This window comes from Pontibacter sp. Tf4 (assembly GCF_014212495.1).
Classification (GTDB): Bacteria; Bacteroidota; Bacteroidia; order Cytophagales; family Hymenobacteraceae; genus Pontibacter.
The window spans coordinates 57,672-115,342 of the sequence record NZ_JACKZC010000004.1 but is presented as its reverse complement, the minus strand read 5'-3'; the positions used below and the strand labels follow the sequence as shown (position 1 = coordinate 115,342).

Annotated in this window: 45 protein-coding genes and 1 tRNA gene (1 of these 46 only partly in view); 25 read left to right on the top strand and 21 right to left on the bottom strand. The window is 48.7% G+C overall.

Translation table 11 applies throughout. From position 1 onward, the window contains the following. The first annotated feature begins 53 nt into the window (after positions 1 to 53). From H7F15_RS07755 to H7F15_RS07745, 3 genes are all read left to right on the top strand, one after another. Positions 54 to 1,058 (top strand): dienelactone hydrolase family protein, encoded by a 1,005-nt coding sequence (locus tag H7F15_RS07755; protein WP_185196405.1) that lies wholly within the window; start codon positions 54 to 56, stop codon positions 1,056 to 1,058. Between the two features lie 111 nt (positions 1,059 to 1,169). Then, complete coding sequence (locus tag H7F15_RS07750) at positions 1,170 to 1,733, top strand: DUF4256 domain-containing protein (protein WP_185196404.1); 564 nt, start codon at positions 1,170 to 1,172, stop codon at positions 1,731 to 1,733. Positions 1,734 to 1,774: 41 nt separating this feature from the next. Next, on the top strand, positions 1,775 to 2,299 hold the full coding sequence (locus H7F15_RS07745; RefSeq protein WP_370523490.1) for a hypothetical protein: 525 nt from the start codon (positions 1,775 to 1,777) through the stop codon (positions 2,297 to 2,299). A gap of 219 nt (positions 2,300 to 2,518) precedes the next feature. On the opposite strand, the gene H7F15_RS07740 is transcribed toward H7F15_RS07745, so the two are convergent. Next, complete coding sequence (locus H7F15_RS07740) at positions 2,519 to 2,854, bottom strand: MGMT family protein (RefSeq protein ID WP_185196403.1); 336 nt, start codon at positions 2,852 to 2,854, stop codon at positions 2,519 to 2,521. A gap of 325 nt (positions 2,855 to 3,179) precedes the next feature. On the opposite strand from H7F15_RS07740, the gene H7F15_RS07735 reads away from it, so the two are divergent. From H7F15_RS07735 to H7F15_RS07720, 4 genes are all read left to right on the top strand, one after another. After that, on the top strand, positions 3,180 to 4,259 hold the full coding sequence (locus H7F15_RS07735) for an efflux RND transporter periplasmic adaptor subunit (RefSeq protein ID WP_185196402.1): 1,080 nt from the start codon (positions 3,180 to 3,182) through the stop codon (positions 4,257 to 4,259). A gap of 13 nt (positions 4,260 to 4,272) precedes the next feature. After that, a complete protein-coding gene (locus H7F15_RS07730) occupies positions 4,273 to 7,368 on the top strand; it encodes an efflux RND transporter permease subunit (RefSeq protein ID WP_185196401.1) in 3,096 nt (1,031 codons plus the stop codon). Positions 7,369 to 7,397: 29 nt separating this feature from the next. Next, positions 7,398 to 8,708, top strand: coding sequence for a TolC family protein (locus H7F15_RS07725; RefSeq protein ID WP_185196400.1), 1,311 nt, complete (start codon positions 7,398 to 7,400; stop codon positions 8,706 to 8,708). A 99-nt stretch (positions 8,709 to 8,807) separates the two neighbouring features. Next, the gene (locus H7F15_RS07720) at positions 8,808 to 10,091 is read left to right on the top strand and encodes an MgtC/SapB family protein (protein WP_185196399.1); all 1,284 of its coding nucleotides are present in this window, start codon (positions 8,808 to 8,810) and stop codon (positions 10,089 to 10,091) included. On the opposite strand, the gene H7F15_RS07715 is transcribed toward H7F15_RS07720, so the two are convergent. From H7F15_RS07715 to H7F15_RS07680, 8 genes are all read right to left on the bottom strand, one after another. Further along, positions 10,086 to 11,153 (bottom strand): acyltransferase, encoded by a 1,068-nt coding sequence (locus H7F15_RS07715; protein ID WP_185196398.1) that lies wholly within the window; start codon positions 11,151 to 11,153, stop codon positions 10,086 to 10,088. The two genes, H7F15_RS07720 and H7F15_RS07715, sit on opposite strands and share 6 nt — an antisense overlap. 348 nt (positions 11,154 to 11,501) lie before the next feature. Continuing rightward, positions 11,502 to 12,137: a porin family protein gene (locus tag H7F15_RS07710; protein ID WP_185196397.1), complete on the bottom strand. Its 636-nt coding sequence runs from the start codon at positions 12,135 to 12,137 to the stop codon at positions 11,502 to 11,504. Positions 12,138 to 12,199: 62 nt separating this feature from the next. Next, positions 12,200 to 13,243, bottom strand: coding sequence for a type IX secretion system membrane protein PorP/SprF (locus tag H7F15_RS07705; RefSeq protein ID WP_185196396.1), 1,044 nt, complete (start codon positions 13,241 to 13,243; stop codon positions 12,200 to 12,202). Next, on the bottom strand, positions 13,240 to 17,034 hold the full coding sequence (locus H7F15_RS19595) for a PKD domain-containing protein (RefSeq protein WP_185196395.1): 3,795 nt from the start codon (positions 17,032 to 17,034) through the stop codon (positions 13,240 to 13,242). The genes H7F15_RS07705 and H7F15_RS19595 overlap by 4 nt, the downstream gene beginning before the upstream one ends. Before the next feature lie 514 nt (positions 17,035 to 17,548). Then, positions 17,549 to 18,814 carry an amidohydrolase gene (locus tag H7F15_RS07695; RefSeq protein ID WP_185196394.1) on the bottom strand — a complete coding sequence of 422 codons (1,266 nt, stop codon included), beginning with the start codon at positions 18,812 to 18,814 and terminating at the stop codon, positions 17,549 to 17,551. Positions 18,815 to 18,842: 28 nt separating this feature from the next. Then, a complete protein-coding gene (locus tag H7F15_RS07690) occupies positions 18,843 to 20,321 on the bottom strand; it encodes an MFS transporter (protein WP_185196393.1) in 1,479 nt (492 codons plus the stop codon). A 242-nt stretch (positions 20,322 to 20,563) separates the two neighbouring features. Then, positions 20,564 to 20,905, bottom strand: coding sequence for a hypothetical protein (locus H7F15_RS07685; protein WP_185196392.1), 342 nt, complete (start codon positions 20,903 to 20,905; stop codon positions 20,564 to 20,566). Between the two features lie 271 nt (positions 20,906 to 21,176). Beyond that, on the bottom strand, positions 21,177 to 21,851 hold the full coding sequence (locus tag H7F15_RS07680) for a response regulator transcription factor (protein ID WP_185196391.1): 675 nt from the start codon (positions 21,849 to 21,851) through the stop codon (positions 21,177 to 21,179). Between the two features lie 810 nt (positions 21,852 to 22,661). Between H7F15_RS07680 and cphA the strand changes: the two genes are divergently transcribed. Together cphA and H7F15_RS07670 are read left to right on the top strand one after the other, a co-directional pair. After that, positions 22,662 to 25,292, top strand: coding sequence for a cyanophycin synthetase (gene cphA, locus H7F15_RS07675; protein ID WP_185196390.1), 2,631 nt, complete (start codon positions 22,662 to 22,664; stop codon positions 25,290 to 25,292). A 321-nt stretch (positions 25,293 to 25,613) separates the two neighbouring features. Then, positions 25,614 to 26,567 (top strand): isoaspartyl peptidase/L-asparaginase family protein, encoded by a 954-nt coding sequence (locus H7F15_RS07670; RefSeq protein WP_185196389.1) that lies wholly within the window; start codon positions 25,614 to 25,616, stop codon positions 26,565 to 26,567. Positions 26,568 to 26,745: 178 nt separating this feature from the next. Here the strand turns inward: H7F15_RS07670 and H7F15_RS07665 are convergent, their stop codons facing one another. Beyond that, on the bottom strand, positions 26,746 to 29,100 hold the full coding sequence (locus tag H7F15_RS07665; RefSeq protein ID WP_185196388.1) for a PAS domain-containing protein: 2,355 nt from the start codon (positions 29,098 to 29,100) through the stop codon (positions 26,746 to 26,748). A 389-nt stretch (positions 29,101 to 29,489) separates the two neighbouring features. Here H7F15_RS07665 and H7F15_RS07660 point away from each other — a divergent pair, with 389 nt between their 5' ends. Further along, positions 29,490 to 30,416 carry a cyanophycinase gene (locus H7F15_RS07660; RefSeq protein ID WP_185196387.1) on the top strand — a complete coding sequence of 309 codons (927 nt, stop codon included), beginning with the start codon at positions 29,490 to 29,492 and terminating at the stop codon, positions 30,414 to 30,416. Between the two features lie 92 nt (positions 30,417 to 30,508). On the opposite strand, the gene H7F15_RS07655 is transcribed toward H7F15_RS07660, so the two are convergent. The 4 genes from H7F15_RS07655 to mltG all read right to left on the bottom strand — a co-directional run bounded on the left by H7F15_RS07655 (position 30,509) and on the right by mltG (position 33,283). Continuing rightward, a tRNA-Ser gene (locus H7F15_RS07655) sits at positions 30,509 to 30,593 on the bottom strand. A gap of 137 nt (positions 30,594 to 30,730) precedes the next feature. Beyond that, positions 30,731 to 31,693 carry a YihY/virulence factor BrkB family protein gene (locus tag H7F15_RS07650; protein WP_185196386.1) on the bottom strand — a complete coding sequence of 321 codons (963 nt, stop codon included), beginning with the start codon at positions 31,691 to 31,693 and terminating at the stop codon, positions 30,731 to 30,733. Continuing rightward, entirely contained in the window at positions 31,690 to 32,103 is a 414-nt protein-coding gene (locus H7F15_RS07645; RefSeq protein ID WP_185196385.1) for a thioesterase family protein, read from the bottom strand. Before H7F15_RS07645 ends, H7F15_RS07650 begins: the two co-directional genes overlap by 4 nt. 106 nt (positions 32,104 to 32,209) lie before the next feature. Continuing rightward, on the bottom strand, positions 32,210 to 33,283 hold the full coding sequence (gene mltG / locus H7F15_RS07640; protein ID WP_185196384.1) for an endolytic transglycosylase MltG: 1,074 nt from the start codon (positions 33,281 to 33,283) through the stop codon (positions 32,210 to 32,212). A 264-nt stretch (positions 33,284 to 33,547) separates the two neighbouring features. On the opposite strand from mltG, the gene H7F15_RS07635 reads away from it, so the two are divergent. After that, the gene (locus H7F15_RS07635; protein ID WP_185196383.1) at positions 33,548 to 34,177 is read left to right on the top strand and encodes an L-threonylcarbamoyladenylate synthase; all 630 of its coding nucleotides are present in this window, start codon (positions 33,548 to 33,550) and stop codon (positions 34,175 to 34,177) included. A 77-nt stretch (positions 34,178 to 34,254) separates the two neighbouring features. Here the strand turns inward: H7F15_RS07635 and H7F15_RS07630 are convergent, their stop codons facing one another. From H7F15_RS07630 to H7F15_RS07620, 3 genes are read right to left on the bottom strand one after another with little or no spacing between them, the layout of a single operon-like run. Next, positions 34,255 to 35,358, bottom strand: a complete 1,104-nt coding sequence (locus H7F15_RS07630) for a hypothetical protein (protein ID WP_185196382.1) — start codon at positions 35,356 to 35,358, stop codon at positions 34,255 to 34,257. Continuing rightward, on the bottom strand, positions 35,352 to 35,981 hold the full coding sequence (locus H7F15_RS07625; RefSeq protein WP_185196381.1) for an ABC transporter ATP-binding protein: 630 nt from the start codon (positions 35,979 to 35,981) through the stop codon (positions 35,352 to 35,354). Before H7F15_RS07625 ends, H7F15_RS07630 begins: the two co-directional genes overlap by 7 nt. 40 nt (positions 35,982 to 36,021) lie before the next feature. Next, complete coding sequence (locus H7F15_RS07620; RefSeq protein WP_185196380.1) at positions 36,022 to 36,930, bottom strand: lysophospholipid acyltransferase family protein; 909 nt, start codon at positions 36,928 to 36,930, stop codon at positions 36,022 to 36,024. 311 nt (positions 36,931 to 37,241) lie between these two features. On the opposite strand from H7F15_RS07620, the gene H7F15_RS07615 reads away from it, so the two are divergent. The 6 genes from H7F15_RS07615 (at position 37,242) to H7F15_RS07590 (ending at position 45,013) form a co-directional block, all read left to right on the top strand. Next, a complete protein-coding gene (locus tag H7F15_RS07615) occupies positions 37,242 to 37,826 on the top strand; it encodes a WbqC family protein (RefSeq protein ID WP_185196379.1) in 585 nt (194 codons plus the stop codon). Between the two features lie 114 nt (positions 37,827 to 37,940). Then, positions 37,941 to 40,541: an ATP-dependent Clp protease ATP-binding subunit gene (locus H7F15_RS07610; RefSeq protein ID WP_185196378.1), complete on the top strand. Its 2,601-nt coding sequence runs from the start codon at positions 37,941 to 37,943 to the stop codon at positions 40,539 to 40,541. 557 nt (positions 40,542 to 41,098) lie between these two features. Next, positions 41,099 to 42,658 (top strand): acyl-CoA carboxylase subunit beta, encoded by a 1,560-nt coding sequence (locus tag H7F15_RS07605; RefSeq protein WP_185196377.1) that lies wholly within the window; start codon positions 41,099 to 41,101, stop codon positions 42,656 to 42,658. Between the two features lie 103 nt (positions 42,659 to 42,761). Then, a complete protein-coding gene (locus H7F15_RS07600) occupies positions 42,762 to 43,832 on the top strand; it encodes a M42 family metallopeptidase (protein WP_185196376.1) in 1,071 nt (356 codons plus the stop codon). A gap of 106 nt (positions 43,833 to 43,938) precedes the next feature. Beyond that, entirely contained in the window at positions 43,939 to 44,181 is a 243-nt protein-coding gene (locus H7F15_RS07595; protein WP_185196375.1) for a hypothetical protein, read from the top strand. Positions 44,182 to 44,242: 61 nt separating this feature from the next. Beyond that, on the top strand, positions 44,243 to 45,013 hold the full coding sequence (locus tag H7F15_RS07590; RefSeq protein ID WP_185196661.1) for an ABC transporter substrate-binding protein: 771 nt from the start codon (positions 44,243 to 44,245) through the stop codon (positions 45,011 to 45,013). A gap of 124 nt (positions 45,014 to 45,137) precedes the next feature. On the opposite strand, the gene H7F15_RS07585 is transcribed toward H7F15_RS07590, so the two are convergent. Together H7F15_RS07585 and aroB are read right to left on the bottom strand one after the other, a co-directional pair. After that, positions 45,138 to 46,364 (bottom strand): 3-phosphoshikimate 1-carboxyvinyltransferase, encoded by a 1,227-nt coding sequence (locus H7F15_RS07585; RefSeq protein WP_185196374.1) that lies wholly within the window; start codon positions 46,362 to 46,364, stop codon positions 45,138 to 45,140. Then, on the bottom strand, positions 46,361 to 47,395 hold the full coding sequence (gene aroB, locus H7F15_RS07580) for a 3-dehydroquinate synthase (protein ID WP_185196373.1): 1,035 nt from the start codon (positions 47,393 to 47,395) through the stop codon (positions 46,361 to 46,363). Before aroB ends, H7F15_RS07585 begins: the two co-directional genes overlap by 4 nt. A 212-nt stretch (positions 47,396 to 47,607) precedes the next feature. On the opposite strand from aroB, the gene H7F15_RS07575 reads away from it, so the two are divergent. Further along, positions 47,608 to 50,307: a cation-translocating P-type ATPase gene (locus tag H7F15_RS07575; protein ID WP_185196372.1), complete on the top strand. Its 2,700-nt coding sequence runs from the start codon at positions 47,608 to 47,610 to the stop codon at positions 50,305 to 50,307. 53 nt (positions 50,308 to 50,360) lie between these two features. On the opposite strand, the gene H7F15_RS07570 is transcribed toward H7F15_RS07575, so the two are convergent. Beyond that, complete coding sequence (locus tag H7F15_RS07570; protein ID WP_185196371.1) at positions 50,361 to 51,455, bottom strand: bifunctional 3-deoxy-7-phosphoheptulonate synthase/chorismate mutase type II; 1,095 nt, start codon at positions 51,453 to 51,455, stop codon at positions 50,361 to 50,363. A gap of 164 nt (positions 51,456 to 51,619) precedes the next feature. On the opposite strand from H7F15_RS07570, the gene H7F15_RS07565 reads away from it, so the two are divergent. Then, positions 51,620 to 52,804, top strand: coding sequence for a proline dehydrogenase family protein (locus H7F15_RS07565; RefSeq protein ID WP_185196370.1), 1,185 nt, complete (start codon positions 51,620 to 51,622; stop codon positions 52,802 to 52,804). 156 nt (positions 52,805 to 52,960) lie between these two features. On the opposite strand, the gene H7F15_RS07560 is transcribed toward H7F15_RS07565, so the two are convergent. Beyond that, on the bottom strand, positions 52,961 to 53,209 hold the full coding sequence (locus H7F15_RS07560; RefSeq protein WP_185196369.1) for a hypothetical protein: 249 nt from the start codon (positions 53,207 to 53,209) through the stop codon (positions 52,961 to 52,963). A 99-nt stretch (positions 53,210 to 53,308) separates the two neighbouring features. On the opposite strand from H7F15_RS07560, the gene H7F15_RS07555 reads away from it, so the two are divergent. The 6 genes from H7F15_RS07555 to H7F15_RS07530 all read left to right on the top strand — a co-directional run. Beyond that, positions 53,309 to 53,881, top strand: coding sequence for an RNA polymerase sigma factor (locus tag H7F15_RS07555; protein ID WP_185196368.1), 573 nt, complete (start codon positions 53,309 to 53,311; stop codon positions 53,879 to 53,881). Further along, the gene (locus tag H7F15_RS07550; protein WP_255481139.1) at positions 53,856 to 55,013 is read left to right on the top strand and encodes a trypsin-like peptidase domain-containing protein; all 1,158 of its coding nucleotides are present in this window, start codon (positions 53,856 to 53,858) and stop codon (positions 55,011 to 55,013) included. The genes H7F15_RS07555 and H7F15_RS07550 overlap by 26 nt, the downstream gene beginning before the upstream one ends. Before the next feature lie 149 nt (positions 55,014 to 55,162). Beyond that, the gene (locus H7F15_RS07545) at positions 55,163 to 55,795 is read left to right on the top strand and encodes a fasciclin domain-containing protein (protein ID WP_185196367.1); all 633 of its coding nucleotides are present in this window, start codon (positions 55,163 to 55,165) and stop codon (positions 55,793 to 55,795) included. Between the two features lie 130 nt (positions 55,796 to 55,925). Beyond that, the gene (locus H7F15_RS07540) at positions 55,926 to 56,654 is read left to right on the top strand and encodes a fasciclin domain-containing protein (protein ID WP_185196366.1); all 729 of its coding nucleotides are present in this window, start codon (positions 55,926 to 55,928) and stop codon (positions 56,652 to 56,654) included. A 183-nt stretch (positions 56,655 to 56,837) separates the two neighbouring features. Next, positions 56,838 to 57,374, top strand: a complete 537-nt coding sequence (locus H7F15_RS07535) for a general stress protein (protein WP_185196365.1) — start codon at positions 56,838 to 56,840, stop codon at positions 57,372 to 57,374. 235 nt (positions 57,375 to 57,609) lie between these two features. After that, positions 57,610 to 57,671, top strand: partial view of a response regulator gene (locus H7F15_RS07530; protein WP_185196364.1) — the start only. It continues 364 nt past the right edge of the window; 62 of the gene's 426 nt are visible here — the first part of the coding sequence; its start codon is at positions 57,610 to 57,612; the stop codon falls past the right edge of the window.

The following is a 57,671-nucleotide window of genomic DNA, read 5'->3' as shown; positions in this document are numbered from 1 at the left end:
CTAAAGCACACCTGATGGTGTACCTTAGCCAAAACGTTATCTACATAAGCTAAATGAAACAACCTTTACTATTCATTCTTTTTCTGTTACTGCTACATACACAAGGTGCAGCGCAAGCCAGTAAACCAGGAGATTTCGGCTTCAGGCACATGCAAACCTTTTATAAAAAGGACACGGTGGATATTCTGGTACTGTCGAAGAAGGGAGAGGAAGAAAAGACAAAGCCGTTGTTTCTATTTGTGCAAGGTTCGCTTCCGGTACCGCTCATCCTGCTGAAAGAGAATGGAAGTCCTTACAGTGTTTTCCCATTCAAAGCCGAAATATTGCTGGGCAAATATCACCTTGCAATTATCAGTAAACCCTATGTGCCGCTCATCAAAGAAGCAACCGGGTTGCGGGGAGACATGGCTTATATCAACCCGGTTACCAAAACTTTCCCCAAACAGTATATCGAGCGGGATAACCTGGACTACTATGCCAACCGAAACAAGCACGCCATAAAGTTCCTGAAAAAGCAAAGCTGGATAAGCGACAGGGATATGGTCGTTGCCGGGCACTCAGAGGGAGCAGCTGTGGCCGCTAAACTTGCGGAGCTGTCTAAAGATGTTACCCGACTTATTTTTGCCAGCACCAATCCTTTCGGAAGAATGATGACTATAGTTTCTCAGATAAGGCAGCGGGATGACTCATTGGGTACGGCCACGGAGAAGCAGTTTCAGTTCTGGCAGGAGCTGGTCAACGATCCGGAGAATAACCAGGTGCAGGGTGAAGTTACATTCAAGTCGGTTTACGGCTTCTCCAAACCACCTATAGTTTCCATCCACAAGCTGAAGATTCCGGTACTGGTTGTTTATGGCACAAAAGACATTGCTGCTCCATTTTTTGATTACATGCGCCTCGATGCCATCCGTAACAAAAAGCAAAATATTACCTTCAGGCCCTATGTCGGAAGAGAGCATAACTTCTTTGGTTTTAACGAAAATGGCAAGGTGAATTATGACGACTTTGGATGGGATACAGTTGCACAGGATTGGAAAGCGTGGCTTGAAAAGAAATGATCAGTTGCCTGAAACAAAGCAGACCTAACTTGTGCCTCGCTCCAGCCTTTGGTAACACAAAATGTTATCACTAAATTAAACCCCTTGTCTGTACACCACCACCCTATAACTATGGCGAACCAAAAAGAATTACTACCCGAAGAGCGCGAAGAACTTTTAAGCCTGTTAAAGGCCCGTTTTGAAAAGAACATGAACCGCCATAAAACTATAGAATGGGCTAACGTTGAGGCAAAGCTGGAAGCAAACCCGGAGAAACTATGGTCGCTGCAGGAAATGGAAAGAACCGGAGGTGAGCCCGATGTGGTGGGGTATGATGCAGAAACAGGCGAATTCATTTTTTACGATTGCGCTGCCGAGAGTCCGAAAGGCCGCCGGAGTGTTTGCTACGACCACCAGGCGCTGGAAGAACGAAAAGAGCACAAACCACAGAACAGCGCCGTGGAAATGGCTAATGACATGGGCATCGAACTTTTAACAGAACAGCAGTACCGCGAACTGCAGCAGCTGGGCAAATTCGACCTGAAAACATCCAGCTGGGTGCAAACACCTGCCGGGATCAGGAAACTGGGCGGCGCCCTGTTCTGCGACCGCCGCTACGACACCGTATTTTTGTATCACAACGGAGCACAATCCTATTATGCTGCCCGTGGGTTCAGGGGGTGTTTAAAAGTATAAAACCTGATTTATAAAGCATATAAGCAGGCAGCAACTATAAGGTGCAAAACCTGACTAAGGTGTTACAAACTATAGTTCAGCGCTATCAAAAAGACCAACTTATGGAAATTATCCCGCTTACCCCGAGACCCGAAACAGAGCAGAACGAAAAGCTGCGCCGGAACTTCATTCAGTTTGAAAACCTGCTGAACGAGTTAAGAACCAGACAGCTGCCTGCTGACATCATAGCACACATCAACAATGAAGTCAGTCTCATCAACGCGGCACCAGCCTCAGAAAAAGAGTTGGCAAAGCAGATCAGCAGAAGCCAGTCCGGTATTTTAAAACGAATCGAAAAAGAGCTTAAACTGGTACCAAAAAACCATTACCGCAACCTGTGGCTGGCACTGGGCATGAGTACATTTGGCTTACCATTTGGGGTAGTGTTCGGGTTAAGTTTAGGCAACATGGCATTTTTAGGGATAGGTTTGCCCATAGGGATGGCAATTGGTGTTGCCCTCGGAACTGCCCTGGATAACAAAGCCGAGAAAAATGGCACGCAGCTGAACCTGGAAATGAAGCACTAACCCTTCAAACTATAGTTTGCCTCTGCCCTCGCTCGCCTCTGGTGAGTATGCGTTACTTACGGACTCTGGCCGCGCTAAATTATAGTTTACAGTAATAGTTTAAAACCGGATGATAACGTGACAGGATGCCACTCGCGGGACGCGAGCGTGGTCGTTAAGCACTAACCCTTAAAACTGTAGTTTGCACCAACCTCTATAGTTAGCTATAGTTCCCTTTCGTTACAGCAACTCTTTGCTCGGGTCCCAGAACAGTTTTTCAAAATTTACGACCTGGTCTTTTTCTACTTTCACGCCCTCCTGCTCCAGGCGCTCCTGCATGGCATTGCTGCCTTCAAAATGCTGTTTGCCGGTAAGCATGCCTACCCGGTTTACCACCCGGTGGGCCGGTATTTTAGTAAACGGCTGCGAAGCAATCAAAGCCCACCCTACCATCCGCGCCGAGCCTTTGGCGCCTAAATAACTGGCAATAGCACCATAACTGGTCACTCTGCCTTTCGGTATCAGTTTCACCACTTCGTACACGTTTTCAAAAAAGTTCTCTTTCTTATCGCTCATCTTTCTGGTAGCTGCATTTGCTGTTTAACTCAAAAATAACGCTGTTCGGCTATTCAATTTATATTTATGCAGATAATTGTTCAAATGGTTTCTGTTTCAGTAGTTAAGGTTATAACTTTAAAATTGCAAACTTGTGCCAGGCAGGCAACTATAGCTTATTTATACGCTTCCGGATTAAACCTTTAGTGCTGCTGCCTGTCAAAGTGTGCGGCTTGCCGGCTCCTGTCTTTAGGCCCGAAATACACCAGTACGAGTCCGAATTAAACGTAACTATAACCATACTTTACTAATCTAACCCCGTCGCGGGCGGAAATTCTGATCACCTATGAAGATTAAGTACATCATTTACACCTTGCTTATACTTGGGTTTGGCGCTTTGGTAGCGTACCGCATCATGCAAAACAAAGCGGAAGGCGGTGGCGGCCCCAAAGGCCCGGGCGGACCAGGTGGTGGCAGCGCGCCAGCCATGCGGGTAAGCGGCGTAGTGCTGCAGCCGCAAAGCTTTTCCAATACACTGTCGGTAACAGGCTCCATCGAGGCCAACGAGCAGATCCAGATCCGTCCGCAGGTGTCGGGTGTGGTGCAGTCCATTTCGTTTAACGAGGGCAGCAAGGTAAGCAAAGGCCAGGTACTGGTTAAGGTAGATGACTCAGAATTGCGCGCACAGCTGGCACAGGCCCAGACCCGCCAGAGCCTGGCCGCTGAGAACGAGCGCCGCGCCGAACTGCTGCTGAAAAAAGAAGCCATCAGCCGCGAAGAGTATGATGTAGCGCGCGCCGACCTGAAATCGGCACAGGCCCAGACCCAGCTGATACAGGCACAGTTAGCCAAAACAACTATACGCGCCCCATTCGCCGGCCAGATCGGTCTGCGCAACATTTCCGAAGGCAGCTTTATCTCTCCCGAAACAGTTATTGCCAACCTCGTGAACACCGATCCGCTGAAGATCACGTTCTCGGTGCCTGAAAAGTACGCCGGCCAGGTAAAAGAAAATGTTACCCTGAATTTTACCATTGCCGGATCACCCAAAAAATATACAGCAACCGTTTATGCTATAGAGCCCGGTATTGAAGCGAGCAGCCGTACGCTGCAGCTACGTGCCCGTGCCTCTAACGGCGACGGTAGCCTGATGCCCGGTTCTTTTGCGAACATAGAGCTGCCGCTTGCGGTTATAGATGATGCCCTGCTGGTGCCTACGGAAGCTGTGATTCCGGTGCAGAATGGTAAAAAAGTGTTTGTAGCCAAAGATGGCAAGGCCAAAGAAACCATGATCGAGACCGCCACACGTACCGAAAAGGATGTACTGGTTACGGCAGGCCTGCAGCCCGGCGACACCGTACTGACCACCGGAATTATGACGTTAAGAGAAGGAAGCCCTGTTAAAGTAGCTGTTGGTAAGAAATAAAAGCGCAACACGTATGAGTTTATCCACCACAAGTATAAAGCGTCCGGTTTTTACGATCGTAATTAACCTGATGCTGATTTTGTTCGGCTTCATTGGGTACAGCTTCCTGGGCGTACGCGAGTATCCGTCCATCGACCCGGCCATCGTTTCGGTGAGTACCAGCTACTCGGGTGCCAACGCCGATATCATTGAGTCGCAGATAACGGAGCCCCTGGAGAAAGCCATTAACTCCATTGATGGTATCCGGAACATTTCTTCCTCCAGTAACCAGGGCCGAAGCAACATCAACATCGAATTTAACCTGGATAAAGACCTGGAAGAGGCAGCCAACGACGTGCGCGACAAAGTATCGCAGGCTGTGCGTAACCTGCCCCAGGATATTGACTCCCCGCCTGTAGTTTCCAAAGCCGACGCTGACTCGGAGCCGATTATTACCATGACAGTGCGCAGCGACAGCCGCGACCAGTTACAGCTAAGCGACTATGCGGAAAACGTGATCTCGCAGCGCCTGCAAACTATACCGGGCGTAAGTAGCGTGCAGATCTGGGGACAGAAGCGCTATGCCATGCGCCTGTGGCTCGACCCGGTGAAGCTTGCCTCTTATGGCCTGACTGTTGGGGATGTGCGCACTGCCCTGAACCGCGAAAACGTAGAGCTGCCATCCGGTAAGATCAGTGGTGATAATACCGAACTGGTTGTAAAAACCCTGGGTAACCTGTCTACAGCTGAGCAGTTCAACAACCTTATCGTGAAGTCAGATGGTGGCAAAATTATCCGTTTCAGCGACCTGGGTACAGCAGAGCTTGGCCCTGAGAACCTGGAAACCAAAATGAGCGAGTCGGGCCAGCCGATGGTGGGTCTTGCCATTATTCCGCAGCCGGGCACCAACTACCTCGATATTTCAGATGCCTTTTACGAGCAGTTCGAGAAACTGAAAAACGACCTGCCGGAAGATATCACGCTGAATATTGCGATGGATAACACCGTGTTCATCAAGCAATCGGTAACAGAAGTAGCCGAAACTATACTGATAGCCCTGGTGCTGGTGATCCTGATCATTTACCTGTTTTTCCGCGACTGGAGCATTGCCTTCCGTCCGCTTATCGATATTCCGGTTTCGCTTATCGCTACGTTCTTTATCATGTACCTGTGCGGGTTTTCGGTTAATGTGCTTACCCTGCTGGCTATAGTTCTGGCTACAGGTCTGGTAGTGGACGACGGTATTGTGGTAACGGAGAACATCTTTAAAAAAGTGGAAGAAGGGATGTCGCCGATCGAGGCAGCTATAAAAGGCTCGAACGAGATCTTTATGGCGGTTATCTCTATTTCCATCACACTGGCAGCCGTGTTTCTTCCGGTTATTTTCCTGGAAGGCTTCGTCGGGCGACTCTTCCGGGAATTCGGGGTGGTAATTGGCGCAGCCGTGCTCATATCGGCCTTTGTGTCGCTTACGCTCACGCCAATGCTGAACGCTTACCTGATGAAGAAAGGTGGCCATAAGAAAACCAGGTTCTACAACTTTACAGAGCCTTACTTTGAGCGCATGAATGCGGCTTACGCCAGCTCGCTGCGTGGCTTTATGCGCAATAAATGGCTAAGCTTCCCTATCCTGATCGCCTGCCTTGGCCTGACAGCCCTGTTCTATACTGTTCTTCAGAAAGAGACTGCCCCTTACGACGACAGAAGTATGATCCGTGTGATGGCTACTGGCCCGGAAGGAGCATCGTACGAGTACATGGACCGCTTTATGCAGGAACTGACACAACTGGTAAACGATTCGGTGCCGGAGAAAGCTGTGAACCTGGTAATTACCTCGCCGGGTTGGGGCGGTGGCTCTGTAAACAACGGTATGATGCGACTGGCTTTGGTGCCGCCGGGTGAGCGCGAGCGTTCTCAGAAAGAAATTGCTGATTACCTGACCGGCCTAACACGCCGTTACCCGGAAGCAAGAACCATGGTAACGCAGCAGCCAACTATATCGGTGAACCGCCGTGGTGGCCAGCCGATTCAGTACATCATTCAGGCACAGAACTTCCAGAAACTGGAAGAGAAGATACCGGCCTTTATGGAAGAAGCCGCCAAAGACCCGACCTTCTCGAACGTAGATGTGAACCTGAAATTCAACAAGCCGGAGATTAACATTTCTATCGACCGCGAAAAAGCACAAAGCCTTGGTGTGTCGGTAATAGATGTGGCCCAGACGTTACAGTTGTCGCTTAGCGGGCAGCGTTTCGGATACTTTTTGATGAACGGACGCCAGTACCAGGTAATGGGCCAGTTTGACCGACCTGACCGCGACGATCCACTGGACCTGACCTCGCTGTTCGTGCGCAGCAAAACCGGCGAACTGGTGCAACTGGATAACTTAGTAACTTTAACTGAGCGCAGCAGCCCGCCGCAACTATACCACAACAACCGCTACATGTCGGCTACCGTTTCGGCTGGTCTGGCACCGGGCATGAGTATAGGCGACGGCATTGATGCCATGGACCGCATCAAGGAAAAAGTACTGGACGACAGCTTTACCACTGACCTTGGCGGTGAATCGAGAGACTTTGTGGAAAGTGGTTCGAACACGATGTTTGCTTTCGGCCTTGCGCTCTTACTGATCTACCTGATCCTGGCTGCCCAGTTCGAGAGCTTTATAGATCCGCTTATCATTATCCTGACGGTGCCGATGGCGGTAGCCGGTGCTATGCTTTCGTTATGGCTGTTCGGCCAGACCTGGAACATCTTCAGCCAGATCGGAACGATCATGCTCATAGGGCTCGTCACGAAGAACGGTATTCTGATAGTCGAATTTGCGAACCAGCTCCGGGAACAGGGCAAACCTAAGATGGAAGCTATTCTGGAAGCTTCAGAAGCCCGTCTGCGCCCTATTCTGATGACCAGTTTAGCCATTGCCTTAGGTGCTTTGCCAATTGCTCTGGCACTTGGTGCAGCTGCGCAAAGCCGTATGGGTATGGGTGTGGTAATTGTGGGAGGCACCATGTTCTCACTTATCCTTACCTTGTTCGTTATCCCGGCTATCTATTCCATGTGGTCCAGAGAGCGCAAGCATCACCCGGAATTTGATCATATAGAAGAGTTCGAAAAAGCGACTGTTTAATTTTTCACCGATCTATCTACCAATCTTATATGAAGTTTAAAATTGCTGTCCTGTCTGTTTTTGCCCTGATACTGCTGAGTGGCAGGGCAAAGGCGCAGGAAGTACTCACCCTGGAAGAAGCCATCCGGATAACACTGGAGCGGAACTATGACATTAAGCTGGTTGCCAACGACCTGGAGATCAACAAAAATAATGTAACCAGAGGCAATGCCGGCATGCTGCCTGTAGTAACCGGCAACGTGGTGCAGAACAATACAATCCAGAACAGGTCTGAGAACCGTGAGAGCGGCCAGGTAATTGAGCGTACCGGCGCCCGGGGCAATACCCTGAACTATGGCGTTGGCCTTAGCTGGACAGTGTTTGATGGCTTTGGCATGTTTGCCCGCTACGAGCAGTTGCAGGAACTGGAAAGATTAGGCGAAGCCAACCTGAAGCAAACCATCCTGACCCGCATTGCCGATGTAACCAGTGTATATTATAACCTGGTGCAACAGCAGCAGCAACTAAACGCCCTCGATACGGCCATGGTTATCTCGCGCGAGCGCGTAGAGACGGCACAGAACCGTTTTGAGATCGGAAAAGCATCGAGGCTGGAAGTGCTGAATGCACAGGTTGACCTGAATACGGATACTACCAACATCCTGCGCCAGCGCGAACTATACCAGAACACGCAAACCCAGCTGAACGAGCTGATGGCACGGGATGTTTCTGTGCGTTTCAGGGTGACAGACGATATTAGCATTGATGAGCAGCTGAACCTGGCAGAACTGACTGAAAGAGCAACCCAGCAGAACCCGTCGTTGCAGGCGGCGCTCATTAACAGACGCGTGGCCGAACTCGATCTGAAACAGGTAAAGGCAAGCCGCCTGCCCACGGTTACCCTGAACTCGGGGTATAACTTTAACCGTTCTGAATCGGCGCTTGGCTTTACGACCCTTTCCACAGGGCGGGGTTTTAACTATGGCGTTTCAGCTGCTGTTCCTATTTTTAACGGATTCGAGCAGCGCCGTAACCAGCAGAATGCCAACATCAACATCAGCAGCGCACAACTGGAGTACGATCGTTTAAACCAAACTATAAACGCACAGCTCACCACTGCCTACAACTCCTACCTTACCAGTCTATCGCTGGTGAAGCTGGAAGAAAAGAACCAGGAAATCGCCAAACGTAACCTCGAGATCACGATGGAGAAGTTCCGTATCGGCAGCATCACCCCTATCGAGTTCAGAGAAGCACAACTCAACTATGTGAACGCTACGGTGCGCTACAGCAATGCGCAATACCTGGCCAAGCTGTCGGAGGTATCGCTGAAAGAAATTGCCGGCGCCCTGACCTTTTAAGACCTCCTGCTAAAACAGCATAAACTATAAAAGTATAGCGGTCGGCTATACTTTTATAGTTTATAGCTATATCTTAGTTTCTGAAAGCAGATTCGGCTTATGCCCCACTTCGAACTTTTTCAGACACTGGCCATCGCGCTTGGCCTTGGTTTGCTGGTAGGCCTGCAACGGCAGCACCAGAAAGCCCGCATTGCCGGCATCCGTACGTTTCCGCTTGTTACGTTGTTTGGTACGGTCTGCGCCCTGCTGGCAGGCAACTATGGCGGCTGGATTGTGGCAGCCGGCGCCCTGGCCACCACAGCGCTTATAGTTACGGGCAACCTGATGCAACGCACCCACAGGCGCGCAGATGTAGGCCAGACCACAGAAGCAGCGCTGCTGTTGATGTTTGCCGTTGGTGCTTACCTCGTATTTGGCAAAACCGCGGTAGCGGTGGCCATTGGCGGTGCTACAGCTGTATTGCTCCACTTAAAAGAAACGCTGCACCAGACTATAGCCCGCCTCGGCGAGAAGGACCTGCACGCAATCATGCAGTTCGCGCTCATCTCACTGGTTATACTACCAGTGCTCCCCGACCAGCCTTTTGGTCCTTATGGTGTCCTGAACCTTTACAATATCTGGCTGATGGTGGTGCTTATAGTTGGCATCGGGCTGGCCGGTTATTTTGCCTACAAACTTTTCGGGGATAAGGCGGGCACCTTACTGGGAGGCATACTGGGCGGTCTTATTTCGAGCACAGCTACCACGGTAAGTTATGCCAAGCGTTCTAAAGCAGGGCACACTCAAGATACCAACTATAACCTTATCGCGCTGGTGATCTTTATTGCTACGGCTGTTTCGCTGCTGCGCATTATGGTAGAAGTGGCGGTAGTGGCACCCGGTACACTAACTATAGTTGCTCCGCCGTTTGCCACCCTATTACTGCTTATGGCAGCGCTTATTGTGCTGGGGTTCTTTTTTAAGAAGGATAATGCCGGGCGTATGCCGGAACAGGAAAACCCTGCGCAGCTCAAAACTGCTTTTGTGTTCGGGGCTATTTATGCCATTGTAATACTGGCTACTGCGGCTGCCAAAGACCATTTCGGCGACAGTGGTCTGTATATTGTTGCCATCATCTCGGGCCTTACCGATGTAGATGCCATAACCCTTTCTACCTCGCGGCTGATGAACAGTGAAACTGTAGACATGGAAACGGGCTGGAAAGTGATCATGATCGCAGCCCTCTCCAATATTGCTTTTAAAGGTGCGATGGTAGCGGTGCTGGCCAGCCGCGCTCTTTTTGCCCGCGTAGCGCTGTTGTTCGGCATTTCGCTGGCAGCAGGGCTACTCATTATCTGGTTGTGGCCCGAAAATTTTGTCCTGCCGTGGCTGTCCCAACTATAGCCCCGAAACTGCCTTGCTTTTTTCCGGTATCTGCCGTGATGTAAAGCCACTTTCCGCCCCTCGTGGTACCTGCCGGGTAGTAAAGTGCTTGTACTTACTTTTCAGAAATTTCACGGCCGGCTGTTCTATGTACTGTGTTATCAGGTAAGCACAAACTATACTGACTACCAGCGGCGGCACTATTACAAGAACACTATCCCCAAAATAAGCTTTGGTCTGGTTGATGATGATAAAACCAATATACTGGTGGAACAGATACAAGGCATAGGAAATACTGCCCAAAAACAACAGCGGCCTGTTCACCAGGAATTCCAAACGTCCGTTGATGCCCAGGTAAAACACGCCGTACAGCAAAGCTGCCACTATCATATCGGCCCAGCCTTCCAGAGCAAATAAAGAGAGGGCTACCACAAAAGCAGCTGCCAGGTGCAGCTGAACTATAGTTCTGCGTCCTGTGCCTGTATATAACATGTAAAACAGGATGCCGGAGTAAAAGAAAACACCGTGGTACAGGTTAAGCAGACGCGCCGCATACCCCAGGTGCACAAAGTGCATATTTATAACATTCAGAACCAACCAGGCAGCCCCAACCCACAGCATCTTATCCAGTTTTCTAAACACAAATAAGGTTACCATCAGCAGGTAAAACATCCACTCCGAAAACAACGACCAGTACACGCCATCCACATCCGGCACACCTACGGCTTTCTGGAACATGGTCAGGTTTACCAGCATATCGCTAAAGGAGGTTTCCAGGCCCTCCAGTCCAAAATATTGTACACACCCGAACGTAAGCAGCAAGCAAACAATATAGGCCGGGTAGAGGCGCACGGCTCGGTTAAACAAAAAATCACGCGCACTGCTGATGCGGGAGAGCGTTAGGAATATCACAAACCCACTGATCATGAAAAAGAACTCTACCCCATACAGGCCGAAGTCAAAATCATAGTGCTCGCTAAAGCTGTGCCCGTACAGGTGGCGGTAAACAGAGGTATAATGGAAGTAAACTACGGCCAGGGCAGCCAATCCTCTCAACGAATCAAGGAATAAAAGTCTTTGCATAATAATAGTAAGCGTACTCTAACATAAAAACAGCGCCTTTGCAGGCTGTAACAGGAGTACCGGGCTGATTGGTGTTGCTGTTATTACAATCAGGAATTAGTTCGTCTGATAGTGGCGGTTACCGGCAGGGTCCTGGGCGCTTGCGGAGATACAGCTGACAAGTATACAACCACAGGCTTTCTCGGTTATACTTAAACGCTGCTTTATAGATGCAGAAAAAGGAGGGATTATATAGTGTTTTTCGGGGAAGATGGGAACGTAATATAGTTGCCAGTAACAAAAAAGCCTGCGCCGGGTAGCGCAGGCATTGCAGAGCGGGAGGGATTTAAACCACACCCCACAGCGTAATTACAGGTTTGAAGTCTTTTGATCAATGTAATAGCTTACCCCAACCTGAAATGTGCGGTTGCTGCCATCCCGGTTCTTTTCAGGAGAAGCTCCTTGGTGGTCGAGGGTATAATATGTCATGAGCAGCGGAAAACCATACGTATAGCGGGCATCCAGCTGCCAAGTGCTGGTAAGCTTATAAGCTACTCCTCCCGAAATGCCAAGGTCCAAGTCTTCGTAGCCAGCTTTGCCTTTCAGGTTGTAGGATGATTTTTCGGTTCTGGAAAAGGCAGCGACCAGGTAACCCGCTTCAGGCCCTGCATACACAGCCACTTTATCCGTTAGCCTGTACCCGACGAGCAAAGGCAGATTCACATAATGCAGGTCTATATTTCCTTTGTTATTGGACATGGATGCAGTGAATTGGTTGCCTTTTAAGGAATACAGCAGTTCAGGACGTACATAAAGTTTTTCATTCAGGTTAAACTCTGCAAACAGGCCAGCATGTGCTCCCAACCGCTCCCTAAAGTCATCCGGGTCTGCATCCTTAAAATGAATGCTGGAGATATTAACACCGGCTTTTGAGCCATATTGTACCTGGCCATAGTTCAGATGGCTGATCAGGCAAAGCAGTGTGAGTAGTAAAAATGATCTCATAAGTTGTTTTCTATGATCGTTTATTAAATGCGAAATTGGCTGTAAAGAGAGCGCACCCCTGTTTACCAGAAATCCGACGGGCTGAAGACTCTGTCGCGGTTGTGCAGGAGCAGGCCGATCACTACTTCGTGGCTACCCCTTCCATAGCGGCTCATGCCGGTTGCAGCCACATCGTACGCATAGCCTACCTGCACCAGGTTTTTAATGTTGATGCCTGCCAGGGCCACAAACGATTCCTGTTCGCGGTACGAGCCACCCAGCCATAGTTTATCATCAAGCAGCAGTTTCACGTTCACATCAGCGGTAAGCGGTGCGGGATTGGCATATTTTACTAACACCGAAGGCAGCACCGAAACTTTTGGCGACAGATAGACCTTGTAGCCTCCCATCAGGGAATGGTGTGCCCGCGAGCGGGCGTCGTTCTCCGTGGCCCCCTTGTCCCAAAAGTGGCGCGAGAGCTCGTCCTGAAACAATTGGGCGCTGGCGAAGCCTGCATAAAAACGCTCCGAGTAAAGCAGCATGCCGGCGGCTATAGTTGGTTTTGCCTGGTTATAGTAGCTGCCTAAAAAAGCAGGATCGTTCGGGTTGGTTAGCTCCAAAGCCGCTTCATCTACCTGGTACAGCGCAAAGCCAGCTGTCATCCCGGCTGATAGTTTCAGCGAGCGGGACACCGGCAGGTGGTAGGCATAACTCAGGCCCACATCGGTACGCTGCAGTACGCCGGCCTTGTCCCGAACTATAGCCAGCCCCGCCCCATGGTGCGGCAAGGCATGGAGTACATCTTTCGTTCTATAGTTCTGGCGCAGCGATTTGCTGCCGGTGCGCTCGCGGTACGGGAAAGACGTAGGCGTATTGCTGCGGTTCATCTTGCCCAGAGGCGTGTGGGCAGTCAGGTAAAAGGATTCCGGGGCACCCTCCACCCCACTCCACTGGCTGCGGTAACCGGTCTTCAGTTCGCCATAGTTCTCTGATCCGGCAAGAGCGGGATTGATAAGGTAACCATTCAGCATGTACTGGCTGAAATGGCTGAGCTGCTGGGCCCTGACAGTGGTCCAACTATAGCAAAACAGAAAAAGGAGCAGCGAAAGTAAGTTGCTTGTTTTCATCGCAGGATGGTAATAGCGCCGGTAAAGGCTTTTCTTCCTTTTTTAGTATCGATCACGTAGTAATAGGCCCCATCGGGCAGCGGGGAGCCGTTGCGGGTTCCATTCCAGGGCGTGCCGGGTCCCTGCCATTCGTGCACTTTGGTACCCCAGCGGTTAAAGATCTCGATCCGGACAGCCGGGTAATCCTCTATGCCTTCGATCAGCCAGACATCATTGATGCCATCGCCATTAGGAGAAATGCCGTTCGGGATCTTCAGTTTTTTGAGTACCTGCACGGTTACCTGGTCGGTGCTCTGGCAGCCTTCTGCCGAGGTGGCCGTCAGCGTATAGGTGATAGTTTCGGTCGGGGAAGCCAGCGGGCGGGCCAGGCTGGCATTATCCAGCGTAGCAGCTGATGACCACAGCAAGGTTCCTTCGCCGCTGCCCTGCAGGGTAATGGATTCGCCTTCGATGATCTGCAGGTCCGGCCCGGCATCAACTACAGGCACAGGCCCAAAGCGCAGCTCGACTTCATCCCAGGCTTCGGTGCAGGGGCTGTTGCGCACGGTCCACAGCAGTTTGTAGGTTTCCCCCATCCGGCCGCTAAAAGTAGCGCGCGGGTCATTGATATCAGAGAACGTACCACCTGCTCCGTTCAGGATCGTCCAGGTGCCGGTGCCGGTTGCCGGCGTGTTGGCAGCAAGTGTAGTGCTGGTAGTACCACAGACGGGCAGCTGGTCCGGGCCGGCCTGGGCCACTGGCAGGGGTTGTATAACTATAGTTTTCTCTATCACATCTTTGCACCCGTCGGTGGTGGTAACCTGTAGCTTTACTTTATAGCTTTTAGCCTGCGTGTAGCGGTGGCGCGGGTGCTGGTCAGTGCTTGTCTTGCCATCGCCAAAGCTCCAGAACCAGGATTCGATCTGGCCGACAGGGATCGTACTTTCATCCCGGAAGTTTACTTCATCCGAAATACAGGCCTGTACTGGCGAGAAAGCGGCCGTTGGTTTGGCATACACCGTAACGAGCTCCGTACTGCTGTGCTGGCAGCCCTTATCAGTGGTAACGGTAAGCGTAACCGGGTAGGTGCCTGATGCAGCGTAAGTATACTGCGGGTTAGCTGAAGTGGAAGTGCCCTCGCCATCCCCAAAATTCCAGTGATGGCCCACGATGCGGCCGCTTGCTACCGTTGAGGTATTCTTGAATACAATGGCTTCCCCGTCGCATACATTACCGGCCTGGAACTGGGCTACCGGCTCCGGGTTAATAGTAATGGTTTTGGTCACGATGCTTTCACAGATAATGCCGGAATAAGCTTTCAGCGTGACCTGGTACGTGGCCGCTCTTTCATAGGTATGCTTTGGGTGTTGTTCCTGGCTGGTCTTGCCGTCGCCAAAGTCCCATTCCCAGCGCACGATGCGGCCAAAAGGCACGGTAGAGGCATCAGTAAACTGCACTCCTTGTTTCTGGCAGAACTGCGCCGCCGAGAAATCAGCCTTCGGGTAGGCCCCACTTACCACATACTTTACTTCAATGGTTTCTGAGCAGCCTTTGTCGGAAGTGGCGGTCAGGCGCACGGTGTATTCTTTTTCGGCGGTGTAGCGATGACGCGGGTTTACTTCCGTAGATGTTTTCCCGTCGCCAAACTCCCACAGGTAGGTCATGGTACCAGAGGCAATGGTGGACTTGTTGACAAACTGCGCTTCATCCAGGATGCACACATCCGGCAATTCCATGGCTACAACTGGTTTTGGGTTGATCACCACTGGCTTTGTGATGGCTGTCTGGCAGCCAGTAGCAAAGGTCAGCGTGAGCGTAACCTGGTAGGTGTTGGGTGTCGAAAACGTGTGCTCCGGGTGTTGCAGCGTGCTGGTTGTGTTGTCGCCAAAGTCCCAGTGCCAGCCGGTGATCGCATCGGTCGTAGCGGTAGATTTATCGGTGAAGGAAATGCGGTTGTTTTCGCAGTTGCCGGTTACGGCAAAGGCAACAACTGGCCTGGGTTCTACTTTTACTTTTTGAGTGGATACACTGCTACAGCCGGAATTAGTCTTTACCTGCAAGGTAACCAGGTACTCCTTGGCTTCAGCGTAGGTCTTGCGAGGGTGCTGTTCGGTGCTTGTGGTGCCATCCCCAAAATCCCAGAGCCATTCCTTTACCTGGTTCCCTTCGCCGGCAACCGAAGACTCATCCCGGAACAGCATGGCACTGTTCAGGCACTCAGGGGAAAAGGAAAACGCAGCTTCCGGATTAGGTGACACAATAACCTGGGCAACTGACACATCCGTAGACCCGCACTCGTTGTCGTTATCGCGCACAGTGGTCAGGGTAACCGTATAGTCGCCGGGCTTTTCGTAGGTATGCTTCGGACTTGGCAGTGTGGAGGTAGTACCATCCCCAAAATCCCAGTGCCAGCTCAGGGGCTTGTAAGCAGTAAAGCCGCTGTAGGTCACTTCCTCCCCGTCGCAGTACTGGTACCTGTCCAGCGTCATGTGCTGTACTAGGTTAAGAGTACTCCCTCCTGCCGGGTAACTATACATATTTAATGTTCCCAACCCAAAAACAACGGCAGTAAAACCACCTGCAGCTTTCAAGTGGTGCTCCTCTTTTGAGACCCGACACCGGGCAAAGGAATAAACCGGGTTTCCCGGTATAGGAGAAAAAGCAACAGCAGCGCCATCCAACCTGAAAGTAGGGGCGTCATCGGTCTTCATAATCACATTGATGTAATCAAGTGTTGACTCATAGCCAACAAAATTGTAGACGGTGATTTCTGTTTGTACCTGCTCTACCGGGTTCAGAATGTTCATGTCCGGATAGTTTAGTACTTTATCACAGTAGTCTCGGTGTGCTGGCAGTTGTGCAACCGTGATTGGATTATCGGCTGTAATAAACAAAGGCTCACCAGAAAGGAACTCGCTAAACTCCCCTTCCTGTAAGGTAATCCTGAGCCCGTTACTGACTGTTATGCTGGTATTGTTTTCAGCAGCCAGTATCCTGTATTTGTCCCCTCCCAAACCTTCTGACAAGGGTGCTGTTGCAAAATTCTTACCCCAGGTAGTGATTGGAAAAAGTTGTTGAATAAATACATCGCCTTTAAAGAATCCATAGCAATCTGGCCTTGCATATTCCAGGGTTGAAAAAACCGCAATAGGTTTGCAATCATCCTCTCCAACACTCAGGGATTTGACTTTAGTCCCTGTCAGGTCCCCTTGTGCACGCAGTTGGTACATCTGTCCCTGCATTAGGGTGATCTCAATGGGCACTCCTTTAGCCTGCCCGTCCTCAGTTGTAGCGGTTGGGGTGATTTGAACGACAGTATTGTCTTCCACGGCTACCACAGTAAAACCTGTGGTATACACGTTGTCCGGGTTATGTTCTTCACTATAAGACATGACGACATACTCTCTACCTAAAGCTGTTACAGGCAATATCATAGTAGACGCGGTTATTAACTCATCGCCAGCAAAGGATGTGACTAAAACCGGGTCTTGTGAAGTAATCAGGACAGTCTTATTTTCTATCCGACCAGAGGAAGCCACAAAACCTTCAAGCGGTAAATTGATTCCGGCAACTTCATTGGCTTCAATGGTAAACTCTGTGCGAAATCCAATTTCCGGTATAGTGATAATACCAGACGTTGCAACGTCTGATGAGACATACACTATTTGTTTTACCAGCAAGTCTCTGAATTTGACTACGAATGGATAACGGAACTCTGTCCCTTTATTGGACGGTTTCTGGGCAAAGGCCGGGAAACTGAAGAGCAGGCACAGGATACTTCCTATGATTCTGTACAGTAAAGTTGCTTTCAAATTCGAAAAGTATGGAGCATTACTTTAGGTAGCATTCCTATTACAGCGGAGCGTTTCCTAAAAGAAAATTTTTACCTCACCCTGAAGATCAGGGCCTTATAATTACCAGCTGAAATTGCACAATAAGAGCAACCTTCATCCCAAATATAGGAAAAAATATATTCAGGACGACTTATAACATGAACGTAACTATAGCGGAGAAATGCGCCTATAGTAAAAAGTTGTTGGAAATGAATCAGGGTATTTCTGATACCTGATGCTGCTTTTGTACTGAGAAGCTCTTTTGTGCTATAAAGGCCTTAGTCAATTTAACTATAGTTTGGTAGCATCTATAGTCTTCTGCAAAACTACAACTATAGTTTACACCATGTGTTATGCCACACCGAAAGGGATTTAACAGGGACAAACTATAGCGATGCAGCAACTATATTATCATAAATAGTAAAAGCTCTGCCAGTATGCCAGAGCTTCTCTTATAACAATCTTTTCGTCCCGGTAACTTCCTCAGACCCGTTTAGTTGAACCAGGCTGCGGCGGCAGTCATCATGGCTTGCAGGCCGGTTTTTAAGGTAGGATGTATAACCGGGGCAAATTTAGGCGAATGATTACTTGGGATTGAATTCAGCTTTTCTGCTTTTAAAGCCTCCAGGTATACCTGTGGATCGGTGCCGCCTACAAACCAGAATACATAGGGCACGTTCCAGCTTCTCCCGAAAACACTGAAATCTTCGCTGGCAGAAGCGGGCTTGGTTTCAAAGGCCCTGTCGCCGAACTGTGCCTTAAAGGCCTCTACTACTTTAGCGGTGGCAACGGCATCGTTCACTGTCATCGGGTAGCTTACCATCTCGGTAAACTCCGGCTCTCTGGGAGCATTAGATGCAGCACATTCCGCACAACATATCCGCTTAACAGCCGACAGGATATGGTCTTTCACTTCCTCATTAAAGGTGCGGATATTGAGTTTCAGCGTGGCATCTTCGGGGATGATGTTTTCTTTGGTACCGGCCTGCAGCGAACCTACGGTCAGAACGGCATTCTCGATTGGAGCCACTTCGCGGGAAATGATGGTTTGCAGGCGCATGGTGGTGGCGGCTGCCATTACCACCGGGTCGATGGAGGTCTGTGGCTGAGAGCCATGCGATCCACGGCCAAATAGCTTTACCTTCAGGCTGTTGCCGGCAGACAGGATAGTACCGCTGCGATACTTTACCGTACCGGCTTCGCCTACCATAACGTGCTGCCCCAGGATAATGTCCGGCTTCGGGAAACGCTCCATCATGCCATCGTTTATCATGCTCAGGGCGCCGCGGCCTACTTCCTCTCCCGGCTGAAAAACTGCCATCAGCGTTCCCTTCCATAGTTCGCGGTGCTCCGAAAAGAGCCTGGCAGCCCCCATGAGCCAGGCTACATGCAGGTCGTGGCCACAGACATGCGATACACCAACTTCTGTCCCCTCCTCATCCCGGGCAACTTTCGTGCTGGCATAAGGCAAACCGGTATCTTCGGTTACAGGCAACGCATCCATATCAGCCCGCAGCATTACTACCGGCCCCTCGCCATTCCGTAACACACCCACCACACCGGTCACGCCAACACCGGTTGAAACCTCAAACTGGTACCTCGTCAGATAGTCTGCAGCAATCTGGGCTGTCCGGAATTCCTGCATCGATAGCTCCGGATTCTGGTGAATGTCTTTGTAGATGGTTTCCAGCTCGGGAAGCAACTGATCAACAAAACTGTCCAGTTTATCATTAAAGGCTTTGATCTTGGAGGTTTCCATAGGTATTGTATTATGTTCTAACTATAGATTATACGTTAGGGGATGCCAGCGTTTCTTCGGGGCTGGACTTAGGAATGGTGAGCATGATAGCAACTATAGCTACCACGATCATAAACACATTGAACAAAAGCCCGATACCAGCGGCAAAGCGCACATTCGCGTTATCGGTTCTGCCCATAAACAGGTCTGCCAGGGGTGGCATGCCTTCGTGCTGGCTTAGCCCATAGAAAATGGCTGCCGAAATGGCTACCCCAAAAGCAGCCCCCAACGACGAAGCCATCTTGTATAAGCCGGACGCTGAGCCTGCCTTATCGCCGGGTACGTTGCTAAGCGCTGCGTCTGTGGACGGTGTGGCATAAAAGCCGAGCCCGATCCCGAACAGGGTAAAACCTATGAACGATGCAATGATGTACTGTTCCGCCATCAGGAAAGTAAGACAGGTAAGCAGAATGCCAACCCCTGTAATAAAACAGCCCAGCAGCATCGGTTTTCTTGGCCCCATTTTCTGAAGCAGTTTCTCACCCACCCGTATCGTACTTAGCACGGCTACCAGATAGCCGATGGTAATTAACCCGGATTGCAGAGACGACAAGCCTGCCTCGGCCTGTACCAGCGCCAGCGAAACCAGCAGGGTTCCGGCAGCCCCGTTGAGCAGGAAATTCGATAATGTAGCACCTGAAAATGTCTGGTTACTGAAAAGCGACAGGTCAACAAAGCCGTTTTCGCTCCTCTTTTCTATGCGTAGGAAAATGATGCCTGCAATAATAAAAACGGCCACACCTACCAGCACCAGCGGACTTAACCAACCAAGGCTGGCCCCCTGCCCGATGACAATGTTGATAGCCAGCATGGCAATGATAAACGCAATAAGGCCGGGCCAGTCAAACGCTTTCTCATCTGTCGTAGTTGATTTGCTTTCGGGGGTTCCTCTGATTAAAAGATAACTTACTACCGCGACAACGATGGACAGAATAAAGATCCAGCGCCAGCCCATGGTAGAGGCAACCAGACCGCCAAACAGGGAACAGAGCCCTGAGCCACCCCACGAACCGATAGACCAGAAACTAAGCGCCCGCTGCCGCTCTTTGCCATCGTAATAAGCTTTCATTAGCGCCAGGGTGGCCGGCATGATACACGCAGCTGACAGCCCCTGCAGTATACGCCCGGCCAACAGGAACACGGCAGTTCCCGAAGGTGAAATAACAATAAGGAAAGAGCCGATAATACTGAGCAGTAACCCGATATAGGTCATCTTTACGCGGCCGATCCGGTCGGCCAGGCCACCGGCCACTACTATAAAAATGCCGGAAAACAAGGCGGTAATACTTACAGCGAGGTTATTCAGGGTATGGCTGATATTCAGCTCTTCCTGCATAACAGGAGCGATGTTGAGGGTTGTTTGTGCAAAAAGCCAGAAGGTGATAACGGCCAGCACAATACCAACTATAAGCTTGTCGGTTCCCTGGTAGGTTGCTGCAGTAGCCCGGGTTTGATTGGGAGAAGCCATACGCACATTAACATTTGTTATTTGAACGTAAATGCCTCTAAAAAAACAATATAAAATGTAAATATTTTATCCAGTAACAGAGCAGGAACGTCTTTCCGCCCTGTCCTACTGCAGGAAGCGTTTACAAAAATCTATCGTGTAGATCTGACAAGCGAGGTACTCTGCTTTGGCGTTTAGGTATTCCCGGATCCGCAAGCTTTAACTATAGCTGTGGTAGATGCACTTTAATAACCAACTATAGTTTAGGCAACCAACAGGTTTTGCAGTTCAAGGTCTGCATCAGGGTGTTGTAGTCCCAGCTCGGCGTAAAGCTGCCTGGCTTTTATATGCAGGGAAAACTTACCGAAGGCGTTTTTAAAAATCATAAAATCATTGCCGTCTATGATGCCTACACTACTGATCTGCCAGAGGGCGTACGCGAGCAGCGGACAAGTCACATTTACGGTATGCCGCACCAGCCCATGCATTATAAACCGGCACATTAAAGAACCATTTATCTCCTTCAGAATAAGGGTATTGCTCTCATTTAATCCGGCAGAAAGCTCTTGCAGCTCCTCTACAAGCCGGGTTTGGGAAGTATTCATGCTATATTTTGTTTCCCAGAGTTTTTTGTGACGCCGGAGTATGCTTGAAATCTTATGCCTGGTATTAACCTATAGTTCAGACGCTGAGTTACCTGAGCCTTACTTATTACTGAGCTGCACTAAAGCTGTACCCTGATGTAACAAATCATTTCAGGAATACACTAAGCTATGTTTACAGAGGTTGCCATAAACACCACCCTGAGGCAACTGATCAAGGTTGTTACGCAACCACTTATGTATTATAAAACTGCTATACATAGCGTATAGCCAACTATTTTGCAGCATCAATGTCGATGATCTTATGTCCGATCGCGTATTTGATCAGGTTGGCAGTGTTCTTGGCACCCGTTTTTTCAAGTATATTCTGGCGGTGCGTTTCTATAGTTCGTTTGCTGGTAAACAGCTTGTCAGCAATTTCGGCATTGGTGTATCCTTCGGCTATCAACGACAAAACCTCTATTTCCCTTTTCGACAGCCCCGTCTGTTCTACTTTTTCGTTTCTGGGCGCCACTTCCGACATAGCATTGGAGAGCATGTTAATTGAAAGCTCGCTACAGATATAGTTGGTACCATTGGCCACTAACTTTATCGCCGACCGGAGCTCGTCCTTGCCGGTTGTTTTTAGCAGATAGCCGGATGCCCCGCAGGTCATTATCTTCTGTACATACGGCAAGCTGTCCAGCATCGAAAGCGCCACTACTTTTGTCTCAGGATGTTCTGCCACTACATGTTCGGTGGCTTCAAAGCCGTCCATATCAGGCATGTTTATGTCCATGAGTACCACATCTGCCGGTTTCTGTGCCAGCATTTCCAGCAATTCCACGCCATTGCCGGCTTCGCCTATCACCTCTATCTCCTTGTCTTCATCCAGCAGCATTTTAAGGCCTTGCCGCAAAATCATGTGGTCTTCTGTAACTATAACTCTGACGCGCTTTTGTTCTGACATGCTCGTACTATATTTAAGATAAAGGAAATCAGTATCGTTGTATCCCTGGCACCACACATTTTGAATTGCCTGTTAACTCCTGCAAAAACATAAAGTTACCAGGTATCGCTTTATTCCAAGCTTATGGGCACTGTTATAAGCACCAAATGCGGTTAAAATCTTAATTAGGGTGTAAAAACACAGTTACATTAACTATACGTAAAGCAGTAAACCCTAAAAGCTCCGTGCCTGTCATTTATCAAAACATACTCAAAAAGAAGAGAGAAACCATCCTCAGCACCTAACAAGTTATGGTTTCTCTCTTTCTTCAGGGGTAGGGTCTATAGCACACTTCACGTAGTTAGTGTGTAGTTGTAGTACGGGGCTATACTGCCTCCGGCTACTTGTATAGTATTAATTACAGGCTTTATACACGTAAATACAGGTTTACAGCAGCCAATAAGTACTTATCCCTTTTTTAAACTTTTGAGGGACACCACAACTATAAACACCGCAACTATAAACCAAGCCTGTAGCGGTTCCTTTTGCTTGTTACTATAGTTTTCAAAAGGCCATCTATTACAGTCATTTAGTAAATACCCGCTACAAAATAATAAAGCGCTTTAAGTAAGTACTTATACTTAGTATATACCACTCGCTACTAATTCCGGGAGCATTATTACGTATTTAATCCGGTTTGGCTTGCTGGCTGTTGCCGGTGTTCGTATAGTTAAACAAGACCATCTTGTATTTTCCTGCCAATTAATTTACCCGGAATACAATACTATACTTACTAACATCTGAGTCGGAAGAGTCAATATTAAAATCTTTATGAAGATCCTCGAACTGAAAATAATGCGTGGGCCAAACTACTGGTCCATAAAGCATCCCAAGATAATTGTGTTGAAACTTGACCTGGAAGATCTGCAGCATGTACAGACAAACGAAATCCCTAACCTGGCGCAGAAGATCCAGAAGCTTTTTCCGGGCATGTACAAACACCGTTCATCGGCGGGCACAGAAGGAGGCTTTATCAGGTTGCTGGAGGAAGGAACAGTTTTCAGCAAGGTGGTACAACACATTGCCCTGGAGCTGCAGACCATGGCGGGCATGAACAGCGGGTATGGCAGGCGTTATGCCGGCAGCCAGCCAGGCGTGGAAACTATAGTTTTCTCTTACCAGCAGGAACGCGCCGGAGCTTATGCCGCCGAAGCAGCGGTACGTATTACAGAAGCCCTGGCCAGAGGCGAAAAGGTAAGCATCATTCAGGATGTGGCAAAACTGCACCAGATACGCGAGGATGAATACTTTGGCCCGACCACGGAAGCAATTGTACAGGAAGCCGTAAACCGCAACATCCCTTACATCCAGAACAGGCAGACCAGCCATATACACCTGGGCTATGGCATTTATCAGAAGCGCATTCAGGCGGCCATGAGCAACAACACCTCCTTTTTTGGTGTGGAGAATGCAGGCAATAAAAACATAACCAAGGATATACTGGAAGATGCCGGCATTCCGGTACCCAAAGGCAGGACAGTCTATAGTTTAAAGCAACTGGAAGAAGCCATTGAGGAACTGGATTACCCGGTAGTGACCAAACCGCTGGACGGCAACCAGGGCAAAGGTGCCAGCATCAATATTCAGAACTGGAAAGAAGCCACCAAGGGTTTTGCTGAAGCGCAGCGCTACTCGCAGGCAGTAATGGTGGAGCAATACATACAAGGCTTCGACTACCGGTTGCTGGTAATAAACGGCAAATTTGTGGCTGCCGCCAAACGTACGCCGGCCATGGTTGTGGGCGATGGGGTATCTACTATAAGGCAGCTGATAAACCAGGTAAACAAGGACCCGCGCCGCGGCGTAGGCCACGAAAAAGAGCTGACACACATAAAAGTAGACCGCATTACGCGCAGTATCTTACGGGAAAGAGGCATCAGCCTGCAGACGGTACTTGACTTTGGCGAAGAGCTGCACTTGAAAAAAACCGCTAACCTGAGCACTGGCGGCACGGCTACCGATGTGACCGATATAGTTGACCCCTACAATGTTCTGATGGCCGAGCGGATTGCTGGCATCATCGGCCTTGATATCTGCGGCATCGACGTGATGACCTCCGACATTGCCATTCCCTTACCCGACACCAGAGGAGCCGTAATTGAGGTTAACGCGGCACCAGGCCTGCGCATGCACATCTCCCCGACCGAAGGGTTACGGCGCAATGTGGCAGAACCGATCATTGATATGCTGTTCCCTTATGGCACTCCTTCCCGCATCCCGATCGTGGCAATTACCGGTACCAATGGCAAAACCACTACCTCAAGGCTCATTTCGCATATTCTTAACTTTAAGGGCTATAATGTCGGCTTCACCACTACCGATGGTATCTACATACAGGGCAAAAAAATTATTAAAGGCGACACAACAGGCTCGTTCAGCAGCGAATTTGTGTTAAAAGACCCGACCGTAAACTATGCTGTGCTGGAAGTAGCCCGTGGCGGAATGCTGCGCTCTGGTTTGGCTTTTACACAATGCGATATTGGTGTAGTAACTAATGTTTCAGAAGACCACCTGGGGCTCGGCGATATTCATACGGTAGAGGACATGGCCAGGGTAAAAGCTGTAGTACCCAAAACAGTCTGCTCTGATGGCTACGCCATTTTAAATGCGGATGATGACCTGGTATACGACATGGCAAAGGAGCTGCAGTGTAAAATTGCCTTCTTTAGTTTAGATGAACAGAACCCCCGCATTACAGAACATATCTCGAAAGGTGGGCTGGCCGCCGTTTACGAGGAAGGCTTCATATCGATCTTCAAGAACACCTATAAGATACGCATCGACAGGGTGGCTGATATTCCTGTAACGTTTGGTGGAAGAGCCCGCTTTAACATCTACAATGTGCTGGCAGCAGCCCTGGCGGCTTACACGTCCCATCTTGAAGTGAACGAGATCAAAACCGCTTTGCGCACCTTTGTGCCATCTGCAGAAACAATGCCCGGCCGTATGAATCTCTTTAAACTGCCAAAAGTTGAGGTCCTGATCGATTATGCACACAATATTGCCAGTATGCAGGCCATCGGCGACTTTATCCGGAGCACGGAAGCTTCCACTAAAATAGGCATCATTGCAGGCGTAGGCGACAGGCGCGATCAGGATATGATAGAAGTAGGCAAGCTGGCAGCAGAAATGTTTGACGAGATCATTATAAGGCAGGACAAGGACCTGCGAGGCCGCAAAGGCAGTGAGATAAATAACCTGCTTAAACAGGGGATCTTTGCTGTTAAACCTGCGCTCGAGCCGATCGAGATAAAACAGGAGTCAAGTGCCCTGGCTTATGCCATCGAGTATGCGCCGCAAAATGCATTTATTACCCTTTTCTCAGAAGATATTCAGGAAGCAGTTAAGCTCGTCGAGAATTTCAGGGTGATCCAGCACCGCGAGCAAAACGCTGATAAGTAATCCAGCACAAACATACTATGGAACAGCTTTAAGGTAGCTGTACGCTTAAACTATAGTTTACCAAGCAATCTGTAATACGGGTAGCGCGAGTACAAACTATAGTTAGAGCAGCATCAAACTATAGCTAGAATATAACCGGGCTGCGACAGGGGTTTGTAAACTATAGCATTATAGTAAAGTGGCATACAACTATAGCCTGATGCTGGTTCGGGCAGCGGAGGCTTACCTCTTTCCTACACATTACTTTTTCTTTTGGTAGCAGGCACAAAACAACCTGCCATGCCCCGAAGTATACACCTTAACTACTCAAAAAAAACATTTATGGCTAAGAAAAAACCGATTGCAATTGTAGTTCATGGTGGCGCGGGACCAGATTCTGACCACATACATGAAAACAGGCAGGGGTACCAGAAGGGAATACAGGAAGCGGTAGATGCAGGGTACAAAATACTGGAAGAAGGTGGCTCGGCCGTTGATGCCGTTGAAGCTGCTGTTATTAAATTAGAGAACAATCCGCTTTTTAATGCCGGCAGAGGCTCTGCTTTAAATGCAAACGGAGAAGTGGAAATGGATGCTGCCATAATGCGCGGCGATGATCAGGCTTCAGGTGCTGTGGCCCTGATCCGGAATATCCGCAATCCAATTTCGCTGGCCAAAGCCGTGATGCTGAATACCAAGTACAGATTTCTGGGTGATATGGGTGCGCTGGAATATGCAAAAAAGATAGACATCCGGATGGAGCCATCCTCTTATTTTATTACCGAGCACCAGTTTGATGCGTTCTCCAAAAAGCGGGAAGAAGAGTTTACAAGCAGCGACCGGATTGGCCTGGACGAACTGAACGCCCGCATGCACGGCACCGTAGGCGCAGTAGCTTTAGACCGGGATGGAAACGTGGCCGCGGCGACATCTACGGGCGGCACCGAAAACAAAAAAATGGGCCGCATTGGCGATAGCTGCATTATTGGTGTTGGCTGTTATGCTAAAAACAGTACCTGTGCTATTTCGGGCACCGGAGATGGCGAACTGTTAATAAAGAACATTGTAGCCTATGATATTTCCGCGTTAATGGAGTATAAAGGTTTGTCGCTGCAGAAAGCCTGCGAAACAGTGGTACTGGAACGCATAGACCCTGACAAAGGAGACGTAGGTGTAATAGGTGTGGACAGGGAAGGGAATATCGCCCTTGTGTTTAACAGCGACCGCATGCACAGAGGCTGGAAAACGAGCACGAAGCAGTACGGCGTGGAAATTTACCAGAAGAAGAAAAAATAAGCTGCCCCACGTTGACTTACTGTACTGGTTGCTGACAAAACCTCAACTATAAACTATAGCAAACAAGCCGCTCCACTCTAAAAGGGCGGCTTGTTTGCTATAGTTTAGCCCTTTACTCAGGCTGATAGAACACTAAAAAAAGTTAACGCGTCTGTGCCCGGAGCAAACTCTTTCCTTTTTACAATGGTATAGAGACAACAACCTGCGTGCCCTTACCAGTTGAAGGTACCGAAACAGCAAAGGTACCGTTCAGTAACTTAACCCGGTCTTCGATGCTGCGCAGCCCGATCCCCTTCTGCCCTGTTAGCCGTTTTTTTACACCAACGCCGTTATCCCGCACTTTTAAAAAGATCTCTCCGTCCTCCTGGTACAGCAGAATTTTGGCTTCGGTGGCTTTTGCATGTTTCAGAATGTTATTGATCAGCTCCTGGCTGATCCGGTAGAGCAACAGTTCCTGGTAAACATCAAGCTTCGTCTCAAAGCTTTCTATTTCACAATCCAACTGCAGGTTATCGCTTTTAAGGCTCTCACACATATCCGTTATAGCCCGCTTCAGCCCAAAGTCCTTTAAAATGACAGGCACCAGCTCATGCGATACCCTCCTGGTCTCACTTATGGCTTCGATCAGCAGTTTGTTCAGTTTTTTTACGTATTCGTTCGGTACTTTGTGGGCTACTTCATCTACGGTAAGCTTTGTGGCATATAGTAACTGTGCTAATCCGTTGTGCAAAGACTCGGACATGCGCCTGCGTTCCTCCTCCTGCGCTTCGAGTATGGTCAGCAGGTTATTTCTTTGCTGTTCGAGGCGTATCTGCAGGTTTTCCTGCTCCAGTTGTTTTAGATCGCTGATGTCCTGCACCACACTGATGAAATGGGTCGGTTTGCCTTGGTGGTCGCGCCGGAACACTTTTCCTCTGCTACGGTACCAGGTAATTTTGCCCTCATTCACAACGCGGTACTCTAACGTGCGTGCCGTCTGGTCAGGCGCTGTCCTGAACCCGTCTATGAACATGCACAGTTTTTGCCGGTCATCCGGATGCGACCTGCCCATTAATTCCTCATATCCAATGCGAAGCGTTTCCTGGTAACGATCCTGGTTATCGGAATAAGGGCCCTGATTCACAAATTCTACCCTGTTTGTGAGCAGGTTAAAGATCATAATAAAATCGGGTGTTGCCTCCGTGATCTGTTCAGCGAAAAGTTTACTTTCATTCAGTTCGCGCGTGCGGTCGGCTACCAGGTGCTCTAACGTATCATTCAGGTGATGCAATTGCTGCTCGGCCTGCTTGCGCAGGGTTATGTCGCTGGCTGTTCCAAACCATTCCTTTATCCTGCCCTGCTTATCTAAAACAGGTATAGCCCGCGACGACACCCAACCTATAGTTCCATCAGCTTTATTTACTTTATGCTCTAACCTGAAGATACTTTGTGTATTTATAGCCTCCCGAATAGCTGCGTTTACCACCCCCCGCTCTTCTGCCGGGATATGAACATCTACCCAGGAGCAGGCAGTCTCCCCGGTATGAGGGAAAAAATCCTCCCCGGTCACCAGTTGCATCAGGCTCCAGTCTGCGTTCATTTTATAGATGATATCGGAGCTGGCCGTAACAAAAAGCCTAAACTGTTCTTCCGATTCCCGCAGGGCTTCCTGCGCTTTTTTGTGGTTTGTGATATCAGAGAAAATAACAGCTACCGAATGCTCGGCAGGATCACCGATACGGAAAGCATAGAGCGAAAAAATACGGTGTAGTGCCTTTGAAGACTCCTCGAAACGCAACGGCGTACCTGTCTGGGCCACCTGGTCGTAAATCTCCATCCACTTTGGTTCAATGTCGGGCGCTAACTCCCGAATGGTTTTACCCTCTGCGTTGTGAAGGCCGTTGTTGCGTTCAAAAGCCTGGTTTACCTGCAGGTACCTGAAATCAATGGCCTTGCCAGCATCATCATAGATCATCTGGATAATGCAGTAGCCTTCGTCTATAGAATCGAACAGGGTGCGGTACTTCTGCTCTGACCTGGCTAAGGTTTCCTCTGCTATAGTTCTTCCAACAGTTGTACAGGTGCTATCAGGTGTTTCATCAGCAAACCCAATCTTTTTTGCTGTTCCGTTGTTGCTTACCTGGTCTGTAACGTCTTCTACTTTATGGATGATGTACTGCACTCTACCCTGCTCATCAAGCACAGGCGTGTTAAGTGGCAACCAGTATTTCCCGGCAAAACCACCATCCATTGCAGCCGGCAAGGGAAGATCGAACTGCTGCACAGCCATGCGGTGGGGTTGTTTGGTAGCCAGCACCTGCTGCAGCGAATGTTTTAAATTCTTAACACCATTGGCAACTATAGCTGCAGGGTTGTCCGGAAATATATCGAAGAGCTGCTTACCAACTATATCTTCACGGCTGATGTTGGTTGCTTTCAGGTAGGCATCGGATGCGGTAAGTATGACCAGCCCGGGAGAAAAGATCAGGTATAGATCCGGTACTTGCTCGTACGCTTTAAGAACACTGGTAAGCTGTTGCTCAGATGTTTGCATTCTATAAAGTAAAATAGGTTCGGACAGCCAATCTTCTAATACCCGTCACTTTAGTAGTCAGGTTCCCGGATGTACATTCCTGCAAATGCTATAAATTGGAGTTACACCAACTAGGATGAATCGCCCAGGGCATAAAGCTACGTACAAACGGGTTCTGCCCTGGTTAACACAGGCATCAGGCACACTGGCAATTAAGTACTTATACGTAGCACTGCAGGTAACTACTGCATGGGCTGATGTTATACAGTATTTACAGGCAGCAGCACAGCAGCTTTAAATTGTATAGCGTATACTGATAACTATAGCTATAGTTATTTGTGTTACTACAAAAGCGGGCACCAAACCTACTATAGCTGCTATTCTAAATTCTGGAACTAAACCGACCGCAGATGACAGTAAAAACAAAATCTTCGGCTAAAAAGAGGGAGAAACTGGGTTTGCCTGTACCTAAAGGTATACTGCTGGCCATTGGTGGGAAAGAAAGCAAAAACGAAGAAGAACGTCCTGAATCTCAGGATGAGAATAAGAGCTTTATCAGCGAGCAGATCCTGAAGCGCTTTGTAAAAGAACTGAAAGGTAAAAATCCCCTGGTCGTAGTTATACCGGCTGCCTCAAGCGAGCCGGAACCGTCGGCTAAAGAGTATGTGAGGGTATTTGATGAACTGGGCATTACAAATGTAAAGATTGTAGATGTCAGGACACGGGATGATGCAAAGGATCCGGAGAAAATAGAGCTTGTCGGAAAAGCAGCCGGTATTATGTTTACCGGCGGCGACCAGCTGCGGTTAACGGCTATATTGGGTGGCAGCCCTTTACTGGAGCGTATTAAGCAGCGGTATATGAACGAACGGGTAATTATAGCAGGTACCAGTGCAGGCGCCTCCGCCATGTCTACAAACATGATCTATAAAGGGAAAGCGCAGGGCGGTATGCTGAAAGACCAGGTAAGCGCCACCGCCGGGCTGGACCTGCTGAAGAATGTGGCCATTGACACCCATTTTATAGACAGAGGGCGGATTATACGCATGGCACAGACAGTAGCACAAAACCCAGGCTGCATTGGCATAGGTCTGGAAGAAGATACTGCTATACTTGTAAAGGATGGAAGAGAGATAGAAGTGGTAGGTAGCGGGCTGGTAACCATACTGGATGGTATGGACATCAGCAGCACCAATATATACGATATTAAAGAAGGCGAACCGTTTACCATATATGACCTGAAAATGCACCTGTTAGGCGATAGCCAGACCTATACCATTCCGACTTTTAACGAAGATAAGAGTAACGGCAGAGTGCTTAACGAAACTAATAAATAAGCGCTGGCAATGTTGGCCTGAGTACGGATAAGAAACTGGGAAATGGTAGGCCTTGAAAACAAAAAAGCCTGAGCTGTGTAGCTCAGGCTTTGCAGAGAGTGAGGGATTCGAACCCCCGGACCTGTTACAGTCAACGGTTTTCAAGACCGCCGCGTTCGACCACTCCGCCAACTCTCTGTAATTAATCGTGCAGCAAAAGTATAGCACCGCACCGAATTTTCAAAACTATACGGCAATATTTTTTGCTTGTTCCGGCGTTTAAACTATAAACTACTGATAAAGAAGCAGAAAATTTTTCGGGTGCAACTATAGCTTTACACCGCTGTTTCTGCTTTTTTGGTTCTGCGGCGCACCAGGCGCTTTGTTACGGTGTCCATGCTTACATTTATCTCGAAGCCCAGGATCAGGATCATCGACACAAAATCGAGCCAGATCATCAGACCGATCAGTGCCCCGATAGACCCATAGAACTTGTTATAAGTATCAAAGGCGCTGATGTACATCGAGAAGATCATCGACACCAGAAAGATCAGCCCGGTTGCCACTACTGCCCCCGCCGAAAAGAAAGGCCACTTATCTTCGATGGCCGGCACATAGTAGTAGATCAGCGAGGTGGCCAGCAAAAACAGCAGGATGATCGCCACATACTTCAGGATCACGATCAGTGTGTAGGTGTAGCTTTCGGTTACTACCTCATAAAACACCAGCGCATCCAGTATCCATTGCCCGAAAAAGATAGCTGCCACTGCCAGGAGCAGGATAAGCGACAATGCCGCTGTAAGGATGGTAGCGATCAATCGTTTTTTGAGGTAGGTGCGCTTGTAAAATGTATGGTATTTTTTGTCAAAGGCATCCATCAGCGACATGATGCCGTTGGTAGAAAGCACCAGCGCAAACAGAAAACCGAAAGACAACAAGCCCCCGCGTGGCTTATTTACAATGTCCTCAATTGTGCCGTAGGCTACGGAGTACATCTCGGCAGGCATAAAGTCCGCCAGAAAGTCGAGGATACTCTCGCCAAGGTCCAGCGACAGAATACTGGGGAAATACGGGATGAGCGTAAAGAGGAAGATGATGGTTGGGAATGTAGCCAGCGTAAAGTTGAAGGCCATGTACGAAGCCCGTTTGGTGATGGAGTCCAGGCGCAGCTCGCCCAGCAGCACATCGGCCACTTCGTACACCGACGACTGCCCGTTGTTGAACCGCCACCTTTTCAGGAAAACGATAAACTTACGGTAAGCCCGGCGGCGCTTCAGGTATTGCTGGTTATACTTCATTCGCTAAAATAAGCGTCCAGTTTCTGGTGTATCAGCTCGGGCACTGCGGTTGGCCTGCCAGTCTGCATGTCCACAAACACCATCGTAGTTTCGCCAACGTTCAGCAGTGTCTGCTCCTCGTTATACACCTCGTACTCAAACTTTATACGTGTGCCGTGCGGCTTGTGCTTTACCAGCAGCTTTATCGTCAGCAGGTCATCGTACTTGGCCGGGCGAATGTATTTACACTTCAGCTCCAGTACAGGCATCATGGTACCGGTGGCTTCCATCTCTTTGTAATGGATACCAAGCCGGCGAAACACCTCGGTACGGGCTACCTCATAGTAAGCGCCATAGTTGCCATAGTATACATAGCCCATCTGGTCGGTTTCGGCATACCGCACCCGTATCTGTACTTCTGATTCAAACACTGCTTAAATGGTTAAAGGTTAAATTGTTAAATGGCTAAACTGATCATGGTAACATCGGTTTTTTACCGAATCAACAATTTAACAATTCAGCCATTCAACAATTAAATTACTTCATAATATTCCGCTGGTTCAGGGCTTGCTGGTAGCGGCGGGCATTGGCCTGGTGCTCGGCTACGGTTCTGGCAAAACTATGGTACCCCGAGAAATCCTCTTTGGCGCAGAAGTAAATGTAGTCGTGCTTTTCAGGGTTCAACACGGCGTCGATGCTCGAAATGTTCGGCACGTTGATAGGACCCGGAGGTAAGCCTTTGTATTTGTAAGTGTTGTAAGGCGAATCGTGACGCAGGTGCACATTCAGTACGCGGCGTATGTTAAAATCACCAACAGCAAATACAACTGTCGGGTCGGCCTGCAGCAGCATACCTTTTTCCAGACGGTTCAGATATACGCCAGCCACACGTGGTTTTTCGTCGTTCTTTATTGTTTCGGCCTGAACGATAGATGCCAGCGTGGAAACCTGCTGTTGCGTTAAATTCAGCTTTTCAGCTTTCTCGAGGCGCTCTGCTGTCCAGAACTTGTCATACTCGGTCTTCATGCGCTGCATCAGTTCCTCGGCGGTAATGGTCCAGTACACTTCGTAGGTGTTCGGGATAAAGAGGCTCACTACGTTGGTAGTGTCAAATTCCAGCGTCTCCAGGTATTTCGGGTCATTCAGCAGCGCATCGATCTGTTCTTTGGACGGCTCGATTTCGGCGGCCAGTTTTTCGGCCAGCTGGCTGCGCAGGCGCACATTGGTAAAGGTAAGTTTTACGGGAGTCTGCTGCCCGGAGCGTAGTACACCTATCAGTTGGCGGTTGCCCCAGCCATTTTCCAGTTTATAACGGCCCGGCTTTACCAGTTCAGGATAATCCATCAGCTTGGCCATAAAGCGCAGCGATAACGGATCGATGATCACGCCGCTGGCCTCCACAGAGTCCATGGCCTGCTCGTAGGTGGCACCGGTCGGGATGTACACATACATTTCCTGGTCTTTGGTATCTACGTTGCCCGTGTACACGATCTGGTACGCGTAATATGAGAAGCACACAAAGAGCAGTACCAGCAGCACCGTGATGGCAGGAATTACCTTGCTCTTTTCTTTTTTCTTTCTTTTGGTTGTAGTTGCTACTTTCTTAGCCATAATAAAGGGTAAAGGCACAGCGGGTGTTATAGGTTCCGGCCTTTTTTACATTAACCGCCAAAAATAACACTTCTGTTCCTAATTGCGAATGCGTGATAGTGTGAATGAGTGAATTATCTTTGCAAAGATACGCCTAACTATAAACCTTACGCATAACGTATACGCCCTTTTATGAGTATGCCTGCTTAAGCCTTTCGGAAACGCCTGGCGCTGTAAAACAAGATAAAAACAAACCATACCAACTATAACCAGAACTATAAAACTATGAGCAACGCTGTTTTCTTACAGATTCACCCGGACAACCCACAGGAGAAAAAAATTCGCGAAGCAGCCGAAGTACTGCGCAATGGCGGTGTCATCATCTACCCTACCGACACTATTTATGGGATGGGCTGCGACATACACAACACACGCGCCATAGAGCGGGTGTGCCAGATAAAAGGCGTGAAACCCGACAAAGTAAACCTGTCGTTCATCTGCTCCGACCTCACCCACATTTCGGACTACGCTAAAATTGACACCCCTACTTACAAGGTAATGAAAAAGGCACTGCCCGGACCATTCACATTCATTCTGAATGCAAACAGCAATGTACCCAAGTATGCGGCTGCCAAAAAGAAAACGGTAGGGATACGCGTACCCGACAACAACATTGCCTTAGCGCTGGTCCGCGAGCTGGGCCACCCGATCCTTTCAACTTCTATCCGGGACGAAGATGAGATACTGGAATACAGCACCGACCCCGAACTGATCTATGAGAAGTACAGAAACTTAGTAGACATGGTAATCGACGGTGGTCCGGGTAATAATATTGCCTCCACGGTGGTAGACGCCACTAACAACGAATTTGAAGTTCTGCGCCAGGGAGCCGGCGACATTGAAGAATATTTATAGTTTAAGAGTTAGTGAGTTATAAAGTTAGAAAGTTTGGAAGTTAGAAAGGTGGCCTCCTGATCATTACTCATTACTCATTACTCACTATTCATTAATTCAAACTTATAGTAGCGACTATAGAATATAGCGAGGGCTATAGTTACCTGGGCGAGCAATACTATAGTTACGCCGGATGGCAGCAGTACGGCCAGACCGAGATATACCAAACAAGTAAATAAGCCGAAGCGCTGCAGGTGCATGTTTGGCAGGTATAAAATTGCCATAAGCAGCAGAAGTTGCCCTGGTCCAATAGCAAACGTTTGTAAAAGTTCTATCCAGTTCATTAAACCCGTGGAGTAAACTAACAGCAGGCATAGTTCGAGGAGTAACAACAGCAGGTAGGTAAGCAGGTAATTTAACAGGCGCTTTGTTCTGCTAACAGGCAGGTTACGGGTAAAGGCCAGCTGTTTTTCTGTAAACGCAAAACTATAGTACACCAGCATACTATGGCCTGTTGCGCAAAGCAGAAACAACAACCGGAAATAGTTGATCGAGAAAACATCGCGGTTCACGATGAACACCATGTAAAATACAAAACACGAGAACAGCTTTACTATCAGAAGTGCCAGTTTGCGCTCGTGCAGTAAATGATGCAATGGATACAGGACCGGCAATTTGGTATAGTTACCCGAAAACAAAAGTGGCAACCTGAGCGTTGCCTTGTGCGTCCCATTCAGTTTACGCACATATAGCAAAGCACTGCCTGCGCAAGAGAGCATCAGGAAAAGCACCAACCCAAACGCGGCAACTATAAACCCCTGCTGCAGACCTATAGCTATAGTTGTCCCTAAGTATAGCAGCACCGGCGCTGCGAGTAAAACCTGGCAAAAAAACAGTATAGCAAACTGTTGCCGCACTGGTAGCGCCTGCATGTTTATTAAAAAACTATTTTCGGGCCTTGACAAGTTGTGAAACACAAAAGCTGCACATTTATAGTTGTAAAGTAGCGCAGCCAGCATGGCCACTCCCATCCCTACTCCGGTGGCAACTATAGTATGCATCAGGCTACTATGGTACAACACCAGATCCCGGGCATTCATCAAGCCAAAAAGCAGGAAAAACAAGAACAGGAAAAAGCCGGTGTTCTCTTTATAAAACGGCCCAACCAGCACCCTGGTCACTATAGTTGCAACGCTTAACATAATGCTGCCTGCGGCGTTATAGTTTGGCTGGCTACAGTTAAGGTAGTGGGTTGCAACACATCAAAAGGTTGGTGCGAGCTGATGATGAAAGTCGTGCCTCGTTGCGCACTATCAGCAATCAGGTTGGTGAGTATCCGCTGTGCATTAACATCCAGTGTAATAAAGGGTTCGTCGAGCAGGATAAGCTTTGGTGCACCTGTAAACGCCAACACCAGCGACAGTTTTTTAGCCATACCACTGGAGTAAGTCCCGATTTTATGTTGGCTATAGTTACTAACTCCCAAAGCATCTGCTAAGGTATTGATCTGCGATGAGTCTGCCTTCCGGGTTTGGCGGTAAAACTCCAGCAGATCGTTGCCAGTCAGGAAAGCTGGGTAGAGCGGCTCGGCTTCGGCATAGCTTACCAGTTGCCTATAGTTTATGGGTTGCTGTTTTATGCTTACGTCCTGCACAGCTATAGTTCCTTCAAAAGGTAAAAGCCCAGCCACGGATTTCAGGAAGGTGGTTTTTCCGCTTCCATTTTCCCCTTTCAGCCAGTAAATGTCTGTCTCCAGTTCCAGCGCTGGTACCTGCAGCACCAATCTGTGGTTGTAGCTTTTGCTATAGTTCCCGATCCGGACCATACATAGGTTGTTTTACTGAATATACCTGTAACGCTATATTTCAGGAAATATTGGCTGGTCGTTGCCGTTTCCAGCGTCGGTGGGTCCAGAGGTAATCGGCCGGGGCACGACGAATGGCTGCATCCAGTTTGTTCACGAAATCCTGTGTTAGCGGGAAATCGCCGAGGGCTGTAGCAGGAACTATAGTTTCGGTGCTTACGGGCTCAAAAGTTAACTCATAGTGGCCGCGTTTTACACGTTTCACATCCAGGAAAAGCACCGGATAGTTGAACATGCGCTGCAGTTTTTCGGCGCCTACATAAAAACCGGTATCCTGGTGCAGAAACTCCGTCCAGAACTCGGTTTCGTGCAGCAGTGGTGTCTGGTCAGATAAAAGGGCGACTACGCGTGGCACATTCCGGTGCCGGATAAAATCGCGGGATGTTTGTTTGATTTCGATCAGGCGGGCACCCAGACGGCTACGGGTGTGGCGCATAAAGCTTTCGAAAAAAGGATTGTTCAGCTTTTTGTAAACGCCTTCGGCCGGAAAATTAAACGTAACTGCTGCCGCCGACAAAGCCCATTCCCAGTTGGCTACATGCGTACCCAATATAAGCACCGGCGTGCCTTGTGCCACCAGCTCCTCCAGCATTTCCGGGTTGGTAAACTTTACCCGTTCACGCATTTCACTTGCAGGCATTCCGGCCATCCGTAGTATCTCCACAATCACATCGGCAAACTGGCGGTAAAAGGCTTTGGCTATAGTTTTCAGTTCGGCTTCAGATTTTTCAGGAAAGGAGCTGCGCAGATTTTGCAGCACCACTTTTTTGCGATAGCCTGCCACATGATACATCAGGAAGTACAGGAAGTTGGCAAACACATACAGCACCGACAGCGGCAGCGCAGCCAGCCCTTTGAGCAGCAACCAGACTGGGTAATACAAAAAAGGAATGTCTATACTTTTCTTCATCAGCAATAAAGCAGCTGCAAAGGTACAATTAATCAGAATTATGAATTAGAAATTATAAATGATGAATGGTTGGAAGCTGAGGTAGAACAGAACTCACGTCCTTCCACTATAGCTGAAGCGACGCATTTTACCCACAAACTATGGCTGAGACTTTTCCATTTGAGTTATTTCAATTTTATTAGTGATGAGAATTCATAATTCATAATTCATAATTCATAATTCATAATTCATAATTCATAATTCATAATTCATAATTCATAATTCATAATTCATAATTCATAATTCATAATTTGATATTACTTACCGAACTTATGTACAACCCGCCGGTGCAGTACTTCTGGCACGCGCTCCGGTCTGATAGCATCCTGATTGAGCAGCACGAGAACTATGTAAAGCAGAGTTACCGCAACCGCTGCCATGTGCTTACAGCGCACGGTGTTGTACCGCTCAGCATTCCTGTGCTCAGGGGCAACAGCCAGCAAAAAACCTTAATCACTGATATAGAGATAGATTACAGCCAGAAATGGTACAATGTGCATTGGCGAACCATACAGGCAGCTTACGGTCGGGCTCCGTATTTTGAATTTTACAGTGACTACGTAAGAGCAGTTTATGAGCGGCAGCCAAAATATTTATTTGACTTAAACGTTGAACTGTTACAACTTTATTTTAAATTACTGAAGGCAAACACGCCACTCCTTTTCACAGATTCGTATCAGTCAGAAGTATCGCAAAATGTGCTTGATCTGCGAAACAGGATACATCCTAAAATCATTCCTGACAATTTGCACGTAAAACCCTATACACAAGTATTTGGCAAACAATTTGCACCAGATTTAAGTATAATTGACTTGTTGTTTACACAGGGCCCGGCAGCGCTTTCTTACCTGAAATAAGGTTTAGTTGCTCCGCTGAACATAATACCTGCTGTGGTTGTTTATAATCTGGGCTCTCCTTGTGGCCTCAAATCAATTATCAGTTTTAGACTTTTTTAAGATTAACAATTATACATGGAAGCTAAATTCTCAAACCGAGTGAAAGAGGTTATCTCACTCAGCCGTGAGGAAGCTATCCGTCTCGGACACGACTACATTGGCACTGAACACCTGGTGCTGGGTATGATCCGGGAAGGAGAAGGAACTGCCATCGCCCTGCTTAAAAAACTAGGCGTTTCGATAGATGAGCTGAAGTATGCCTTAGAACAGGCTACACGAAATACTGCTTCGCAGAACAGTAACATTACGGGCAGCATCCCGCTTACAAAACAAACTGAGAAGGTACTCAAGATCACTTACCTGGAGGCCAAGATCTTCAAGAGTGATATTATAGGAACCGAGCACCTCCTATTGTCCATCCTGCGGGACGAGGACAACATTTCTTCACAAATCTTAGCGAAATTTAACGTGAACTACGAAGCAATAAGAGACTCTCTGGATTATCATAGCAATAATCCGCTGGCCTCGTCTGACACAGACGATTCGGATGATTCTGACAAATTATTTGGCAGCTCATCCTCTTCGCGCGCAGGCAGCACCAGCAAAAAACCGGGCGAAAAATCGCGCACACCGGTGCTGGACAACTTTGGCCGCGACTTAACCAAGTTAGCCGAAGACGATAAGCTGGACCCTATAGTTGGTCGTGAGAAAGAAATTGAGCGCGTGGCCCAGGTACTGAGCCGCCGTAAAAAGAACAACCCGATCCTGATTGGTGAGCCGGGTGTTGGTAAAACCGCCATCGCCGAAGGTCTGGCGCTGCGCATTATCCAGAAAAAGGTAAGCCGTGTGCTTTTCAACAAGCGTGTAGTTACCCTGGACTTGGCTTCTCTGGTTGCTGGTACAAAATACCGTGGTCAGTTTGAAGAGCGTATGAAAGCGGTGATGAACGAGCTGGAAAAATCTCCGGATGTGATCCTGTTCATTGATGAGCTGCATACTATAGTTGGTGCCGGTGGCGCTTCTGGCTCACTTGATGCCTCGAACATGTTCAAGCCGGCACTTGCCCGTGGCGAGATTCAATGCATCGGTGCAACTACTTTGGATGAGTACCGTCAGTACATCGAAAAAGATGGCGCGTTGGCCCGTCGTTTCCAGATCGTAATGGTTGACCCGACCACTCCTGAGGAGACTGTTGAGATATTGAACAATATCAAGGATAAATACCAGGATCACCACCACGTAAACTATACTGATAAGGCTATCGAAGCCTGCGTAAAGCTTTCAGACCGCTACATGAGCGACCGCTTCCTTCCGGACAAGGCGATTGACGTACTGGATGAAGCTGGTGCGCGTGTGCACATCAACAATATCATTGTGCCTGAGGACATTCTGAAGCTGGAAGAGCAGATCGAGAACATCAAGGTGGAGAAAAACCGTGTAGTGAAGAGCCAGAAGTACGAAGAGGCTGCACAGCTACGGGACAAGGAGAAAAAACTTATCGACCAGCTTGAATCTGCGAAAAAGAACTGGGAAGAAGAGACCAAGAAGAAGCGCTACACGGTAAAAGAGGAAAATGTGGCAGAAGTTATTGCCATGATGACAGGTATTCCTGTAAAGCGTATCGCGCAGAACGAAGGTCAGAAGCTGTTGAACATGGCCGATGAACTGAGCGGAAAAGTAATTGGTCAGGAAAAAGCTATCAAGCAATTGGTGAAAGCTATTCAGCGTACCCGTGTTGGTCTGAAAGATCCGAAAAAGCCGATCGGTTCGTTCGTATTCCTTGGCCCGACTGGTGTTGGTAAAACAGAGCTTGCCAAAGTGCTTGCAACGTACCTGTTCGATAAAGAAGATGCACTGGTTAGAATAGACATGAGTGAGTACATGGAGAAATTCAGTGTATCTCGCTTGGTGGGAGCGCCTCCGGGCTATGTTGGTTACGAAGAAGGTGGCCAGCTGACTGAGAAGATCCGTCGTAAGCCATACTCTGTGGTATTGCTGGATGAGATCGAGAAAGCGCACCCGGATGTGTATAACCTGTTGCTGCAGGTGCTGGATGATGGTATCCTGACTGACGGATTAGGCCGCAAAGTTGACTTCCGTAACACGATCATCATCATGACATCGAACATCGGTGCCCGCGACTTACAAGACTTTGGTGCCGGTATCGGTTTCATGTCGAAGACGCGTGCCGAGAACGTGGATGATATCATGAAAGGAACTATAGCCAGCGCGCTGAAGAAGACCTTCTCGCCTGAGTTCCTGAACCGTCTGGATGACGTGATCGTGTTCAACTCGCTTAGCCGCGAAGACATGCACAAGATCATCGATATCTCGCTCAGCAAACTGTTTAAGCGCATCGAAACACTTGGTTACAAAATTGAGCTTACCGATAAAGCCAAGGACTATGTTGCCGAGAAAGGTTACGATCCGAAATACGGTGCCCGTCCGCTGAACCGCGCTATTCAGAAATACATCGAAGATCCGATTGCGGAAGAGATACTGAAAGCCGAAGTGAACCAGGGCGATGTAATTACGGTAGACCACGAAGAAGGCAAGGAACAGCTAACTTTCTCATCTAAAAAGAGCGGCAAAAAGAACAAGCCAAACTTAGCTTCTGATGAGATAGATGAAAAAGAGGCATCCAAGTCTACGGATGGTGATAAATCGAAAGAATAATAATCAACGATAAACTATAGCAAAAAGCCACCCGGTTCGGGTGGCTTTTTGTTTTATAGCTAACTATAGCTATACCGCAAGTTTAGCGTTAGCGCAACTTGTGGTTAGGCTTGGCGCCAGTTTGTAACTGGCGTTCTGCGCCAGCAGAAACTATAGTTTGAAAGAGCTATAGTTGGAATAATGACCATGGCGCGAGCGTCCTCGCTCGTGTCGAACTATAGTTTGGGCCTCTGGCCCAGTCGGATTACAAATCCAACTTTATATTTAAGTCACGGATCACAGATCCGCGCCAGCAGAATTAGCTGTTCCGGATTTGCAATCCGGAACCTGGTTACCTGCGGATTTGCAATCCTCCTAATATCCTTAAGCTACCACTTTGATATTGCATTACCATACTTTCGGATTGCAAACCTAATCGAGCAACTGAGCACTATAAGAGCATATACTTCACCTATATATCCAAAAAAGTATAGAACTATACCCGAAATCGAACTATAGTTTTTAAATTTGGGGAACAGATAGACTGAACATTATAAATTAGTTATACTATAATTTACATGGCTGGAGAAATCAGAGAAGCCCAATTGGCAACACTGGAGCGCAAAAACGCAGAAGCATTGCTGGGTGGCGGACAGGACCGAATAGATGCACAACATAAAAAAGGTAAACTAACAGCGCGCGAGCGTATCCATTTACTGCTCGACGAAGGCTCTTTTGAAGAGATCGGTAAGTTTGTAATGCACCGCTCCAAAGACTTCGGCCTCGATAAACAGTATTACCTGGGCGATGGTGTGGTTACTGGTTATGGTACCATTCATGGTCGTTTAGTATATGTTTTCTCGCAGGATTTTACCGTTCTGGGTGGCTCGCTTTCTGAAACACATGCTGAAAAGATCGTGAAGATCATGGAGCTGGCTATGAAAAACGGCGCTCCGGTTATCGGCCTGAATGACTCTGGTGGTGCACGTATTCAGGAAGGTGTGGTATCGCTTGGTGGCTATGCCGATATTTTCTACCGTAACACGCTGGCCTCTGGCGTTATCCCTCAGATTTCGGCTATTATGGGGCCATGCGCGGGTGGTGCGGTTTATTCACCAGCCATCACCGACTTTATCATGATGGTGGAAGACACGTCCTACATGTTCGTGACCGGCCCTAACGTAGTAAAAACAGTTACACACGAGAATGTGACGTCGGAAGAACTGGGCGGCGCAAGCACACACAGCACTAAGAGCGGGGTAACGCATTTCTCTTGTGCCAACGAGGTGGAGTGTATCAACTACATCAAAAAACTATTAAGCTATATCCCGCAGAACTGCGAAGAGTTACCAGCTGCCCTACCTTACGAAGCCGGACAGGACGAAACACGTTCTGTACTGGATACTATAGTTCCGGAGAACCCGAACCAGCCTTACGACATCCGTGAGGTAATTGAAGGCATTATCGATACCGATTCTTTCTTTGAAGTACACAAGAATTTTGGCGAGAACATCGTAGTTGGTTTTGCCCGTCTGGGTGGCCGCAGCATTGGTATAGTTGGTAACCAGCCTGCCGTGCTTGCCGGTGTATTAGACATTAATGCCAGCACCAAAGCTGCCCGTTTTGTTCGTTTCTGCGACTGCTTTAACGTACCGCTTTTAGTGTTGGAAGATGTTCCGGGCTTCCTGCCGGGTACTGACCAGGAGTGGCGTGGCATTATCACAAACGGTGCGAAGCTGCTTTATGCGTTCTGCGAGGCTACCGTGCCACGTATTACGGTTATTACCCGTAAAGCTTACGGTGGTGCTTACGACGTTATGAACTCCAAGCACATAGGCGCTGATATGAACTATGCCTGGCCAACTGCCGAGATCGCTGTAATGGGTGCACAGGGCGCTGCCGAGATCATCTTTAAACGTGAGATTGCAGAAGCCGAAGACCCGGCTGCCAAGCTTGCCGAAAAAGTACAGGAATACAAAGAGAAGTTTGCAACACCTTACCGTGCCGCACACCGTGGTTTTATTGATGAGGTTATCCTTCCGTCTGAAACGCGTGCCAAGCTGATAAAGGCATTTAAGATGCTGGAAAACAAAGCGGTAACGCTGCCACGCAAAAAGCACGGCAATATTCCACTGTAATTTAATTATGAATTAAAAATTAGAAATTAGAAATTAGGAATGACGCGTATAAAAAGTTCTGTAAACACTGGTTTCTGTAATTTTTAATTTCTAACTGACATTTATGCGACAAGAATCTTTCGACTTCCTGCAGAAATACCTCAACAACTCATCTCCTACCGGATTTGAGGTGGAAGGGCAGAAACTGTGGCTGGAGTACATAAAACCGTACATCGACGATTACTTTGTAGATACCTATGGCACTGTGGTAGGTGTTATCAACCCTGAAGCGGAGTATAAAGTAGTGATTGAGGCACACGCCGACGAGATCAGCTGGTTTGTGAACTATATTACTCCGGAAGGCTACATTTACCTGAAACGCAACGGCGGCTCCGATGCCCTGATCGCGCCATCAAAACGCGTGAATATTTATACCGCCAAAGGTATCGTAAAAGCAGTTTTCGGGTGGCCGGCCATACACGTGCGCAAGGTGGAACAAGACAAAGCCCCAACTATAGAAACTGTGTTTTTAGATTGCGGTGCCAGCTCGCGCGAGGAAGTGGAGAAAATGGGCATACATGTTGGTTGTGTAGCCACGTTTGAGGATGAATTCTCGGTGATGAATGACCGCTATTATGTGGGCCGTGCGTTGGATAACCGCATTGGTGGCTTTATGATTGCCGAGGTTGCCAGACTGATCCGGGAGCGCAAACACAATTTACCGTTCGGTTTGTACGTTGTTAATGCTGTGCAGGAAGAAATTGGCCTGCGTGGCGCTGAAATGATCGCACACCGCATAAACCCGGATGTAGCCATTATTACCGACGTAACGCACGACACGCAGTCGCCGATGTACGAGAAGAAGACCAGCGGCGACATCCATTGCGGTAAAGGTCCTGTTATAGCGTATGGTCCGGCTGTGCAGAACAATGTACGCGACCTGATCATCAATACAGCGCAGGAGAAAGAGATACCGTTCCAGCGTTCGGCTGTTTCACGTGCAACCGGCACCGACACGGATGCCTTTGCTTACTCTAACGCTGGTGTGGCATCGGCACTTATCTCGCTGCCGCTTAAGTACATGCACACAACAGTTGAGACCGTGCACAAAGACGACGTAGAAAACGTGATCAAACTGATCTACGAAACAATATTAAAGATTGAGGATAAGCAGGACTTCCGTTATCTAAAGTAACATTCCTACTTTTAGCGATTGCAAAACCCCAACGCAACTATACAGCGCTGGGGTTTTGTTTTTTGCCAGAATACTGTACCTTAAGGGTAGTAAATAACCTCTGCCCATGAAACGCTATCAATTCTGGCTCCTGATCTGGCTTCCGTGGCTGGCACTTATAGTTACTGTACTGGTTCGTAAAGATGCTCCTTTTCCGTGGGTATTTGCCATTAACACCCTTGTCCTTAACCTGATCGCCATCAACATCCGGCGCCGGCAGCTGGGCATGAACCTGACATCAACTATAAAAGCAATGGTGCCAGGAGTAGGTTACCACGAGTGGCGCAGACTATACTTTGCCAAACCGTAAACTATAGCCTACAAATTACTCATTCATCATTACTCATTCATCCTTGACCTTCACAGACCAGATGGGCCGACAGGTGGAGCTGCCAGTTCTGCCACAGCGTATCATTTCGTTAGTGCCATCCCAAACCGAGCTGCTTTTCGATTTAGGCTTAGCGGATCGTATCGTAGGCGTTACCAAGTTCTGCATACACCCCAAAGAGCAGGTAATACAGAAAACTATAGTTGGCGGCACCAAAAATTTTAAGTTCGATGTGATCGACCAACTTCAGCCAGACCTGATTATTGGGAACAAGGAAGAGAACTATAAGGAAGGCATTGAGCAACTGCAGCAGAAATATCCGGTATGGATGAGCGACATCTTTACCCTGGAAGACTCGCTGGAAATGATGGAGCAACTTGGTGAAATAACAGGTACCCAAACTATAGCTAAGAAGTTAACCCAAACTATAGCATCAGGTTTTAAGCAGCTGCAACTGGCCCAACCAACTATAGCAACGGCTTACTTTATCTGGCGTGGTCCTTACATGGCCGTGGGCGGCAATAACTTTATAGATGCCATACTGCAGCGCTGTGGTTTCAGTAATGTTTTCTCCAGCCTGGAGCGTTATCCGGAAATAACAACCCAACAACTACAGCAGGCCAATCCGCAGCTGATTTTACTCTCATCTGAGCCCTACCCATTCAAAGAAAAACACATCGCCGAGTTTCAGGCAATTTGCCCGCAGGCAACTATAAAAGTGGTGGATGGCGAAATGTTTAGCTGGTATGGAAGCAGGTTAGCCAAGGGTCCGGCGTATTTGCAGCAGGTGATTGACAATATTGTGATTCGTTAGTGCGAGCTTGTAGCTATACTTACTTTCTCTTGCTAAATATAAGTACGAGCTACAAGCTCGCACTAACGAATATATTTGTAGTATAGACTTACATTCGTAATTCGTAATTCGTAATTCGTAATTCCTAATTCCTAACTACCCCAAACCCCACCTTCTCCAGATCTTCCCAAAACCTTGGATACGATTTGCGCACTACGCCTGGCTCCTGAATCTGTACAGGCTCCAGCAAAGAGATGGGTGCAAAAGCCATGGCCATGCGGTGGTCTTGGTAGGTGCGGAAAGCAAGCTTACGTTTTGTAATAATAGCTGGCTCCATCCGAAAAACACCGGGTGTCATTTCGTCCAACGATGCGCCCATTCCCAACACTTCAATTTGCAAAGCCTGTATGCGGTCGGTCTCTTTTATGCGCAGGCTTTCCACACCGGTCATTTCTAAGGTTACGCCTAAGGCAGCGCAGAGGGCAACTATAGTTTGGGCAAGGTCCGGGCAGTTGGTAAAATCAAACGCTACTTTTTTCTCGCAGTGTTTTTTGGTCAGCCTGATGCCTTCCGGAGTAAATTCTGTGTACACGCCCAGTCTGCGCATGATATCCACAATAGCGCTGTCGCCCTGAAACGAATCTTTCTTCAGGCCTGGCAATGTAACATCTGCCTCGCGGGCCAGCGCCACCATACTATACCAGTAACTTGCCGCCGACCAGTCGGGCTCTACCCGGAATGTAGCTGGACTGTAGCTCTGGTTTGGCACAACTATCCTGTTGTCTTCAAAATTGCCTGATACGCCAAAATGCTGCATCAGCGCGAGTGTCATTTCAATGTACGGGCGGCTTCCTATTTTACCTTCCAGTTCCAGCACAAGGCCGTCGGGCAGCAGCGGCGCTATCATAAGCAAGGCAGAAATATACTGGCTGCTTATATCACCGCGTACTTTCAGGTGTTTCTCCCCGGAATAAGCGAAGCCCTGCAATTGCAGCGGCGGATATCCTTCTTCGCCCAAATAAACTATAGTTGCACCCAGATCGCGCAGGGCATCTACCAGCACTTTTATCGGGCGCTGGCACATGCGGTCGGTGCCTGTTAAGGTTTTTTGCTGCCCCGTGATGGCATAATAGGCCGTTAGAAAGCGCATGACAGTTCCGGCATCCTCCGCATCTATAGTTTCAGCATCGCTTTGTAGCAGGCGGTTCAGCAGTTGGGTATCGTTGGCTTCGGAAAGGTTTTCAATCGTGCTGTGGCCGCCGGCCAGGGCCGCTATTATCAATGCCCGGTTAGCTTCACTTTTAGAGGCAGGCAGGTTTATAGTTCCGGAAAGTACACCGGTTGGGTGCGTCAGTGTAATGGTGTTGCTCATAAAAGTTGGTAATAGCGTAAAGCTTCCTGAATCTCAGGCAAAGTAACAGGTTGATCGTATACGGCACGGCCTATAGCTTCGAGGAGTGTACAGTTTATAGTTGCGCCGGTATTCTTTTTATCCTGCAGCGCCAGGTGGCTCATAGCCTGAATGTCTTCTTCTGTAAATACCACCTTCTCGTACACCGACACTAGAAACGTCTCTATCTTATCCAGCGCTTCTTTGGAAAGCAACTCCTTTTTAACCGACAGGTACGTTTCACACAGCATCCCGATGGCGATGGCTTCGCCGTGAAGTAGTTCGCGGCCAGGTTTCTGCAGCAGGTAACTTTCCACGGCATGGCCTATAGTGTGGCCAAAGTTCAGTATTTTCCGGTAACCGGCTTCCAGGGGGTCTGCCTCTACCACAGCTGCTTTTATGTCTACCGAGTGCCTGATCAGCTCCTCCCAGTTTTCGGTAAACAGGCCGATGTGGCGCTGCGCCAGAAACATTTCTCCGTCAGCAATAAGCCAGTGTTTGATGATCTCGGCATAACCTGATTTTATCTCGCGCTGCGGCAATGTCTGCAGAAAGCCCGGATCAATGAATACACCGACAGGCTCTTTATAAACGCCGATATGGTTTTTCAGCCCATGGAAATCTATACCGGTCTTACCGCCCACGCTGGCATCTACCTGTGCAAGCAAGGTAGTAGGCACCTGCACAAAATATAGTCCGCGCTTAAACACTGCTGCACAAAAACCGCCCATATCTCCTATCACGCCACCGCCAAGGTTCACCAGCACCGACCAGCGGTCCAGGTTCAGGTCGGTCATGCGCTGCCAGATGTGCTCGCAGGTTTGCAGGGTTTTATGAGCTTCGCCACTTTGTATTTGGATCAAGTCGTGCGCAGGCAGATGCGGCTTTACCAGTGGGTAACAATGGTGCAACGTATTTTCGTCTACCAGCACGGCCACTTTGCTGAATGCCCGGTTTCTGAGCAGTTCTCCCAGTTCCTTTAAAGCACCGGCACCAATATGTATATCATTCATAGTTCAGATCATTTCAGGCCTGTTGGTAGCAGGCGCTCTGTCAGGTACCGGATTGCCGGATAACCAACTATAGCAAAGATACAGGATGCAGCTGCCAGCACCAAAGTATTCTCCGCTCCCGCCATCATATATTGATCACAATTAAAAACAGAAATGCAACAATACGGTTCTTTTAAAGCTATACAGTACCTACCACACCAAAGTTGATCTATATGGACAATTGGCATACCCGAACCACAGAAGAAGTTCTCAGAGAGCTGACATCTTCATCGGCAAACGGACTTACCAGTACTGATGCTGAAGAACGGCTGCAGCAGTATGGCTACAACGAACTGGAAGAACGTGGTGGCAAAAGCGCTCTGCGGATGCTGTGGGAACAATTTACCCAAACCATGGTGCTGATCCTGATTGTTGCAGCTGTTATCTCTGGTTTTCTGGGCAAAGAAGTAGAAACGATCGCTATTGTAGCCATAGTGGTGTTATTTGCTGTGCTGGGTTTTGTGCAGGAATTTCGCGCCGAAAAAGCCATGGCCGCACTTAAAAGCATGGTGGTTCCTACGGTGCGTGTCCGGCGCGATGGGGCCGTTAAAGAGATATCAGCCAAAGAGCTGGTACCGGGCGATGTGGTGTTACTGGAGGCCGGCAATGTAATACCCGCCGACATGCGCATACTGGAGAGCGCCAACCTGCGCGTGCAGGAAGCCGCCCTTACCGGTGAATCGGAAGCAGTGGAGAAAAGCACGGAGGCCTTGCCGAGCCCTGAAATGCCTTTGGGGGACCGCACAAACATGCTTTACCTGGGCACCAACGTAGCCTATGGTCGGGGCGCTGCCGCTGTAGTTGAGACCGGCATGAAAACCGAGCTTGGTAAAATTGCCAACCTGCTGCAGGATGTGGGAGACAAGCAAACACCCTTACAAAAAAAGCTGGACCAGTTAGGAAAAATACTGGCTATACTTGGCTTTGCAGCTGCCGCACTTATGCTGGTAATTGGTGTATTAGGTGGCGAAGAGCTTGACGAAATGTTTCTGACGGCAGTGAGCCTGGCGGTAGCTGTGGTGCCCGAAGGTTTACCCGCTGTAGTAACTATAACCCTGGCCATTGGTGCACAGCGCATGCTCAAACGCCATGCTCTGATGCGTAAACTACCTGCCGTAGAAACTTTGGGTGCAGTAACCATTATCTGCTCTGATAAAACAGGCACTCTCACCGAAAACCGCATGACAGTGACAACCATTGGCTTGCCGGATGAACTGATAGATTTTAAGCCGGAACATGCCGAAACTATAGATGTACCTCACAAAGCAGCATTGGCTTTAACTATAGGTATGCTGTGCAACGACAGCGTTTTAAAAACCGGTACAGAAGAAAGTCTGCAGGTAATAGGCGACCCAACAGAAGGCGCCTTACTTCTGGCTGCGCAGCAGGCTGGCTACCGCAAAGAAGAACTGGAACAGCAATTACCCCGCGTGCACGAAGAGCCTTTCGACTCGACCCGCAAACGCATGACCACTGTACACCAGATCACACCCGAAGCAACCAAACTCGCAGCGCTACGCAATGTTAAGTCGGATAACAACTATATTGCCTGCACCAAGGGCGCTGTAGATAGTTTACTGAAGATCACAACCAACGTATGGGTAGACGGCGCACCGGAACGCATAACCGCCGAATGGCACGAACAACTGCTGGAAATAAATAACCAGATGGCCCAGAATGGCATGCGTGTACTGGGCCTCGCCTTTCGGGAACTACAGGAGCCCCACAACAACGGAAACGCACTGGAAGAAGACCTGACCTTTGTAGGTATGATGGGCATTATAGATCCGCCGCGGGCTGCAGTAAAAGCCGCAGTAGCGACCTGCCGCACAGCCGGTATTCGCCCTATCATGATCACGGGCGACCACCCTCTTACAGCCGCCGCCATTGCCCGGGAACTTAACATAACCCAAAGCTCCGAAGCTGTTACCGGTGAAATGCTGAACAAGTTTTCTGAAGACGAGTTGGCAGATGTGATAGCACGGGTGTCGATCTTCGCTCGTGTTTCGCCGGAAGATAAGTTGCGGATAGTAGAGATGCTGCAGAAAAAAGGAGAAGTAGTTGCCATGACCGGCGATGGCGTAAACGACTCTCCTGCCCTTAAAACCGCCAACATTGGCGTGGCCATGGGCATTACCGGTACTGATGTGGCAAAAGAAGCATCTGACATGGTGCTGCTGGATGATAACTTTGCTACAATAGTTGCTGCCGTAGAAGAAGGCCGCGTGATCTACGACAACCTGCTGCGCTTCATTAAATTCTCGTTGGGTGGCAACCTAGGCAAAGTGCTGACAATGTTATGTGCCCCGCTGATAGGCATAACCGTAGCGCTGAGCCCGCTGCAACTGCTCTGGCTTAACCTGCTGACCGATGGTTTGATGGGATTAGGCCTTGGCACCGAACCTGCTGAAGCCGACACCATGAAACGACCTCCCCGGGCCCCGGACCAGTCGGTGCTAACAAAAACAGAGGTAATCTATGTCTCCTGGACAGGAACCGTTATAGCTATAGTTACCTTACTTATCGGTAGTTACTATCTGAGTGCCGGCAACGAACAAAGCACTGCCTGGCAAACTATGATTTTTGCCACCATAGGCTTTATGCAGATGGGAAATGCCTTTGGCCTGCGGGCATACGGTTATTCTCCGCTGTCTATCAGGTCCAACAAGCTTTTCTTTATCATGGCTACCCTTACGCTTATTCTGCAGCTTGCCGTTATTTATGTGCCGGGCGTAAACAATATCTTCGACCTGCAGCCACTGGAAATCAAAGATTTAGCTATAGCCTTTGGGACTGGTATTTTAATGTTTGCGTTGGTGTTCTTAGAGAATACTTTTAACAGAAAGTCGCGGAAGGAGACAACTATAGCCTAACCCGGCCGGCCATTCATAAAAAAGAGAAGCTATAGTTGCTTCTCTTTCTCAGGTTATAGCTCTGATTTGTCGTTCATGATCCTGGTCTGCATCCGGATAGATTCCACGTGGATCAGGCGGTATAGTTCGGCTACAAAGTCGGGGTTCATGCCCAGTTCCTTTGCCCAGTCGGGCCGGCTACGGAAGATCTCTTTCCAGCGGCTGATCTGAAGCACCTGCACGTTGTTCTGTTTTTTATAATGTCCGATCTGCTCTACCAGTTCCATACGGCGCGCCAGGGCCCGTAGTATCTGCTGGTCAGCTTCGTCTATCTGCAGGCGTAGTTTTTCGGCAAGGTTTATCAGTTCCTGGTCGTCGTAAGTGGTTTTGCGCACCTGTAGTTGCGACAGGATCTGTTGTAAACCGGCGGGAGTTACCTGCTGTTCCGGGTCGCTCAGCGCATTGGCCGGATCAGGGTGCGTTTCTATCATGATGCCATCGTAACCCAGGTCCAGTGCTTTTTGTGCAACCGGTAGCAACAACTCGCGGTTACCGGCAATGTGGCTTGGGTCAACTATAAGCGGCAACTGCTTAAACCTCGATTTCAGCTCGATCGGGATCTGCCACAGCGGCACATTTCGGTACTTTGATTTTTCGTAGCTCGAAAAGCCACGGTGAATGGCTGCCATATCAGTGATACCCGCATTGTACACGCGTTCCAGTGCTCCGATCCACAGCGCCAGGTCCGGGTTAACGGGGTTCTTTACCAGCACCGGCACATTGGCACCACGCAGGGCATCGGCCACTTCCTGCACAGCAAAAGGGTTTACGGTGGTGCGCGCCCCAATCCACAGAATATCAATTTCCTGTTTCAGGGCTTCTTCTACGTGGCGGGCGGTGGCTACCTCGGTACTTACACGCATGCCCAGTTCGCGCTTCACGCGGCCCAGCCATTGCAGCCCCTGCAAGCCAATGCCTTCAAACGAGTTAGGCCGGGAACGCGGCTTCCAGATACCTGCCCTGAACACATCTACCTGCTGCTCGCGCAAGGCCATAGCTGTTTGCATCACCTGCTCTTCGCTTTCGGCGCTGCAGGGTCCGGCAATAATAACAGGGCGTGGCTGTGCACCGGCAAGCTGCCTGAAAAAATTAGTAGGCTTAAATTCCATTCTTATATCAGCTGACTTACAAATGTAGTGCAAATACAACAGCAAAGTATAATTAGATGTTTAAAAGCCAGCTGCTGCGTAGGTTAGCTCCCTAAATCCTTCAAAAAAACAAGTGGATAACTGTAACTGATACACTATCTTTGCACGGCAATACAAACTAACACATGAACCCTGTTTCAAACGTATCATTCGATAATACTGCGGTTGCATTCTCATCCAAATCAGACGCAGAGCTTTACAAAACTTACCTGTTGTTCAAAGCCATGAACAACAATACATTCGTAAAATTGGGTGGTTCCCTTCTGAACACAGCTATTAACCTGCATCTTCCGGTTAAATTCATAGTGAAGCCAACCGTATTCAACCACTTCTGCGGCGGCGAAACAATAGAAGAATCGGAGCGTGCCATAAAAGAGCTGAGCGCCTACAACATCGGAACTATACTGGACTACTCGGTAGAGGGCGAAGGCAACGAGCAAAGCTTTGATGCTACCCTAAACGAGCTGCTGCGCACAGTTGAAAAAGCACGCGGCAACAAGGCGATTCCATTCTCTGTGTTTAAGATAACAGGGCTGATAGATACCAGACTGCTCGCTAAAGTACAGGCAGGCACGCAACTTACTGCTACCGAGCAAACAGCTTTTGCCCGTGGCCGCGAACGCGTGAACACTATCTGCAAAAGATGCCATGAAGCCGATGTGCGTGTGTTTGTTGATGCCGAGGAAAGCTGGATACAGGACACCATAGACAACCTGACCTACGAAATGATGGAGCTCTACAACAAAGAGAAAGCCATTGTTTACAATACCTACCAACTATACCGTCACGACCGGCTGGAAGTATTACAACGCGACTACGAAAATGCTGTGGCTAAGAATTATTACTTAGGTGGTAAGCTGGTACGCGGGGCTTATATGGAGAAAGAGCGTAAGCGTGCAGCGGAAGCCGGCTACCAGAGCCCGATAAACCCTACCAAAAATGCATCAGACGAGCTGTTTGACAATGCCCTGCGTTTTTGTGTGGCCCACATCGACAGAATTGCTATTTGCGCCGGTACCCACAACGAGGATAGCTGCTACCTGCTGATGGAGCTGATGGAGAACAGTAACATTGCCCGTAACGATGAGCGAATCTACTTTGCCCAGCTCTATGGCATGAGCGATAACCTGTCGTATAACCTGGCGAATGCAGGCTACAATGTGGCCAAATATGTACCGTATGGCCCTGTAAAAGAGGTAATGCCGTATTTACTGCGCCGCGCCAACGAGAATACTGCCATAGCCGGACAGAGCAGCCGCGAGTTTACCCTCATCAGCAAAGAAATGAAACGCCGCAAACAGGCAAAATAAAAAAACCAGAACAAAGGCCTGAACTATAAAGCAGGCCTTTTTTCCGGCTTAAAATTTTATTATGGCATAAAAATAAGAAGTCCCCCGTGCCGTGGCCCGGGGGACTTCTTATGTGTTTTTAGAACTATAAATGTTAACCTAAAGTTCTGGTTTTAATTACTGAACAACAGTAGTAGAGTCAGTAGTAGTTGTAGAAGTAGTATCTACAGTAGTACCAGTTGTATCAACTGTAGTTTCTTCAACTGTAGTTTCTTCGATTGTAGTAGTGTCTTCAGTTTCAGTAGCAGCTGGCTCAGTGTTGCAAGCAGTGAAAGAAACAAGAGCGAAAGCTACAACGGCGAATTTAAATAGATTTTTCATTTTGTGTTTGTAATTAAGTGTTTTGGTTTCGATTTTGAACTTCATACCAGAAATGCACAGAGGTAACCCACCTTCAGAAAAAAAATTAAAAATATTTTTCAGTGGGTTACTAAAACCCTAAAAGCGTATTAAAACCAGAGCGGAATGAAGAAAGGTTTGTATGAGGCGGATGAGGCAGTAATAGACGGCATCCGGTCAGGCGATGACCGGGCGTTGGCGTACCTGTACAAACTCCACTTCCCGATGATCTCTCATTTTATTCTCAGCAACAGCGGAACCGAGGACGAGGCGAAAGACATTTACCAGGAAGGTGTTATCGTCTTCTACGAAAAAGTAAAGTCGGATAACCTCGAACTGACCTGCCAGATAAAGACCTACCTGTACTCGGTGTGCAGAAGGTTGTGGCTGAAACGACTGGCTGAAAAAGGCCGGTTTGCGACAAAGGTAGAAGATGCTGAGCATTACCTGACCCTGGAGGACGAAGTGCCCCAGCAGGAAGAGAATGAGAAACGGTTTGACGTAATGGAAGCTGCCCTGAACCAGATTGGCGAGCCCTGCCGGTCCCTGCTGGAGGATTATTACATCCGGATGCAGAACATGCAGGACATAACCGACCGGTTTGGCTACACCAACACCGACACCGCCAAAAACCAGAAATATAAGTGCCTGCAGCGGCTTAAAAAACTATTTTTTGCTGCCTACCAGGCACCCGTTTAGCCCGGAGAGTGAGAAAATACGCCTGCAACAGGCAAAGTATATAGCAGAGATGGAATACCTGATGTACGAACAAATGGAGCGATACCTGGCCGGTAAAATGGTTGCCGAAGAAAAAGCAGCCTTTGAGGCCCTGCTGCAGACCGACCCGCGTCTGGCCGAGCAGCTGAAAGAGCACCGCACACTACTGCACTCCATGCAGCAATATGGCCAGCGCCAGCAACTGCGCACCAAACTGAACGCCATCCATACTTCCATGGAACAGGAAGCAGCGCCAAAGGTAATCCCTATGTGGCAGGTCTTCTGGAAGCGCCATGCCCAGACGATGGCCGTAGCTGCCAGTGTTTCGCTGTTGTCTGTGTTTGGTACGCTCTGGAGTGTGCAGCAAATGAAAAAACCGGTACAGCAGCAAACAGCCCATTACGTAGAGCTTCGCCGGGAAGTAGACAAGCTGAAAAAAGCCCAGACAGCTATCATCAAAGACATTAACAATACAGCCAAGCCAGCCCCACGCCCTGCCCGTTTTAGCGGTACAGGCTTTGCACTGAGTGCCAACGGCTACCTGGTTACCAGCTCGCACGTAGTAGAGGGCGCCGACTCGATCATGATCGAGAATACTTCCGGGGCAAAATATAAAGCACACGAAGTATACCGCGACCAGGCCCACGACCTTTCAATCCTGAAAATTGAGGACCCGGCATTCACTGGCTTCAGTAAGCTCCCTTATACCTTTAAAACAACAGAATCTGACCTGGGCGAGAAAGTTTACACGTTGGGTTACCCGCGTGAGGATGTCGTGTTCGGTGAAGGATCCCTTAGCTCTACGTCCGGTTTCCAGGGCGATACAACAGCTTACCAGATCTCTATTCCGCTTAACCCGGGTAACAGTGGCGGCCCGCTTTTAGATGATAAAGGCAACCTGATCGGGGTTATCAGCGGAAAGCAGGAGGGCCAGGACGGCGCCGCCTTCGCGATCAAATCTGCTTACCTGCTCCAGATCATCGGGGAACTGCCATTGGCGACAACGTTGTCTCCGCTGTTGTTGCCTAAAACCAACACGCTGGCAGGCAGCTCAAGACCACAGCAGCTTAAAAAGTTAAAAGACTTCGTATTTGTGGTGAAGGTATACAATTAAGTAGCCAACCACTGCAGCACCTAAGCGAAAGGCCCGCCCGACATAGTTCAGGCGGGCCTTTCGCATTTCGGAAACTAACATTTTTGCCTGCAGGGAGTTAAATACAAGTTGTGGCACCACACTTTTACACCTTACACGCTGTTAAAACTATGGAAAACAACTTACTGAAAAAGATAGCAGCTATAGTTGCAGCTTCGGTTTTTATAGTTGGCTGCGCCGGCTCCGATACCACCACTATAAGCCAGACACAAACGATGGAAGGCGATGCGCCGGCCGAACCTGTAGCCGAACCGGAAGCACTGAACTACGATGCCCTTTTCGAGGATCTCGGCAATACCGCCCGCTTCGATATACTGGCACTTGCAAATTCCAACCAGCACCTGACCACTTTTGTAACCCTGACCGAGAAAGCCGGCATAACGGATGTGCTCAAGTCAGAAGGTCCTTTTACTGTATTTATTCCTACAAACGAAGCGTTTGATCACCTTAGCAAGAAAGAGTTTGATGCGCTGCTGGAGCCAGAAAACCGGGTACAGCTCCTGAAAGTTCTGCAGGCTCACATCCTGCCAAATAAGGTTTATACCTCGCAGTTAAAAGACAACCAGCGCATTAAAACCGCCGACCATAAAGTAATAAACGTGCAGGTAAGCCCGGACAAAATTGTAACTATAGGTGGCGCAAAAGTCGTAAAGTCTAATGTAGAGGTCTCGAATGGCGTGGTTCACATTGTAGATGACGTCATCACCACAAGCGACGCCGGCCCCGCTCCATCCGATAAATAAGACCTCCCCAACCAGGCAATGCGCACTGGTAATTTCTCCATCACCCTTACCCTATTCCGGTGGTACATGCCCCGGCTCCCGGCCCGCTTACAGGCAGGCTTTATTGTTTAATTTTAACCATGTTAATACTATGAAAACAACAGAAATGAAATCTTTAGCAGCAATAGCAGTAGCATCGCTTACCATGTTCGGGTGTGCCAGCTCAAACGAGGGCACCACCGCCATGGACGACAACGTGACCATGAGCGAAACCCAGACCATGGCCGGTACAACCGAAGACGCCGATGATGCTGATGCTGTAGTTGTTACCGCTGAAGTAGTGGAACCAGTTGCTGTCGTACCAATTGCTGCCCTATCGCTGACAAATACAGAAGATGTGAACGACATGTTCGACAACATAGAAGATACAGAAGCCTATAGTTTGATGGACCTGGCGCAGCAAAGCCCTAACCTGTCGACATTTGTGCAGCTGATGAATGCCGCCGGCCTGGCAGATGATTTTGAAGCCAACCGGTCTTACACCATTTTCGCCCCAACAAACGAGGCTTTCTCTAAGTTAGATAAGGCCGAACTGGAAATGCTGCTGCTACCGGAAAACAAAGCCAAACTGGCCAGCGTGCTGATGGTGCACATCCTGCCATCCGAGGTTACCTCAGCAAACTTTAACGAAACACAGCGCATCGATATCGGCGATAACCGTTACATCCCCGTTAGTGTATCAAGCCCGGGCCGTAACATAACCGTGGGTGGCGCTAACGTAGTGGTGCAAAACGTAGAAGCATCCAACGGCGTGATCCACGTGATCGACCATGTGATCATTCCTAAAGATGATGCGGTTGAAGGTGACGGCATCCGATAAGGGTTTCCTTAATCTCAATAGCAACAAAGCTCCCTGCCCGGCGGGGAGCTTTATTGTTTACAGGTACCCCGCCGGGCTATAGTATGTGGTGGTATCGTAACTATAGCAGTACAATGCCCGTTATAAATCCTACTGGTTTGCCAGCCTTACCAGAATGTGAACTTAACAATAACTATAAAAGCTATGATGAACAGAACAAGCGATAGAGGCATGATGACTGCCATGTTCCGCGACCGAGAAAGTGCTGAGCGCGCATTTAACGAACTGCGTGCCCGTGGCTATGACAAAGACGATATTAACGTGGTTATGTCGGATGAAGCGAGAAAAAGACACTTCAGAGGAGAAGACGCTGACGACACAACTGAATTAGGTAACAAATCGCTGGAAGGTGCCGGTGCCGGTTCCGCCATTGGTGGTACACTGGGTGCTATAGTTGGTGCCATTGCAGCAATTGGTACATCGGTGGCTATACCTGGCCTTGGTCTGGTAGTAGCAGGTCCGCTGGCTGCCGGTCTGGCAGGTGCAGGTGCGGGTGGCTTAACAGGCGGCCTGATTGGTGCCCTGGTAGGTGCCGGTATTCCGGAAGAACGCGCCAAAGTGTACGAAACCGGTATTAAAGAAGGAAATATCGTACTTGGCTTTAAACCGCATTCAGCAGAAGATGCCCGTTATTTTGAGGAGCACTTCCAGAAACACCGCGGCGAGCATATCTATTACTAAGATAGCAGCATAACAAACTATAATAAAAGCACCTGGCAAAACCGGGTGCTTTTTTATTTTCAGTCAACTATACTAATTACTGTTAAGCAGCAGTTAAACAACCAAGCAAACAACTTTTCCGGAAGATGGCGCCAGCATAGCGGCGGCAGCAAACTTATGTTGTCAGTTATAAAAATCCGCTTTATATTGCATGACCATCTTCTTTAAATGCTGTTGGAGCCGCACTGCTGCCTATATGTATAAACTGAACCACATCCTTATAGTTGACGACGACCAGATCAATAGTTTGTTCTCGCA

Bases quoted from the DNA above. Each gene is read 5' to 3' on its own strand.
- H7F15_RS07750 (WP_185196404.1), top strand. From the start codon at position 1,170: ATGGCGAACCAAAAAGAATTACTACCCGAAGAGCGCGAAGAACTTTTA.
- aroB (WP_185196373.1), bottom strand. From the start codon at position 47,395: ATGAATGATATACATATTGGTGCCGGTGCTTTAAAGGAACTGGGAGAA.
- H7F15_RS07725 (WP_185196400.1), top strand. From the start codon at position 7,398: ATGAAGTTTAAAATTGCTGTCCTGTCTGTTTTTGCCCTGATACTGCTG.
- H7F15_RS07730 (WP_185196401.1), top strand. From the start codon at position 4,273: ATGAGTTTATCCACCACAAGTATAAAGCGTCCGGTTTTTACGATCGTA.
- H7F15_RS07705 (WP_185196396.1), bottom strand. From the start codon at position 13,243: ATGAAAACAAGCAACTTACTTTCGCTGCTCCTTTTTCTGTTTTGCTAT.
- H7F15_RS07755 (WP_185196405.1), top strand. From the start codon at position 54: ATGAAACAACCTTTACTATTCATTCTTTTTCTGTTACTGCTACATACA.
- H7F15_RS07630 (WP_185196382.1), bottom strand. From the start codon at position 35,358: ATGTTAAGCGTTGCAACTATAGTGACCAGGGTGCTGGTTGGGCCGTTT.
- cphA (WP_185196390.1), top strand. From the start codon at position 22,662: ATGAAGATCCTCGAACTGAAAATAATGCGTGGGCCAAACTACTGGTCC.
- H7F15_RS07600 (WP_185196376.1), top strand. From the start codon at position 42,762: ATGCGACAAGAATCTTTCGACTTCCTGCAGAAATACCTCAACAACTCA.
- H7F15_RS07615 (WP_185196379.1), top strand. From the start codon at position 37,242: ATGTACAACCCGCCGGTGCAGTACTTCTGGCACGCGCTCCGGTCTGAT.
- H7F15_RS07585 (WP_185196374.1), bottom strand. From the start codon at position 46,364: ATGAGCAACACCATTACACTGACGCACCCAACCGGTGTACTTTCCGGA.
- H7F15_RS07665 (WP_185196388.1), bottom strand. From the start codon at position 29,100: ATGCAAACATCTGAGCAACAGCTTACCAGTGTTCTTAAAGCGTACGAG.
- H7F15_RS07650 (WP_185196386.1), bottom strand. From the start codon at position 31,693: ATGAAGTATAACCAGCAATACCTGAAGCGCCGCCGGGCTTACCGTAAG.
- H7F15_RS07680 (WP_185196391.1), bottom strand. From the start codon at position 21,851: ATGTCAGAACAAAAGCGCGTCAGAGTTATAGTTACAGAAGACCACATG.
- H7F15_RS07575 (WP_185196372.1), top strand. From the start codon at position 47,608: ATGGACAATTGGCATACCCGAACCACAGAAGAAGTTCTCAGAGAGCTG.
- H7F15_RS07570 (WP_185196371.1), bottom strand. From the start codon at position 51,455: ATGGAATTTAAGCCTACTAATTTTTTCAGGCAGCTTGCCGGTGCACAG.
- H7F15_RS07660 (WP_185196387.1), top strand. From the start codon at position 29,490: ATGACAGTAAAAACAAAATCTTCGGCTAAAAAGAGGGAGAAACTGGGT.
- H7F15_RS07715 (WP_185196398.1), bottom strand. From the start codon at position 11,153: ATGCAAAGACTTTTATTCCTTGATTCGTTGAGAGGATTGGCTGCCCTG.
- H7F15_RS07560 (WP_185196369.1), bottom strand. From the start codon at position 53,209: ATGAAGTTCAAAATCGAAACCAAAACACTTAATTACAAACACAAAATG.
- H7F15_RS07635 (WP_185196383.1), top strand. From the start codon at position 33,548: ATGAGCAACGCTGTTTTCTTACAGATTCACCCGGACAACCCACAGGAG.
- H7F15_RS07695 (WP_185196394.1), bottom strand. From the start codon at position 18,814: ATGGAAACCTCCAAGATCAAAGCCTTTAATGATAAACTGGACAGTTTT.
- H7F15_RS07595 (WP_185196375.1), top strand. From the start codon at position 43,939: ATGAAACGCTATCAATTCTGGCTCCTGATCTGGCTTCCGTGGCTGGCA.
- H7F15_RS07620 (WP_185196380.1), bottom strand. From the start codon at position 36,930: ATGAAGAAAAGTATAGACATTCCTTTTTTGTATTACCCAGTCTGGTTG.
- H7F15_RS07625 (WP_185196381.1), bottom strand. From the start codon at position 35,981: ATGGTCCGGATCGGGAACTATAGCAAAAGCTACAACCACAGATTGGTG.
- H7F15_RS07690 (WP_185196393.1), bottom strand. From the start codon at position 20,321: ATGGCTTCTCCCAATCAAACCCGGGCTACTGCAGCAACCTACCAGGGA.
- mltG (WP_185196384.1), bottom strand. From the start codon at position 33,283: ATGGCTAAGAAAGTAGCAACTACAACCAAAAGAAAGAAAAAAGAAAAG.
- H7F15_RS07535 (WP_185196365.1), top strand. From the start codon at position 56,838: ATGATGAACAGAACAAGCGATAGAGGCATGATGACTGCCATGTTCCGC.
- H7F15_RS07605 (WP_185196377.1), top strand. From the start codon at position 41,099: ATGGCTGGAGAAATCAGAGAAGCCCAATTGGCAACACTGGAGCGCAAA.
- H7F15_RS07540 (WP_185196366.1), top strand. From the start codon at position 55,926: ATGAAAACAACAGAAATGAAATCTTTAGCAGCAATAGCAGTAGCATCG.
- H7F15_RS07565 (WP_185196370.1), top strand. From the start codon at position 51,620: ATGAACCCTGTTTCAAACGTATCATTCGATAATACTGCGGTTGCATTC.
- H7F15_RS07710 (WP_185196397.1), bottom strand. From the start codon at position 12,137: ATGAGATCATTTTTACTACTCACACTGCTTTGCCTGATCAGCCATCTG.
- H7F15_RS07670 (WP_185196389.1), top strand. From the start codon at position 25,614: ATGGCTAAGAAAAAACCGATTGCAATTGTAGTTCATGGTGGCGCGGGA.
- H7F15_RS07545 (WP_185196367.1), top strand. From the start codon at position 55,163: ATGGAAAACAACTTACTGAAAAAGATAGCAGCTATAGTTGCAGCTTCG.
- H7F15_RS07685 (WP_185196392.1), bottom strand. From the start codon at position 20,905: ATGAATACTTCCCAAACCCGGCTTGTAGAGGAGCTGCAAGAGCTTTCT.
- H7F15_RS07740 (WP_185196403.1), bottom strand. From the start codon at position 2,854: ATGAGCGATAAGAAAGAGAACTTTTTTGAAAACGTGTACGAAGTGGTG.
- H7F15_RS07590 (WP_185196661.1), top strand. From the start codon at position 44,243: ATGGGCCGACAGGTGGAGCTGCCAGTTCTGCCACAGCGTATCATTTCG.
- H7F15_RS07735 (WP_185196402.1), top strand. From the start codon at position 3,180: ATGAAGATTAAGTACATCATTTACACCTTGCTTATACTTGGGTTTGGC.
- H7F15_RS07610 (WP_185196378.1), top strand. From the start codon at position 37,941: ATGGAAGCTAAATTCTCAAACCGAGTGAAAGAGGTTATCTCACTCAGC.
- H7F15_RS07720 (WP_185196399.1), top strand. From the start codon at position 8,808: ATGCCCCACTTCGAACTTTTTCAGACACTGGCCATCGCGCTTGGCCTT.
- H7F15_RS07555 (WP_185196368.1), top strand. From the start codon at position 53,309: ATGAAGAAAGGTTTGTATGAGGCGGATGAGGCAGTAATAGACGGCATC.